This is a genomic window from Polaromonas glacialis (genome assembly GCF_000709345.1).
GTDB lineage: Bacteria > Pseudomonadota > Gammaproteobacteria > Burkholderiales > Burkholderiaceae_C > Polaromonas > Polaromonas glacialis.
This window is the reverse complement of sequence record NZ_KL448323.1, coordinates 1033025-1089026: the sequence shown is the minus strand read 5'-3', so window position 1 is coordinate 1089026 and position 56002 is coordinate 1033025. Positions and strand designations below refer to the sequence as shown.

General features: G+C 60.3%; 56 protein-coding genes and 1 tRNA gene (2 of these 57 cut by a window edge). 23 read left to right on the top strand and 34 right to left on the bottom strand.

Annotation, left to right across the window (positions count from 1 at the left end; all coding sequences use genetic code 11):
• The 5 genes from tssM to EC86_RS0105580 form a co-directional block, all read left to right on the top strand.
• Window positions 1-2238 carry the 3' portion of a type VI secretion system membrane subunit TssM gene (gene tssM, locus EC86_RS0105605; protein WP_029524691.1) on the top strand. 1359 nt of this gene lie to the left of the window's left edge, so only the last 2238 of its 3597 coding nucleotides appear in the window; the start codon falls outside the window, past its left edge; it ends in the stop codon at window positions 2236-2238.
• Window positions 2220-2975, top strand: coding sequence for a type VI secretion system-associated protein TagF (tagF, locus tag EC86_RS26930; RefSeq protein ID WP_156955225.1), 756 nt, complete (start codon window positions 2220-2222; stop codon window positions 2973-2975). Before tssM ends, tagF begins: the two co-directional genes overlap by 19 nt.
• 43 nt (window positions 2976-3018) lie before the next feature.
• Window positions 3019-4803, top strand: coding sequence for a serine/threonine-protein kinase (locus tag EC86_RS0105595; protein ID WP_051675736.1), 1785 nt, complete (start codon window positions 3019-3021; stop codon window positions 4801-4803).
• 106 nt (window positions 4804-4909) lie between these two features.
• Entirely contained in the window at window positions 4910-5296 is a 387-nt protein-coding gene (locus EC86_RS28550; RefSeq protein ID WP_156955224.1) for a hypothetical protein, read from the top strand.
• 532 nt (window positions 5297-5828) lie between these two features.
• Window positions 5829-6545, top strand: a complete 717-nt coding sequence (locus EC86_RS0105580; RefSeq protein WP_029524688.1) for a hypothetical protein — start codon at window positions 5829-5831, stop codon at window positions 6543-6545.
• A gap of 858 nt (window positions 6546-7403) precedes the next feature.
• Here the strand turns inward: EC86_RS0105580 and EC86_RS30345 are convergent.
• Window positions 7404-7532 carry a hypothetical protein gene (locus EC86_RS30345; protein WP_269635689.1) on the bottom strand — a complete coding sequence of 43 codons (129 nt, stop codon included), beginning with the start codon at window positions 7530-7532 and terminating at the stop codon, window positions 7404-7406.
• A gap of 308 nt (window positions 7533-7840) precedes the next feature.
• Here EC86_RS30345 and EC86_RS0105565 point away from each other — a divergent pair, with 308 nt between their 5' ends.
• The 3 genes from EC86_RS0105565 (at window position 7841) to EC86_RS0105550 (ending at window position 10131) form a co-directional block, all read left to right on the top strand.
• Window positions 7841-8728: an IS982 family transposase gene (locus EC86_RS0105565; RefSeq protein ID WP_029524686.1), complete on the top strand. Its 888-nt coding sequence runs from the start codon at window positions 7841-7843 to the stop codon at window positions 8726-8728.
• A 258-nt stretch (window positions 8729-8986) separates the two neighbouring features.
• The gene (locus EC86_RS25930) at window positions 8987-9670 is read left to right on the top strand and encodes a DNA-binding protein (protein ID WP_036771873.1); all 684 of its coding nucleotides are present in this window, start codon (window positions 8987-8989) and stop codon (window positions 9668-9670) included.
• Window positions 9671-9705: 35 nt separating this feature from the next.
• A complete protein-coding gene (locus EC86_RS0105550) occupies window positions 9706-10131 on the top strand; it encodes a DUF6088 family protein (protein WP_029524685.1) in 426 nt (141 codons plus the stop codon).
• An 89-nt stretch (window positions 10132-10220) separates the two neighbouring features.
• Here the strand turns inward: EC86_RS0105550 and EC86_RS0105545 are convergent, their stop codons facing one another.
• Window positions 10221-10475, bottom strand: a complete 255-nt coding sequence (locus EC86_RS0105545) for a helix-turn-helix domain-containing protein (RefSeq protein ID WP_036771870.1) — start codon at window positions 10473-10475, stop codon at window positions 10221-10223.
• Between the two features lie 265 nt (window positions 10476-10740).
• Between EC86_RS0105545 and EC86_RS0105540 the strand changes: the two genes are divergently transcribed.
• A complete protein-coding gene (locus EC86_RS0105540) occupies window positions 10741-11157 on the top strand; it encodes a hypothetical protein (RefSeq protein ID WP_029524683.1) in 417 nt (138 codons plus the stop codon).
• A gap of 272 nt (window positions 11158-11429) precedes the next feature.
• Window positions 11430-11798 (top strand): hypothetical protein, encoded by a 369-nt coding sequence (locus tag EC86_RS0105535; RefSeq protein WP_232229800.1) that lies wholly within the window; start codon window positions 11430-11432, stop codon window positions 11796-11798.
• Here EC86_RS0105535 and EC86_RS0105530 read toward each other — a convergent pair.
• Together EC86_RS0105530 and EC86_RS0105525 are read right to left on the bottom strand one after the other, a co-directional pair.
• Window positions 11795-12655: a metallophosphoesterase gene (locus EC86_RS0105530; protein WP_029524681.1), complete on the bottom strand. Its 861-nt coding sequence runs from the start codon at window positions 12653-12655 to the stop codon at window positions 11795-11797. The two genes, EC86_RS0105535 and EC86_RS0105530, sit on opposite strands and share 4 nt — an antisense overlap.
• 17 nt (window positions 12656-12672) lie before the next feature.
• Window positions 12673-13335: an HAD domain-containing protein gene (locus EC86_RS0105525; protein WP_051675735.1), complete on the bottom strand. Its 663-nt coding sequence runs from the start codon at window positions 13333-13335 to the stop codon at window positions 12673-12675.
• Between the two features lie 391 nt (window positions 13336-13726).
• Between EC86_RS0105525 and EC86_RS0105515 the strand changes: the two genes are divergently transcribed.
• Window positions 13727-14005 carry a hypothetical protein gene (locus EC86_RS0105515; protein WP_029524679.1) on the top strand — a complete coding sequence of 93 codons (279 nt, stop codon included), beginning with the start codon at window positions 13727-13729 and terminating at the stop codon, window positions 14003-14005.
• A 345-nt stretch (window positions 14006-14350) separates the two neighbouring features.
• Here the strand turns inward: EC86_RS0105515 and EC86_RS0105510 are convergent, their stop codons facing one another.
• Both EC86_RS0105510 and EC86_RS0105505 read right to left on the bottom strand, forming a co-directional pair.
• On the bottom strand, window positions 14351-15703 hold the full coding sequence (locus EC86_RS0105510) for a hypothetical protein (protein WP_156955223.1): 1353 nt from the start codon (window positions 15701-15703) through the stop codon (window positions 14351-14353).
• 212 nt (window positions 15704-15915) lie between these two features.
• Window positions 15916-16977: a ParB/RepB/Spo0J family partition protein gene (locus EC86_RS0105505; RefSeq protein WP_084181179.1), complete on the bottom strand. Its 1062-nt coding sequence runs from the start codon at window positions 16975-16977 to the stop codon at window positions 15916-15918.
• Between the two features lie 890 nt (window positions 16978-17867).
• Here EC86_RS0105505 and EC86_RS0105500 point away from each other — a divergent pair.
• Window positions 17868-19277, top strand: a complete 1410-nt coding sequence (locus EC86_RS0105500) for a transposase (RefSeq protein WP_084181177.1) — start codon at window positions 17868-17870, stop codon at window positions 19275-19277.
• Between the two features lie 221 nt (window positions 19278-19498).
• Here EC86_RS0105500 and EC86_RS0105495 read toward each other — a convergent pair whose 3' ends face one another.
• The 13 genes from EC86_RS0105495 to uvrB form a co-directional block, all read right to left on the bottom strand.
• A complete protein-coding gene (locus EC86_RS0105495; protein ID WP_084181175.1) occupies window positions 19499-20842 on the bottom strand; it encodes a tyrosine-type recombinase/integrase in 1344 nt (447 codons plus the stop codon).
• 331 nt (window positions 20843-21173) lie between these two features.
• Complete coding sequence (locus EC86_RS0105490) at window positions 21174-21524, bottom strand: hypothetical protein (RefSeq protein WP_029524674.1); 351 nt, start codon at window positions 21522-21524, stop codon at window positions 21174-21176.
• 265 nt (window positions 21525-21789) lie between these two features.
• A complete protein-coding gene (locus tag EC86_RS26925) occupies window positions 21790-23220 on the bottom strand; it encodes a site-specific integrase (protein WP_051675734.1) in 1431 nt (476 codons plus the stop codon).
• Between the two features lie 170 nt (window positions 23221-23390).
• Window positions 23391-23465: transfer RNA gene (locus tag EC86_RS0105480), tRNA-Val, on the bottom strand.
• A 31-nt stretch (window positions 23466-23496) separates the two neighbouring features.
• Window positions 23497-24219, bottom strand: a complete 723-nt coding sequence (gene dnaQ / locus EC86_RS0105475) for a DNA polymerase III subunit epsilon (protein WP_029524672.1) — start codon at window positions 24217-24219, stop codon at window positions 23497-23499.
• 26 nt (window positions 24220-24245) lie between these two features.
• Window positions 24246-24584: an ISC system 2Fe-2S type ferredoxin gene (gene fdx / locus EC86_RS0105470; RefSeq protein WP_029524671.1), complete on the bottom strand. Its 339-nt coding sequence runs from the start codon at window positions 24582-24584 to the stop codon at window positions 24246-24248.
• 38 nt (window positions 24585-24622) lie between these two features.
• Window positions 24623-26485 carry a Fe-S protein assembly chaperone HscA gene (gene hscA / locus EC86_RS0105465; protein WP_029524670.1) on the bottom strand — a complete coding sequence of 621 codons (1863 nt, stop codon included), beginning with the start codon at window positions 26483-26485 and terminating at the stop codon, window positions 24623-24625.
• Between the two features lie 32 nt (window positions 26486-26517).
• A complete protein-coding gene (hscB, locus tag EC86_RS0105460) occupies window positions 26518-27036 on the bottom strand; it encodes a Fe-S protein assembly co-chaperone HscB (protein ID WP_029524669.1) in 519 nt (172 codons plus the stop codon).
• Window positions 27037-27130: 94 nt separating this feature from the next.
• Window positions 27131-27454 (bottom strand): iron-sulfur cluster assembly protein IscA, encoded by a 324-nt coding sequence (iscA, locus tag EC86_RS0105455; RefSeq protein ID WP_029524668.1) that lies wholly within the window; start codon window positions 27452-27454, stop codon window positions 27131-27133.
• Between the two features lie 27 nt (window positions 27455-27481).
• A complete protein-coding gene (gene iscU, locus EC86_RS0105450; protein WP_029524667.1) occupies window positions 27482-27886 on the bottom strand; it encodes a Fe-S cluster assembly scaffold IscU in 405 nt (134 codons plus the stop codon).
• Between the two features lie 69 nt (window positions 27887-27955).
• Window positions 27956-29173 carry an IscS subfamily cysteine desulfurase gene (locus EC86_RS0105445; RefSeq protein ID WP_029524666.1) on the bottom strand — a complete coding sequence of 406 codons (1218 nt, stop codon included), beginning with the start codon at window positions 29171-29173 and terminating at the stop codon, window positions 27956-27958.
• 75 nt (window positions 29174-29248) lie between these two features.
• Entirely contained in the window at window positions 29249-29785 is a 537-nt protein-coding gene (gene iscR / locus EC86_RS0105440) for a Fe-S cluster assembly transcriptional regulator IscR (RefSeq protein WP_029524665.1), read from the bottom strand.
• A gap of 249 nt (window positions 29786-30034) precedes the next feature.
• A complete protein-coding gene (gene uvrB / locus EC86_RS0105435; protein ID WP_029524664.1) occupies window positions 30035-32143 on the bottom strand; it encodes an excinuclease ABC subunit UvrB in 2109 nt (702 codons plus the stop codon).
• A gap of 180 nt (window positions 32144-32323) precedes the next feature.
• Here uvrB and EC86_RS0105430 point away from each other — a divergent pair, with 180 nt between their 5' ends.
• Entirely contained in the window at window positions 32324-33520 is a 1197-nt protein-coding gene (locus tag EC86_RS0105430; RefSeq protein ID WP_029524663.1) for an amino acid aminotransferase, read from the top strand.
• A 166-nt stretch (window positions 33521-33686) separates the two neighbouring features.
• Here EC86_RS0105430 and EC86_RS0105425 read toward each other — a convergent pair whose 3' ends face one another.
• The 6 genes from EC86_RS0105425 to EC86_RS0105400 all read right to left on the bottom strand — a co-directional run bounded on the left by EC86_RS0105425 (window position 33687) and on the right by EC86_RS0105400 (window position 39316).
• On the bottom strand, window positions 33687-34190 hold the full coding sequence (locus tag EC86_RS0105425) for a disulfide bond formation protein B (RefSeq protein ID WP_029524662.1): 504 nt from the start codon (window positions 34188-34190) through the stop codon (window positions 33687-33689).
• A complete protein-coding gene (locus tag EC86_RS0105420; RefSeq protein WP_029524661.1) occupies window positions 34190-35278 on the bottom strand; it encodes a sulfate/molybdate ABC transporter ATP-binding protein in 1089 nt (362 codons plus the stop codon). Before EC86_RS0105420 ends, EC86_RS0105425 begins: the two co-directional genes overlap by 1 nt.
• A 21-nt stretch (window positions 35279-35299) precedes the next feature.
• On the bottom strand, window positions 35300-36208 hold the full coding sequence (gene cysW / locus EC86_RS0105415) for a sulfate ABC transporter permease subunit CysW (RefSeq protein ID WP_029524660.1): 909 nt from the start codon (window positions 36206-36208) through the stop codon (window positions 35300-35302).
• On the bottom strand, window positions 36205-37098 hold the full coding sequence (cysT, locus tag EC86_RS0105410) for a sulfate ABC transporter permease subunit CysT (RefSeq protein WP_029524659.1): 894 nt from the start codon (window positions 37096-37098) through the stop codon (window positions 36205-36207). The genes cysW and cysT overlap by 4 nt, the downstream gene beginning before the upstream one ends.
• Window positions 37099-37100: 2 nt before the next feature.
• Window positions 37101-38093, bottom strand: a complete 993-nt coding sequence (locus EC86_RS0105405; protein WP_029524658.1) for a sulfate ABC transporter substrate-binding protein — start codon at window positions 38091-38093, stop codon at window positions 37101-37103.
• A gap of 293 nt (window positions 38094-38386) precedes the next feature.
• Entirely contained in the window at window positions 38387-39316 is a 930-nt protein-coding gene (locus tag EC86_RS0105400) for a LysR substrate-binding domain-containing protein (protein WP_029524657.1), read from the bottom strand.
• A 153-nt stretch (window positions 39317-39469) separates the two neighbouring features.
• On the opposite strand from EC86_RS0105400, the gene EC86_RS0105395 reads away from it, so the two are divergent.
• Window positions 39470-40123: an FMN-dependent NADH-azoreductase gene (locus tag EC86_RS0105395; protein WP_029524656.1), complete on the top strand. Its 654-nt coding sequence runs from the start codon at window positions 39470-39472 to the stop codon at window positions 40121-40123.
• A gap of 88 nt (window positions 40124-40211) precedes the next feature.
• Here the strand turns inward: EC86_RS0105395 and EC86_RS0105390 are convergent, their stop codons facing one another.
• A complete protein-coding gene (locus tag EC86_RS0105390; RefSeq protein ID WP_029524655.1) occupies window positions 40212-40760 on the bottom strand; it encodes an NADPH-dependent FMN reductase in 549 nt (182 codons plus the stop codon).
• 306 nt (window positions 40761-41066) lie between these two features.
• Here EC86_RS0105390 and EC86_RS0105385 point away from each other — a divergent pair, with 306 nt between their 5' ends.
• From EC86_RS0105385 to EC86_RS0105375, 3 genes are read left to right on the top strand one after another with little or no spacing between them, the layout of a single operon-like run.
• Window positions 41067-42311 (top strand): nitronate monooxygenase, encoded by a 1245-nt coding sequence (locus tag EC86_RS0105385; RefSeq protein WP_029524654.1) that lies wholly within the window; start codon window positions 41067-41069, stop codon window positions 42309-42311.
• A gap of 52 nt (window positions 42312-42363) precedes the next feature.
• A complete protein-coding gene (locus EC86_RS0105380) occupies window positions 42364-43842 on the top strand; it encodes a DUF2868 domain-containing protein (protein ID WP_029524653.1) in 1479 nt (492 codons plus the stop codon).
• Window positions 43839-45317 carry a DUF3482 domain-containing protein gene (locus EC86_RS0105375; protein WP_029524652.1) on the top strand — a complete coding sequence of 493 codons (1479 nt, stop codon included), beginning with the start codon at window positions 43839-43841 and terminating at the stop codon, window positions 45315-45317. Before EC86_RS0105380 ends, EC86_RS0105375 begins: the two co-directional genes overlap by 4 nt.
• Here the strand turns inward: EC86_RS0105375 and EC86_RS0105370 are convergent.
• From EC86_RS0105370 to EC86_RS0105345, 6 genes are all read right to left on the bottom strand, one after another.
• Complete coding sequence (locus EC86_RS0105370; RefSeq protein ID WP_029524651.1) at window positions 45314-46015, bottom strand: VIT1/CCC1 transporter family protein; 702 nt, start codon at window positions 46013-46015, stop codon at window positions 45314-45316. The two genes, EC86_RS0105375 and EC86_RS0105370, sit on opposite strands and share 4 nt — an antisense overlap.
• A gap of 169 nt (window positions 46016-46184) precedes the next feature.
• Window positions 46185-47534 carry an ATP-binding protein gene (locus tag EC86_RS0105365; RefSeq protein ID WP_029524650.1) on the bottom strand — a complete coding sequence of 450 codons (1350 nt, stop codon included), beginning with the start codon at window positions 47532-47534 and terminating at the stop codon, window positions 46185-46187.
• Window positions 47534-48202: a response regulator gene (locus tag EC86_RS0105360; RefSeq protein ID WP_029524649.1), complete on the bottom strand. Its 669-nt coding sequence runs from the start codon at window positions 48200-48202 to the stop codon at window positions 47534-47536. The genes EC86_RS0105365 and EC86_RS0105360 overlap by 1 nt, the downstream gene beginning before the upstream one ends.
• A gap of 11 nt (window positions 48203-48213) precedes the next feature.
• The gene (locus tag EC86_RS0105355) at window positions 48214-48984 is read right to left on the bottom strand and encodes a cytochrome b/b6 domain-containing protein (RefSeq protein WP_029524648.1); all 771 of its coding nucleotides are present in this window, start codon (window positions 48982-48984) and stop codon (window positions 48214-48216) included.
• Window positions 48985-49005: 21 nt separating this feature from the next.
• Window positions 49006-49488 (bottom strand): diheme cytochrome c, encoded by a 483-nt coding sequence (locus EC86_RS0105350; protein WP_029524647.1) that lies wholly within the window; start codon window positions 49486-49488, stop codon window positions 49006-49008.
• Between the two features lie 37 nt (window positions 49489-49525).
• Window positions 49526-49948 (bottom strand): DUF1924 domain-containing protein, encoded by a 423-nt coding sequence (locus EC86_RS0105345; RefSeq protein ID WP_029524646.1) that lies wholly within the window; start codon window positions 49946-49948, stop codon window positions 49526-49528.
• 142 nt (window positions 49949-50090) lie between these two features.
• On the opposite strand from EC86_RS0105345, the gene EC86_RS28545 reads away from it, so the two are divergent.
• The 4 genes from EC86_RS28545 to EC86_RS0105325 all read left to right on the top strand — a co-directional run bounded on the left by EC86_RS28545 (window position 50091) and on the right by EC86_RS0105325 (window position 53087).
• Window positions 50091-50255: a hypothetical protein gene (locus tag EC86_RS28545; RefSeq protein ID WP_156955222.1), complete on the top strand. Its 165-nt coding sequence runs from the start codon at window positions 50091-50093 to the stop codon at window positions 50253-50255.
• Window positions 50256-50353: 98 nt separating this feature from the next.
• A complete protein-coding gene (locus tag EC86_RS0105335) occupies window positions 50354-51322 on the top strand; it encodes a cation diffusion facilitator family transporter (protein WP_029524645.1) in 969 nt (322 codons plus the stop codon).
• Between the two features lie 126 nt (window positions 51323-51448).
• Window positions 51449-52591 (top strand): YihY/virulence factor BrkB family protein, encoded by a 1143-nt coding sequence (locus tag EC86_RS0105330; protein ID WP_084181173.1) that lies wholly within the window; start codon window positions 51449-51451, stop codon window positions 52589-52591.
• A 118-nt stretch (window positions 52592-52709) separates the two neighbouring features.
• On the top strand, window positions 52710-53087 hold the full coding sequence (locus EC86_RS0105325) for a PH domain-containing protein (protein WP_029524643.1): 378 nt from the start codon (window positions 52710-52712) through the stop codon (window positions 53085-53087).
• Window positions 53088-53346: 259 nt separating this feature from the next.
• Here EC86_RS0105325 and EC86_RS0105320 read toward each other — a convergent pair whose 3' ends face one another.
• Entirely contained in the window at window positions 53347-53847 is a 501-nt protein-coding gene (locus tag EC86_RS0105320) for a hypothetical protein (RefSeq protein WP_156955221.1), read from the bottom strand.
• Window positions 53848-53960: 113 nt separating this feature from the next.
• On the opposite strand from EC86_RS0105320, the gene EC86_RS28540 reads away from it, so the two are divergent.
• The gene (locus tag EC86_RS28540; RefSeq protein ID WP_156955220.1) at window positions 53961-54236 is read left to right on the top strand and encodes a hypothetical protein; all 276 of its coding nucleotides are present in this window, start codon (window positions 53961-53963) and stop codon (window positions 54234-54236) included.
• A complete protein-coding gene (locus EC86_RS0105315) occupies window positions 54211-54990 on the top strand; it encodes an extensin-like domain-containing protein (protein ID WP_051675733.1) in 780 nt (259 codons plus the stop codon). Before EC86_RS28540 ends, EC86_RS0105315 begins: the two co-directional genes overlap by 26 nt.
• Before the next feature lie 98 nt (window positions 54991-55088).
• Here EC86_RS0105315 and ubiD read toward each other — a convergent pair whose 3' ends face one another.
• Window positions 55089-56002, bottom strand: partial view of a 4-hydroxy-3-polyprenylbenzoate decarboxylase gene (gene ubiD, locus EC86_RS0105310; RefSeq protein ID WP_029524640.1) — the 3' portion only. Its footprint extends 571 nt past the window's final position; only the last 914 of its 1485 coding nucleotides appear in the window; its start codon lies off the right edge, out of view; its stop codon occupies window positions 55089-55091.

Below are 56002 nucleotides of genomic sequence, written 5' to 3'. Positions count from 1 at the left end.
TGGGAGCGACGGCGCATGCTGCTGCAAGCCAGCGCATTGGCCCTGGCGGTACTGTTTACGTGTGGCGCCATGGCCGCGTGGACCCTCAGCTTCACGCGGAACCGGGATTATGTCGCTGCGGTCGATGCCAGGCAGTCGGCCGTGGCCAGCCAGCTGAAAACCCTGGGCGCTAATCGCAGTACCGATGTGGTCGGGTTGCTGCCGGTGCTGGAATCAGTCCAGCGGATCGCCGACGTTAGCGGCGCGGACTCAGCCCCATTCTTGATGGGGTTCGGCCTTTACCAGGGCGACAAGCTGGCCGCCGCTTCGCGCGATGCCTACCGCAAGCTGCTTCACAACACCTTCATGCCGCGGCTGGCGCTGCGGATCGAGCAGCAACTTCGCACGGACGCGCGCAACAATCCAGAACTCCTTTATGAAGGGTTGAAAGCCTACATCATGCTGCATGACCCCCAGCATTTCAATGCAGCTGCATTGAAAGCCTATATCACAGCCGATTGGGAAAACAGTTTGCCCCTCGAGGTCAGCCATCCCCAGCGCAAGCAACTCGAAGGGCATCTGGGCATGCTGCTCGATGGCGGCGATGCGGCAACTCTTCCTTCTCCGCCCGATTCGCAATTGCTCGCCGATGCCCGCAATGCAGTGGCGCGTACGCCACTGGCATCCCGCATCTACAACCGCCTCAAGCGCCAGGGCGTGGCATCGACGCTGCCGGAGTTCACCATTGCCAGCGCCGCTGGCCCCTCGGCCGCGCTGGTGTTCAACCGCGCCAGTGGAAAACCCCTGACCAGCGGAGTGCCTGGGCTTTACAGCTTCGAGGGCTACCACAAGGCATTTGTTAGCGAGTCGCAACGCGTCACCGGCCAACTGGCAGATGAGGAAGGCTGGGTGCTTGGAACTCAGGGAAAGTCCCGGATGAACGACCTGTCGGCGCAGGCGCATTTGCTGGACGATGTGCGCAGGCTCTACTTGGAAGACTATGCAAGAACCTGGGAAGATTTCATCAACGACATCAAGCTGCTGCGGGCTGCCAGCTTACAGCAAAGCATTCAGCTGGCGCGGATCCTGTCGGCGCCAGATTCGCCGCTTCCGCTGCTGATGCGAGCGATTGTCAAGGAAGTCACCTTGGTCCAGGTGGAGGAAACAGAAAAGTCAACGATTGACAAAGCCAGCGACAAGGTTAAAAACACACGCGAGGATTTGCTCAAGCTGTTCGGCCAGCAAAAGCCGGCGACCACCGCCAGCGCACTGTCGCGCCCGGAAAGCCTGGTGGACCAGCGTTTCGAGAACATCCGGCGCATGGTGCGCAGCCAGGCTGGCGCTCCAGCGCCGATCGATACGACGGTTGGCCTGATCAATGAACTCTATGCACTGCTGACTGCCACGGAAGCAGCGGTCAGAGGCGGCAACACGCCGCCGCCCAGCGACGTGCCCAACAAGATTAAGGCCGAAGGCAGCCGGATGCCTGAACCGGTCCGTTCGATGCTGCTGAACCTCTCTGGCGGCGGCACCAATCAGGCCATGGGAGTGACACGCGCCAACCTGAGCCAGGCGATGAAAGCCTCAATCTTTGAGTTCTGCACCAAGGCAACCGCCGGACGCTATCCATTCATAAAAGGCAGTACGCGTGATGTGACCCAGGAAGACTTCACCCGGCTGTTCTCCGCAGGCGGCCTGATCGACGAGTTCTTTCAAAAAAATCTGTCTCAGTATGTCAATACCTCAACCCGCCCCTGGACTTTTCGGAACATGGGCGAATCCAGCCTGGGGGATGCGTCGGGCGCACTGGTGCAGTTCCAGCGCGCGCAGGCCATACGCGAGGTTTTTTTTCGCAGCGGCGGGCAAGGCACAGCCATGCGACTTGAGTTCAAGCCAGTGGCAATGGACGCCACCATCACGCAGTTCATTCTGGATGTCGACGGACAACTGGTGAAGTACAGCCACGGGCCGCAAATCCCGGTGCAAGTGCAGTGGCCGGGTCCGCGCGGCAGCATGCAGGTGCGCCTGCAATTGAGCCCGGCCAGCGCTGGCGCATCAGGCCAGGTGTTTGAAGGGCCGTGGGCCTTGTTCCGCATGTTCGATCAGGTCCAGATCGAAAACACTGGCCAGCCGGAAAAGTTTGTTGCAACATTCAATGTGGAAGGCCGCAAGGCGCAATTCGAAGTCCTCACCAGCAGTGTTCAAAATCCGTTCAGGCTGCGCGAACTGGAGCAGTTTCAGTGTCCGAACCAACTTTGATGACTGGCCCGCCAGCACCGGTGGCGGGCTGGTACGGCAAGATTCCAGCACTCGGTGATTTCGCCTCGCGTCGGCTCCCCACCGATTTCGTCAATATTTGGGACGCCTGGCTCCAGGACGCGCTGGCTGCAAGCCGTTCGGCCTTGCGCGAGCGCTGGCAAAATATTTATCTCAACAGTCCCATCTGGCACTTTGCACTGCTGCCCGGTGTCTGCGGCACCAGTTGCTGGGCCGGCGTATTGATGCCGAGCATCGACAAGGTCGGCCGCCATTTTCCACTCACGATCGCGGTGTCACTCCAGCCGCATCCAGAAATAATCGCCACCGTGTTCGGTGCGCAAAACTGGTTCGCTGCCATTGAACAGATCGCACTGTCGAGTCTCAACGTGGATTTTTCAGTGGATGATCTGGAGATGCGATTGACGGCAACGCCTTTCGGCCCTTGTTGTCCGTCCGGTACGCCAGAGCGCAAGGCCGCGCGCGAATGGGCCGCATGGTGGAATGGAGAGAGACAGGCTCCCATGATGCTGAACCTGCCCAATCCTGGCGCCATCGAGGGCGTGCTGGGTTTCAACGCAATCAATTTGCTGCTTGCTCGCGGATTTGGCAAAAGCCTGTGGTGGACATATGACGAATTGGCTGGCGCCTTGTCATTGCAGGGATTTTTTGAACTCCCGCCCGCGGCACATTTCGAAAATTTTCTCACGGGCGTGGCATTGGGGCAGAAGACGATGTAATGTGCAAGGATCAAATGTCACTTTATCTGGACCACTGACCCCCATGAGCGCACTGCCGCCCGAAGATGACCGCACCATCATGCCTCCTTCAGGAGCCACGGGGCCTGGGGCATCCAGTGCCCAGGACAATGACAGCAATGTTCTGCAGTCCGGCGTGCGACTTGGCGAATTCGAAGTTCTTAGCGTCATCGGCAGCGGTGGCTTCGGGATAGTTTATCTGGCTTACGATCATTCGCTGCAACGCAAAGTCGCCCTGAAAGAATACATGCCTTCCAGCCTGGCTGCACGCTCGAGCCTGCTGCATGTCACCGTAAAGTCAGAACGACACGCCGAGACATTTCAGGCTGGAATGCGCAGTTTCATCAACGAAGCTCGGTTGCTGGCGCAATTCGACCATCCTTCCCTGCTGAAGGTTTACCGGTTCTGGGAAGCCAATGGTACGGCTTACATGGCGATGCCCTTTTACCAGGGGTTGACCTTGACGCAGACCTTGCGCGGACGGGAAACGCCGCCAGACGAAGTGTGGCTGAGATCGCTACTGGCGCCGCTACTTGATGCCTTGGAGACGCTGCACGCCGAACAATGCTTTCACCGGGACATCGCGCCCGATAATATTTTGATGCTGGCAGACGACCGGCCGCTACTGCTGGATTTTGGCGCGGCGCGACGCGCCATCGGCGGCATGGCACAGGCGTTCACCGTCATTCTCAAGCCAGGGTATGCGCCGATTGAACAATATGCCGATGTCGCAACCATGCAGCAAGGCGCTTGGACCGATCTTTATGCGCTTGCTTCGGTAGTTCATTTTGCCATCACCGGCCGTCCGCCAGTTCCGTCAGTTGCACGCATTGTTTCCGATCCGCAGATACCGCTGGCGAAAAGCGCGGCCGGTCGATACAGCGATGCATTCCTGCAGGTGATTGACAGAGCGCTTTGCGTCAAGCCACAAGACCGGCCGCAAAGCGTCGCCGAATTTCGCTCTCTACTCGGCCTGCAAAGCGCAAAGGCCAAAGAGCCACCACCAATAGTGCGTCTGCAACCGAAAGCGCCGTTAGCCATCCAGGAATTCAGCAGCACAGACCGCAAGCGCCCCACGAACATACACATGCGTGTCATCGCGATGGGGGCCGTGCTAATTCTGGCGGGTGCGGCAGTGAGTTTTTGGCTCGTGACGCGAGACGCGGCGGTGCCACCTGCGTCCAAAGTGCTGCCGAACAGTCAATTACCGCCGACAGAACAAACAGTGCAAACGACAGCGCAGCCGGCTCCAGCAGAGAATGCATTGCCAGTGGCAAAGCCGGTTGACCCGCTCAAGATGCTTGAGGAAATCATCCAGGCCCGCAACACCGAACACACCGTGTCGATCTCTCTAGACAAGCGACAGGTACGCATTGGCAAGGACGCTCTTCGCTTCTCAATTCGTTCCTCCAAGCCCGGATACGTCTATCTGCTCATGGTCGGAACCGACCAGTCACAGTTTTGGCTATTGTTTCCCAATGCCATTGACAAAAACAACCGTATCAGCGCTGACAGACAGCTTGACTTACCCCGTTCGAACTGGCGCATGGACGCCGCAGGCCCACCGGGTACTGACCACTTTGTTGCTATCGTGTCTGAATCGCCGCGCGATTTCGGTCATGCGGGATTGAAGCCCAATGGTCCATTTTCAGAGTTTCCGCTTACGGCAATAATGCTTCCCGAAAAAGAATCTTTAGGAATGGCGCCGGTATTTGCCGGTAAGGTAAGTTGTTCCGAGAATCAAACCTCAATCTGCTCAGAGCTTTATGGTGCCGAAATATTCACCATCGAAGAAATATTAACTCGATAGTTACGCAAACAAATTTTCTGAAAATGAAAGTAATCGCCCGATTTCAGACTGCCCCCTAACTTGGTAGCGCAATAAGTCAATCAGCTTACCCTTCGAAAACGAACCATTGGGCAACGAAAACCTCATCGTCTGCGGTTTGTTTTACGACATCGAAAAAATTACCTGCTGCTTCGCCAGCGAAAAACATTACGTCCGCATCGAATATAACTGCGTCGTTCTTGGACCTTATGATGAACTCCACATAAGGCACACGCCAGGCGCCACTTCTTCGAGTTCCACGCGAAACACAAGAGCCAGATTGCTGGATAAGCGCTGCACTACATTGAACAATGTTTACGAGATCGAGCCCGAGGTCAAAAACCTGTGCGCGGAGGAGCTCCAGCGAATCCGCCACGCCCGCTCAAAGCCGCTGGCCGACGCACTGCACCAGAAAATCGTGCTGCAGCGCAGCCTGACCCTCGACGGCTCGGCCACGGTCAAGGCACTGGACTAATTCACGTCCGTTAGGATGTCGGCACAGGAATGTAGGGCCAATTGCCAGCGCCATCAGCATGTCGATCAGACAAAACTTAGTTCATGGCTGAGTACACTTTTATTCTTCTTTTTGTCATCTACCTAACAGGGAAATAGTTAACGGATGGGATCAATGAACGAAATGTTTAAGCAACGATGTGAAATTCACAACTTACCAAAATTCAGTTAGTCACTTTAGGCACAATTAAAGTGACTTACAGTAAATCGCAAGTCATTCGTTCGTGGAAAAATTTTTGGTAGAGGGGATGAGGATTGAACTCACGGCCGCTGCATTGCGAACGCAAGATTCGCATATCTGACACCTTATCTCGACCTTTCCCAATCGCGCCTGAAACCCAAATATTCTTCAATGATATCATGTAGTTATCAAATTTCAAGCCGTTTCATGTGGCCATGAGCCATGCCGCTTCATCACGTACTTTCCCGCTCATTCCCGCTCCGCACTGGCGCAGATTTGGCGCGCCATTGGCGCAGAAAAAAGACGCACCTCCATGCCCAATGCCCCCAGCGACATGCTGAATTATTTCATCCAGACCTCGCCCGGCGGGAGCCTGGAGGTCGCCCTCGCCTGCGCTGCAGACGGTCAGCCCCATTGGCAGGCACTGTTCGAGCATGGGCTGATTGGCGCTGTTGCCGATGATCCACGTCTTGAGCGCCGCCTCTTTAACCATCTTTGCATTGACGCGGTTCAAATCCACGGCAATCCCCTGCTCAAAGCCTATCTGGCAAGGCTCAGCCCGAAGCATGGCGATCGCATTTTTTCGGATTCAGCCCTGCAGGATAAAAATCACCCGGTCAACCATGTCTTTTCCAAGGCTGCCTTTACGACGCCAGGAGGGGCACTTGCACGCGAACTGCTGGCCACGTTTATCGCAGCAGGCCTTCAGGGGAAAAAACTCCATGCGCTGGCGATGCGGCGGCACAAGGATGTCCAGCGCGCCTGCAGTTTTGGAAACCAAGCGTTCTTGGATCTCTTGTTTGAGCATCTGCAGCCCATTCCCACAAAGTTGCTGATCTACGTCGTTGCAGATGACACGCACAGCAGCACCCTCCTAGCTAACCTGATCGTTGCAGGCGCCGTGCCGTTGACCGATTTCACCAACCCAAAAGTGCATCGTTTCGCCAGCATAAAAGCATTTTCATTGCTCGACGCGATGTCAGCGCGCGCGACACGCGAACCTGAACGTTTGACCTTCGCCGGCAAATAGACGACCGTAATCCTCAGGCGGCCTGGCGCTCTTACTTTGCTGTAACTTTTGGCACTGTCAGCAATATCGTGATTTTTCCGTCGCTCACGGCAGGTTCGATGCGCTGCGCACCCAAGTAGTCGAGCACTTTGCACCAGATCGCTGAACAGGCCATTTTGGGCGCCTATGCACAGGGCGTGCTCATCCGGGCTGTGGCGATGCGGCTACTCGGAATGGACTGGCAGGGCCATCTTCTGCAACGCATGAATATCCATGGGATCCCACGCCCCCAAGCTTGCGCGCAAGATGTGGCAGGAATGCACGCGGATGCAAATTTTGTATTGGCTGGACTGCAGCCAGTTTAAAAGCCCAATAATTTCTTCCCCACAATGCGATGACTCGGCGCATCAAGATCGCATTTCCTAACACAGGACCGCAGATGACTCTGGCCTACAGGTGACTGGATATGGGAGGCACGGCATCCACAGGTGACTGAAATTGGGAGAACTGTTCATGAGGAAAAAATTGTCCTCCCAAGACAAGAATATTTTGAGATTCATCAGGGTTTACCCTTTATTTTGGCGTCGAACTGACAATTCAATGGCTCCTGAAGGCGACAATTCCCACCGAAATTTCCCCAGTAGGGCTGGAATTTTGGTACAGGTGACAGTTTGTGGGAGATATTTCCCTGTGAGAACACAAGCACGCTCCGGAAAGCGAACATAAACAAGGCTTTGGCCTTGATTTCGTCATCAATCTGATAACTCAGTCGCCCCCTGAAGGCAAAAAAATCCTGAAGTCACTTTTTGGCCACCTTGAAATCACCTTGGTACGGGTGGAAGGCGCCTCAGGTGACTGTTTATGCGAGACTTTTAGCCTTTAGCATCCCACGCCAAGATCTTCGGCCGGCGACGCAAAGCCGGCGCAGACGCGGCTGATGAACAGGTGCGCCAGCAACGGCGCATCAGAAAGCAGCACCGTCTGGACGGGTTTAAAAACACTGTTCATATACAGCATATGGCCCGCACTGTGCAGAGCACCAGAGTTTGCGTGCCTTTATGGCACGTGTAGCCAAATTATTTGCGGATTCAACCTTTGCCGTCCCTCTGCTTGACCTTGGAAAACAATCAAATAGGCGCACCCCAGGCTAGAACTCGAAGCCAGTACATCTGGTCCCGTTACTGATCCTCTTTGTAGACGACCTTGAAAATGTATTTAACCTGAGTTCTGGATAAGCGGAGCCTCCGTGCGGCGTGCAAACAGGATGTGACTGACTGCAGAATTGGCGCATCCGATGCCTATGGAGGTGCCCCATCATGGACAAGACCACAGAGCTGTTCTGCCTCATTGACGACTTCTGCCAGCAATTTGAGCCTCTGCTTGAGCAGCGTCTGCTCAACGAGGGCGGCGACAAACGGCGGCGCAACCGGGAGTGCGCGATGGCGCTGTCCGAAATGACCACGATTGCGGTGCTGTTTCACATGATGCGCGGCCGGCAGTTCAAGGAGTTCTACCGGGGCATCGTGTGCCGCTTCATGACCTCGGAATTTCCCCGCCGACTGTCATATACCCGCTTCGTGGCCTTGATGCCGCGTTGCGCTGTGGTGCTGGCGGCCTTGTTCGAGACGCTCAAGGGCACCTGCACAGGCTTGTCGATTGCCGACGCCACACCGCTGGCCGTCTGTCATAACCTGCGCATCAAGCGCCACAGGGTTTTCAAGGATATTGCCCAGCGCGGCAAATCGTCCACTGGCTGGTTTTACGGCTTCAAGCTGCACGCGGTCATCAACCATCGAGGCGAACTGCTGGCCATCAAGGTCACTCCGGGCAACGTTGATGACCGAAAGGGATTGCTGGCCATCGCCTCAGGCCTGTTTGGCACCCTGTACGCCGACAAGGGCTACATCGGCAAGGAGTTTTCGCAGAAGATGAAGGACAAGGGCATTGACCTTGTCACGCGGGTGCGCAAGAACATGAAAGAGGTCATGCATTCTGAGTTTGACCAGGCGCTGCTGCGCAAACGCTCGCTGGTGGAAACCGTTTTCGATGAACTCAAAAACCTGTGCCAGATTGAGCACACCCGGCACCGTTCACCCATGAACTTCGCCGTCAACCTAATGGCCGGCATCGTGGCGTACTGCCTGCAACCCGTGAAGCCTTGCATTGCAGTATGGGATTCTCGGGACCCCTTGGCCGTGAACTGACTCCCTTCGTTATCCAGAACTCAGGTTATTTAGGCACTATGTGACCTGCCTTGGTTTTATAGGAGTGAAATAAGAACTGCTTACGCCGCGCCGCGGCCCCCTGACCAAACCATAACTTGAAACAATCTAGAAATCTCTCTTGACCATAAGCCAGGAGGTCCCAGCAACCGCAATCACCGTAATCACCGTAATCACCGTAATCACCGTAATCACTGTAATTACAGTAATTACGGTGATTAACCCCCAGGAGAACATCGCATGACACGCAAACTTGCTACAAAAGAAGCCGTTTTCGCCGCAGCCGACGCACTGCAGGCCCAAGGACTTGAAGTGACGGTCGAGAAAGTCACGGCCCAAACAGGCGGCAGTCACTCGACAGTCGGGCCTCATCTCAACGCCTGGTTCGCGACCCAAAAAGTGCATCCCACCCACCCGGCGCCCGCGTCGATCGAGCGACTCTGCAACGCCTTGGGCAACGCGGTGTGGGCCGAGTCCATGCGCGAGCTGCAGCTGCAGCTCGCCGCTGCGCAGGAGCGAGCCGCTGGCGAGTTGGAGCACACCAGCATCGCTCTGGCCTCATCGATCGCGAGCAACGAGACCCTGCAAGCCCAGAATGACGAGTTGACAGGCAAGATCGACGCAAAAAACGCCCAGATCGCCTTGCTGCAGTTGCAAATCCAACAGACTCGACCGCATCTTGACGAGTTACAAAAAGTTCAGTGCCTCGCTGACGAACGGCTTGCAGACAACCAGCAACTCCGAGAGCAGATCGCCAAACTCGAGGGCGCAAGGCAAGCCGTCGACATCCAGATGCAGCACCTGCTGGCGTTGATTTCTCCGCCGCGAAAGCCTCGGCGCGTAAAGACGAAGGTCGATATCCAGGCGGTGTCGAGCCTGACCGCCCTCAACAGCGGACCACTGACAGCGGCTTTTCAAATTTGACAGCCGTTGGAGTTTCTCATTTGGGTCGCGACGCCATGAAGCTGTCCGATCGTCTTTTGCGTCTGATCGAACGCCAGCCAGGCAATGTGATCTTCCGGGCCGAAATCGCCGGACTGGGCAGCCCTGCGCAGATCACCGCCGCATTGACTACCCTGATCGATAAGGGAGTCATTGTGCGGATCAGCCTCGGCATCTACGCCAGGACGCGCAAGAGCTCAGTCACCGGAGCCACTGTTCCGGCCGGCAGCTTGGAAACGCTGGCGACCGAGACCCTCAAAAAAATGGGGGTGCCATTCAACTTGGGCCGCGCTGCTGCTGCCTACAACGCAGGCGATACGCACCAGTTGCCTGGCGCGTTTGTCGTCAACACCGGCGAGCGGCGCATCAGCCGAAAAATCACAGTAGGTGGGCGCACGCTCGGGTATGAAAACAATTGGCAGCGAATGACGCCAGGCGATTGAGCCAAAGACTGTTGCCAAGGTCTTGGCGTCATGCAAGGCCTGATTTGCCGGCCGTCACGCCGGGCCATAAGGTTCCGTCGCCGTGCCGTTCACGCCTGGTCATAGCCGAGGTCCGGGCTGCGCTTTGCATGGGCTTCCATCTGCAGGGCCAGGTCCGAGACGCTCAGGCCCAGGGCATCCGCCAATGCACAGATCGTGTCCAGCGCCGGCGCGCTCAGTCCCCGCTCGACCAGAGATACATAGTTGGTATGCAGGTCCGCTTTTTCAGCCAGCGCTTCCTGGGACAGTCCTTGCGCCTTCCTACAGTTTCGAACGGCTTGGCCAAATGCAGCGATACGATTCATCAAACATCCACGGCCGTATTGGCCAACCGGGAAGTCTTGCGGAATACACAGCTACAATCCACACAATATATTGTGGGTTTTACATATGTTTTTTGATCTTGATGACGGTGCAAGACAACTGCCTGCGCGCAAAGCAGAGTTTTTGAGCGCGCGTGGTGGCCGAGCAGCCCGATACCGGTCCGTATGTTTCATGCAGCACAGCGGCCCGTTGTGCGCCAAAGCCTCGGATGCTTTGTCCGGTTCACGCTTGACGGAGGAGTGCTAAATGTTTGCATCGTATGAACCACTTCAACTTGTCAATAGAACGTTCGAGGAGGACATCAAAGTCGGGTTGACATTGACGCCAATGTTTTTTCTTCAGCCGAAATATGGCTTTTACGTTGCAACCTTGGGTGGGGATTCACAGCTCACTGTGCTCATAGCGCAAGACAGCGTTTTGCGCGAAAACATTCTCAAATCGTATGAAAGGCCTCATTTGAAGTCGCTTTTAATTTTTGAGGACAACGACGAATCCACCGGACTGCGGGCAATGCATAACGTTGTCAAAATTTGGGAGTGGTACAGCGCTACAAATCAGAAGATGCGGCTTTTATTTGAGAGCGACACAGGCCAGATTTTCGGCAAGGGCGCTGGCCTGGAGCCCTTGGATAACAAAAAACTGCTCTGGTCATTGCCTACGTAACCGGCGTGACCGCAACTGATACGGGCGACTTGGCTGGTCAGCCGTAGAAGGTGGCAATATTGATCACGCCAGCCCTGCCCTACCGAATACTGGACCGCCAGGCCGGGCTGCCTTGGGCACCTTGATCATCTGGAGGTCCTTCGATCGCTGCAAAAGTGGGTATTGATTTGTGGCTCAGGAACGATCAGATTATGGTTTTCGTGCTTCCTGGACGGTGCTAGGCAAACCACCAACTTTATTGAAAGCCTTCCAGCAAAATGGCTGCAGATCCGTTGACCGACGACATGCTCCTGCAGCGCCTGGCGGCCCGGGTCAAAGCTGCCAGCGTGAATCAGGTGGCGACGCCAATCTCAAGATTTACACGAAATTATGGCCTCGTCCTGGATCGTGCAACCGCAGGCCAGTTGCAGGTGCTCAGCCGCCATGGTGAGCAGTTTGTTTTGCTCAGCATGGCGCAAGTGCGCAATTTGATCCCGCCCGAAGACCAGCGCACGATGGCCGAACTCTTTGCGGGATTGCCGACGTTATCGGGGCGACCACCTCTGCGTGCCCAGTCCCCTGGCAATGCCGCGACCGCGGCGGATCAATACCGTCTACCCCCTGGTCTGCAAAATAGCAGCCGATGGCGGAAAACCCCTTAAATCTCGACCAGGAGCGCCGGGTCAAAGCGCGCGTTTTCGAAGCTGCGCGCCCGGCGCCCCAGCGGATAGCCGCGCGGGTTGCAGACAACGCGCACCGAGCGATTGGCATCGGCAAGGCGATAGTCGCAGGCGTCGTGGGTATGCCCGTGAATCCACAGCTTGGCGCCCAGCAGCATCTCGTCTGGCAAGATTGATCCAAAAATGCTGGTCAGGGGATCGTCCAGCCACTGCGGCGCGCACGAGTTTTGGTGAGGGAAATGGTGGGTGATCACCACCGTTTTAGCCGGATCGCCCTTTGATAATTCAGCGCGCAACCAAGCCCGGCTATGTTGGTGCCGCTCCAGCGTGTGCGCCGCCGTCAGCCGACCCTCGTACGCCTGGCCTGGGCTCATCGTGACGCCGAAGCCGGGCGCTGGCTCGTAGCACCGGCTCTGCGGCTCGGGCGCGAGGCCGGCCGCGATAAGCCGAAAATCGTTGAGCCGGCATTCCGACACTGCCATGTTATTTGCTCTGGATTCGATCCCGAAAAACTCAAAATCGGTCCAGAGCGTCGTGCCCAGAAAGCGGATACCGCCGATCGTAACCGCCCCGTTTTCCAGAAAATGAACATTGCTTCTAGCGGCTTGCTCCTTCAGTTCGGGCAACAGGACGTCCCAGTGACCGCCATAGAACTCGTGGTTGCCGGCCACGTAGATCACTGGCTTATCGGGAAACGTCCACTGCGCCCAGGCGATGCCCTGCACGCCAAGATGAATATCGCCCGCCAACACGATGACATCGGCGGCATCGACCGCCTCATGATCGGCCGTGAACCCGGCGAACTCGAGATGCAGGTCGGTTAGGACATAAAGTTTCATGTGGAGGCCCGGGTCGGTTAAGAGTAGGCGCCGCTTTGCATGCGCCTCAGGATGCTGAACACCATCGCCTGACCCTCTGGTTGTTCCAGCCACGCGCCCGGCAGGGTGCCATCCAGCGCAGGCAATGGCTCCGCCAGCCAGCTTTTGAGCCAGGCATCCGCGTCAAAACCGGCTGGGCAGCCGGACTCCTGGACCATTTGGCGGACCTGATCGAGCAAGCTCGCCTGGCCAAGTCGCGCCCGCAATTCGCATGCATGCGCTGCGGTAAAACCAACTGCTGAATCGCACAGGATGAGGTTGCCACAGCAGGGCGCAAACAGATATTCCCGGTCATCGATCGCCAGCCAGGGCGCGCCATCCGACCGGTGGGCTCGGAGCCAGTCGACGCACTCCCAGTGCCTGGTAAACAAGCCCAGCCCGTTGGGCGCCATGGTCTCATTGGCTCGGCGATAGTCCGGGGTCACGCCGATGATTCGCCCGGAAATATCGGGCGAAAAATGCTCGCGCAACCGCGAAATCGGGCGGTGCCGGTAGGCAAGTCGCCAGGCCGACGAGATGACCACCTGCACCGCCGGATACTCCCTGAGCACTTCTTCAAACAGAGGCAGGTGGCAAAACAACTCGTCTCGTGCGCAGGGCTCCGAGTGCAGCACGCCGTCGAAATCCAGGAAAACGATCATTCCCAGCCGCCCGCCAAGTGGAGTCCGCGATCACCGGGCAGGCCCGGGACGTGCCGCAGGGCGGCGTGCGGTCTACCGCAAAATCTTCCGGCGAACTGGTGATGGCCGGCCATGTCTGCTGAACAGTGAGGCCGGTAACGCAAGGCCAAGGCGCGATGGATGGTCATGGTGCTGGGTTTATTCGTGCTGCCAACCACCATGATCGACCTGCGCGGGGCCCGCTGTAAAGCACTGTCGGAAGTTTTTTGGGCCAGATCGTTTAGGGTGTAGTCAGCTCACTTGTTCGCGTTGTTTAACCGTAAAAAATTCCTTGCCTGGTTGAGATTTTTGACCCTGACAGGTGATCAAATGACCTGCAAGCATGCACATTCAGCGTTCCTAAGAGGGCCCGATGCCAAAATCCAATGCGCAGGATGACCTTGGTTTTCTGGATGGCGTGACTGCCACGGTCATGCTGACGCCCAGCGGTTTCACCGCGCACCTGTCGACAGGCGAGGTCCTCAAAAACCCGGATCCTGTTGCGCTTGCCGACATGCTTGTCGCTGCGGGACTGACCGCGCAAGCGGTCCGGATGCCGGATTGGCGGGAAGGCGACCACGCTCCCTTAACCGGCCAGAAAATTGCATTGATACAGCGCATGCGCCATGGATCGCTCGGGCCGGGCCGGTGAAACGAATTCCTCGACCATGACGATCGCTGTGGGGTGTCATTAGGTCAAAAACACGGGACAAATCCAGGCGATTGGGTGTCCATTTTCTGTCGGTCCCATCATTTCTGTCCTCGTGTACAAGATGCGAAACCTCCAAAATGCGTGGGGGCCGCCCAGCCAGCGCCAGGGTTCACAATCCCCTTTCCCTACCCTCTTGGGACACCATGAACCTTCCGGAAATTCGTGCTTCGAGGCTGCTCATTCCCTGTCGTCATGCAGTCCCGCTTGTTCAGGTGCAGCCATCCAGTCGCGCCTGGGCATCGAGCGCCGGGCGGGCCAGCGGCCAGGCGTAGCCTTTGCAGCGGTCTACTTTCGTGCCCCTTTGCTGCGGCTTGCGCGGATCTGTTGCGCCAAGCTGGACAGGTCCAGCGGCCTGACCGGAACTGCGGTCTGGATGCTGCCCAGCACGATCACCACTTTTTTGGGCTTGACGGAGCCGCCGCTGCGCCTGCGCATCCCATACCAAGCCACCGTATCGGCTGTCGACTCGCCGATCACGCCTGCGATGTCGGACGTGTCCCAGCCCTCTTCGCGCATCTCCGTGACCAGAGCATGACGGAATAAATAGGCCGACAGGATGACATCTTTTTTGCCAGTGCCTTTGCGCGGAAACAATTTGACAGAGAGCCTGGCCAGGTGCGCGCGCAGTCCGTCGGCCTCGGCGACGACGGACATCGGCCCTCCCGCATCAAGTGTCTGGACAAACCACGCCGGCAGGCTTTCCCTGGCCAGAGCAAACTGCCGCCAAAGCTGGCCGGCCACGCCGTCTCGAACTTTCGCACCCAGGATGCGCACATTGACCACGCCGGCGTCGGCCGTGACGGCCACCCCCTTTTCAAGCTCGGCCGGTCGCAATCCGCAATGGCGCAGCAGCACGCCGGCTGCCCGATAAGTCAGGGAACGCTCGTTGAGCGCCAGAAACTCATCCTGCCACCCGTCGCGCAGGCCGCGCAGTTGCTGGCGTTTCGACACTGAGCGGACGGCCTGCTTCCCGGTCATCTCAAGCAACTGGATCCGGTCCAGGCCATCGATGACTGCTGCGTCGTGCAGACAATGCTGCAACTCGCGCACCATTTGCTGCCACGGTTGCGACAGATTTCCGTTGCGCTGCAGTTCATCCTGTGCCTTGAGGGCCTGCGCAATTTGAGCAAGCACCCGGCGTTTAAGTGCACTGCGCATCGCGGAGAACGTCTGCTTTTTGGGCGCGTGCCGGCTCATGACGACCTCGATCGGATGGCCCCACGGGTACTGCAGAAGAGCCATTTCGGCGTCTAACCGGGCACACTTTTTAGCGTAATCTTCGAGCGTTGAGTCCGAGGCCTTCGTGTCCTTTCTGGCCTTTCTCGCTTCCTTTTCGCTGGAGATGAGCAGCCTGGCTTTTTTGACGATGGCGAACGCTTCGTCGCGGCCCAGCAGTTGGGGGAGTTTGGACAAGCCTTGCCCGCCCGGCCCAGCGTCTGCACTTTTCGGCGGCGTACTTTCGGGCTCGACCCTCATGTTCGCTGGCGTTGAGGCTTCGGTCACGATCGCTTTTTCGACCGCGTTGTCCTGCGTTTTCGATGCTCGTTCCGATGCAGGCTCGGCCTGCATCGGGTGTCCGGTGGCTGCAAGCGCTGCGCCAACCAACGGCGCCAGCAAAGCTGCCTTGTTGCTTGTCACACCCCCTGCCTCCACCGGTCCGTATGCCCCGCCTTTGCTACGCAAACCTTCTCCTCGCGGATCAGGTACGGCCCACATTACCGAACCCTCCCGTGCCACCCCTGGTGGGGTGTTACTGTGAGGTTGCGGCAATGTGATTTTTCCTTCGTTTGCGTATCCATTTATCGTGACCGTTGCAGTGACGTTTGCGCTGCTGCTCGCAGCCGAATGGCTCATCGCGCAGCCACCGCTGGCGTGCTGTCAGATCCGCTTGAAGCGTCTGTTTTCCTCGCCTTCGATGCCGTTTCGCTGTCGATGCCGTACGCGTTCGGGCTCGCGTTTGTGCCGGCGATGTGACGCTGCAGGAACGCATCGATGTGCTTGTGCAGCGCTGCCTGCTGCTTGTCGGTGAGCGCAATGCCAAGCGTAATTTTTGCGTGCCCGCGCTTGTCGATCTGCACGCTGCCGACCTCTTGGCCGGCACAAGAAAGTGCGCCATTGAAGGGGGTGTCGGACCGTCCGACACCCCCTTTTTGCACTCCTACAGCAGGCGCTGCTGCGGCCGCGACGAGCAGCGTGACCACCTCTTTGGCGGCAGGCCGATCCGGTAGTGCTTTGATGGCTCGTGCTGCGCTGAGCACTGCTGACTTGTTTTTGGTGAGCGCTTGGCTGAGCAGATTTTCGAACCGGTATTGCAGGTCCGCAGTTGATGTGAATGCTTCAATGACCTCATCGGGCAGGCTGGCCAATTTGATCGCCGCGCTGACATCGCTGTGATGCCGGCCGATGTGGCGGGCCAGCGCCCGGGCGCTGGACGACAGGCCCGTATCGATCGCATGCTTTAGTTGCCGGCCGAACTCGAAAGGCGAAAGGTCTTGTCGTGCGATATTTTCCTGCAGCGTTTCGAGCAAGCGTTGCTGCTCAGGCACCTGCTGGGCTTGCTTAACAATCGCGAGCACGGGCAGCCTGGCCTGGATGCAAGCGCGTAGGCGACGCTCGCCGGTGATCAGTTCGTAGTCATGCGCGGCTGTCGGGCCGTCCAACTGCACGACGGAGATCGGCACCGAGTTTCCACCCGCCGCCACGATGCTTTGATGCAGGCTCTCAAACTCGTCACTTTCAAATGATGCGGGGTCGCGATTGGGCATCTGAATTGCGCGGATGCGGTGAGGATCGATTCGGCGCAGTTCGCCGAGGGAAGTCGAGGCAGGCGGCAGGGTCGGGCTGGGTAGGCTGTTGCCGAGGGTGTCGTCCTGTGGTGAAACTAGCGAGTGGGTGTCAGCGGATGTTTTCATGTCGGTCTTTTTGAAGCGAACAGTTCCCCGCTTCCGAAGATGCGGGCTTGAGGTTACGGTGGCCGTTGCCGTAGTTGCACTGATTGACCGTCAGGGTCGCGATCCTGATTCACGCCGCCCGAAGGCAGAAGCTTTTTGTTGCGCAGTGCTTGAAATCAATTTAGCAAATTAACGGGCACGCAGGGACTGGGCAGCCCGGTTAAGGCCGGTAGATTTGCCCCTTCAGCGGGTCAGACACAGGCAAACACCGCATTCAGGCGAGCAAAGCGGTAAAGCGACATTGGCTTGAGGCAAGACTTGAGACTCATCCACTGGCAGCACACTGCAGGCGGCGCCGACTGGCTGAGGCTGGCCCAGTGCTGTCAAACGTTACGCGCAAGGCGCCGGTGTGCGCTAGATCGACCTGCATTCAATGCAGAGCGGCCAAGCCACGAGCGGCCGGCATCGATGCAACAGCGAGGCTTTACACGGGCTGACCCCGCCGTTGCAGATCCACCCGAAACATGCTTGGCCTTGAGGAAATAGCAAATCTTTAGCCGGCTAAAGATTCGTGACGGACGGGCCGCCTTGGCTGCTTGGCCAGCCAGCGCTAGCGCACTGAAGTTTAGGCGCCTAAATTATGAGCCTCAGGTACAGCGTATCTTTAGGCGCCTAAAGATTGGTGATGGATGGGCCGCTCTGTCTGCTGGCCAGCGTGGCAATTAATGGTCACTCTTAATTCCTGGACAGTGATAAGTTTTTCTTGTCATTGAGTCGGTTTTTGGGCAAGTTGCAGAATTGCCAATTCCATGATCACGTCGATTTATTTCTGCATCAACAGTTTTATGCACTCGTAGTTCCTGAGTTGCTTACACACTGGTCGATGCGAGCGATTTCCAGGAAACGCCCTCATGAAGCTATGGACCCAGTGGCTCCAGGCGGTACGCACCCTGCGGCCGGCCTGTCAGCGCTCACTCACCTTTGTGTGGATGACTCTTGTCTTGATGGGGCTGTGCTGTCGCGCTGACAACTCTGGCGTCACCAGCTTTGTGCGGGTCTTGAACCTGCGCGGGGCGGCCTACCACCGACTGCTGCATTTCTTTCACAGCAAGGCGCTGGATCTCGATGTTCTGACGTCGTGCTGGGTGCGCCTGTGCCTGGTGCTGTTTCGCCCCTTTGAGGTCGGACAGCGCCTGGTCTGCCTGGCCGACGGGATCAAGGCGCCCAAGGAGGGCAAGCGCATGCCCGGTGTCAAGCTTTTGCACCAGCACTCGGCCAGCAACACAAAGCCTGAGTACATCATGGGGCACTCGTTTCAGGCGATTTCGCTTCTGGTTCACTCTGCTGAGGGACTAGCTGGCGCAATTCCTCTGACTTCGCGCATTCACGAAGGTCTGGTGTTCTCCAACCGGGATTCAAAAACGTTGCTCGACAAGCTGGTGGCGCTCCTGTTTTCGATCACGCGCATCTGGAACAGGTCCGTGGTGCTGGTGGCCGATGCCTATTACGCCAGCGGCAAGGTCATCAAGCCGCTTTTGGACAACGGGCACCATCTGGTGACGCGCGCCAAAACCAATGCGGTGGCATACCTGCCCGTGCCCAAGGTAGAACACCCCGGCAAAGGCAGGCCTCGCATCTACGGCCAGAAGGTTCGCCTCAAGCAGATGGCCCAGGACGATGGCGCGTTTACCAGCGCTCCCAGCCCGGTCTATGGCGAGCGCGATGTCGTGGTCCGCTTTCGTGTGTTGGATTTGCTGTGGAAACCGGTCGGGCGCATGGTGCGCTTTTGCATTGTTCACCACCCGCTGCGCGGGACGATCTTTCTGTTGTCCACCGATACGTCACTGGCGCCCTTGGAGATTCTTCAGCTTTACGGCTACCGCTTCAAGATCGAGCTGGGCTTTCGCCAAGCCGTCCATGTGATTGGCACTTATGCGTATCACTTCTGGATGCAGGGCATGAAGCCGCTGCGCCGTGGCGCGGGCGATCAGTATTTGCATCGAACCTCAGACGAGTACCGGGCCGGCGTGCGGCGAAAACTGCGTGCCTGCCACGTGCATGTCCAACTCGGCTGCATCGCGCAAGGTCTGTTACAGCACCTGGCCATCAATCACACCGCAGAGGTCTGGCGCTGCTTTCGCAGCTGGCTGCGCACCATGAATGCGGCCCTGCCGCCTTCCGAGCTGATTGTCGCCAATGCGCTGCGATCTGCCCTCCCGGTATTTATCGCGGTTCCCGCTTTGGCTCCTGACCTGACGAAAATCATGGCCAAATACCACCGCCATGACCCGCCCTCTGAAGGGCAACGGATAGCTGCGTGAACAGGGGTGAAAACTTGGCACTGTCCAGTGATGTGGATACGGCTGCATTAGTCGTCTGACCCCCATACCTTCGAAAGCGCCGGCCTGCGCCAGCGCTTTGTGCGCCATCGAACAAAACAAGAACCCATGAGAAAACGCTCTCCTGCCAAGCACTCGGGCCCGCACTCGCCGCACATCACGCCTGATTGATCGAGGCCTTGGCGGCCCTGCTTAGTCTCATCTCAAAGCGGAAGCGCTCTGGCAGCATGAGTGTTTCTAAGGCGCAAGGTCACCGGTTTGAATTCAGGCAGCACTGAGTGTTTGATCTTGCTTCGGCCCAGGCGCAGGTCTTCAAGATAATCAGACCAGGCCTGCATCATCTCCTGGCGCTTTGCAAGGAACTCGGCCCGGTTATAAGCCGTTCCGTTGGCATCCTTGACGGCGTGCGCCAGTTGCATTTCAGCCACCGCCTCATCGAAACCCAGGGCTTCGACGATCAGGGTGCGGGCGGTTGCCCTGAATCCATGCGCAGTCATCTCGTCCTTGGCGTAACCCATTGCCCGCAGCGCCGCGTTGACGGTGTTTTCGGACATCGGCCGGTCGCGATGGCGCTCGCCCGGAAACACAAGCGCCAAGTGGCCGGTCAGCAGGAACAATTCCTCCAAAACCTGCACCGCCTGCCTCGGAAGTGGAACGAAGTGAGGCTCCCCCACCTCTTTTTCGAGCTTCGTTCGCTTTAGCCGGGCAGACGGGACGTACCACAAGCCGTTGTCCAGGTCGAATTCGCACCATTGCGCCTTGCGAAGTTCTCCCGGGCGCACCAGCAGCATCGGAGAGAGCTTCAGGGCTGCACGAACGACATAGGTGCCTTGATACGCCTCAATGGCGCCCAAGAGCCGGGCCAACTCCTGAGGCTTGGTGATGGCTGCAAAATGATTGCATTGGGGCTTTTTCAATGCACCCTTGAGGTCCCGTCCCGGATCCGTCAGATCGTGACCTTCTGCAATCGCAAAGCGAAACACGTTGGAGCACGTTTCAAGCACACGGTGGGTGGTTTCGCGAACGCCGCGCGCCTCAACGCGCCTGAGCATGTCAAGCAGCATCTTTGGCGTGATGTCGCTCAGCAGCTGAGAGCCGATGAATGGAAATACATCGTTCTGGAGGCGGGCAATGACCTTGGAGCTGTAGCTCTGCATCCATTGGTCCTGGCGCACATGGAACCAGCGCCGGGCGACCTCTTCAAAGCTTCCCAGCGGGGCTTCTCCGGCTTCCTGACGACGCCCGGCTTCATGTCGCTCGACGATCACCGCACGCTGCTGCCGTCGGTCGTCGCTGGGATCCTGCCCTGCCGCCAGCATCGACCGTGCAACAGTAGCCTTCTGGCGGGCTTGCGCCAGCCCAACCTGCGGGTAGACACCAAGGCTCAACGTCTTGCGCTTACCCTGATACGTGTAGTCGAATCGCCAACCATGCGAGCCGCCGTTGACGAAGGGCAAAAGATACAACCCACCACCATCACTCAGCCTGCCGGCGCCAAACTTCAGCGCCTTGATGGTCCGGTCGCTCTTGATCATTTCCAAAGCCATATTTCGCTCCCCTTTCGCGTAAGCGCGTCCCTCGTTGATGAGTGATGCAGTAACTTTTCTGCAGCTACCTCGATTCTTTCGAGTTACTGCAGGAGTTACTGCAAAAGTGGCTGGATTGGGCCGGAATTTTTCGGACGTCCCCGGACAACAAAAAAGCCCTAAGGTGTTGATACCTAAGGGCTTTTGGACTTCGTCGGACTTCCGCGAAACTTTATATGGTGGCCTGGGGCGGAATCGAACCACCGACACAAGGATTTTCAATTCGTTTGTCGGGCAGGCGGACAACGGTGTTGCTCATTGTCTTCACGCAATACGTCGACATCGCATGCCATTACCGACACCGATGGACGATCTGTGTCCGTGCTTCAGTCTCTTCGTGGGCGAGCCAGTTGAGAATTTCTGCACGAACGTGCTTTCGCTCTCGGCAGTCACCGATCCTGATTGGCCGTGGGTAGCGCAACGGCTTGACCGAGCGCAAATTGCAAAGCGTCTTGCTCGACACCCCCAGAATCTTGGCGAATGCCTTGTCGCTCAAATAAGGGCCCTGCGGTAATTCGCTTTCGAGTCGACTGTAAATACTGTCAAACAGTGCCTGGCCCACTAAAGGGGCTGGCAAGGCAGTGATCCCTGTGGCTGTGGCTGCATTTACAGTGATGAGTTGCGAAACGACGTGCTGAAACATGACTAAACTCCGGCTTGACAAGCAATGGGACATCCATGGCGCCAATTTTCGGAATTTATCGATTCTTTGAGGGCCCAGTCCACACGTTTGCACAAACAGGAATGGGGCGTTTTCCAAATACCGTTCTTATCGCCAATCTGTTGACAGAAGCACTGAAAGTTGATCTATATTTTTTAAACACGGTTTCATGTGTCAGTTACTGTGCGGTGCCAGCGAAACGTCCAGACGCCGAGGGAGAACTTTCAGTTCTCCCCTGCCCCGCTCATTATTTACGAGACTTGGCAAAACGATCAACAAACTCTTCAGGACGCATGTTGTAGTAACGCCGCAGCATGCGCGGGTCGGTGTGGCCCGTGATGCTGCCAATCTCCTCGGCCCGCAGAGTCGTTTGCTCGAAGAGCCGGCTGGTCCCTTCATGGCGCAAATCATGCACCCGCAAGTCGGTGATATGAACGCGTTTTTTGGCCCGGGAAAATGCCATCTTGATGGTGTTTTCATTGGTCGCAAAAATGAAGGAGGAAACCTTCGGCCGGCTCATGATGATGCGCCGCGCCCGGAGCGTCAGCGGCACCATGCGCGGTTTTTTGTTCTTGGTGATGCTTCCTGGCAACATCAGGTAGCCGTTGCCATGATTCAGGTGAAGATGCGCCCACTCCAGCTTGACCATCTCGCCACGGCGCAAGGCGGTCTCGATGGCAAGACTGAAGAGGGCCCACATTCCTCCTCCCTGACGCAGCCGTGCTTTGACAACGGGTCTGGCGGACTTTTTGGCACGCGCCAGCAGCGTGCTGGGCGTGACGTCCTTTTTTCGGGGCCGGAACCACTCGGGGTAGCGGCATGCCCGCAGCAGCGCCTGCTGCTCGGTCTGTGGCATGCTCAACAGCGCGGCGGTTTCAGGATCGAGCTCGAACGCCGCATCGGGCGACTGGCGCCGGTCGCGCGAGGGCGCTGCCCCCAGGCTCTGGACCCTGTGTTCATCGCCCGCGTGAAAGTCGTTGGCGAGCCGGCGATCCCGTTCGTCACCGGGCTCGGCAGCCGGACGCGCGGTGTGCACGCCCGAGGCGGGGTTGATGGCCATGTGCACGTTCCACTCCCTGCGCGCGATCGAAATCACGTTGCTCATGATTGCAAGCTCGCGCTTGACACTCGTGCCCTTGACGGGCGCCCAGATGTTCGAGTCTTTGCCGCCCTGCTTGGGCTCGACGAATCCGCCTTTGAGGCGCTGGTCGCGGTAATGGGCAAAGTCGCTGGCCTGGATCGCAGACATCCGGATCAGCGTGATCGGATGGCGGCCCATTTTGGCGATGCGGGCGCGGTCGGGATCGTGCACGTCCAGATGGCTGAGCCGCTCAGAGTCATAACGACGCAAAAGATCGCCCAAGGTGAACCGATCGGCTTCACGGTAATCGATGAATTGCCTCTTGACGATTTCGCCCTCACGGGCCTTGGCCCATTCTTCGGCCAACGCTTTTGTGGGAAAGGTCCGGGTCAGCTGAGGGGCCAGTTTGCTGCGGATTCGCGCTTGCCAGCCCGTGGACTGGTAGGGCCTGATCTGCGCGAGTGGGTGGCCCGCGGCGTTGAGTTGCTGCGCATAGGCCTGGGCCTGGTCCAACGCGTCAAACGCTTGGCCGAGATCGCCTTGAAGCGCGACGCTCACGCGCCAGGACTTGTAAATGCGCTTGCTGTAACTTGCCATGAATACACTCCAGTGTGAAAGCCTTGCGGCGGGATTGGAGTGTTCATTGGCGCAAAATTGGCGCAGTGTCGCAATTTCACCGTGCCGACGGGCCAAGGACAGGCGCAAGCGGGAACGGCCGGGCAAAAGAAAAAACCCCGTAAATCAAGGACTTACGAGGTTTCAAATTTTGGTGGGCGGTGCAAGTTTCGAACTTGCGACCCCTGCAGTGTGAATGCAGTGCTCTACCCCTGAGCTAACCGCCCTACTGGTTAGCTCACAATTATATGCCGGTTTTCAGGCATTATTTATGATCCCTGAGGTTTCTACACGCCAGATAGTTTTTCCACGGCTAGCCTTGTCGAGTATGACCAAGACTTTTTCATGTGCTTCCATTTCCCTATCACTCGCCACCAGAACCGGCAGGTCAAAAATGCGCAGGTCAATCATGGGTTCGTCATCGCCCGTCTGTACCGGGCCGCCGATGTCCATCATCAGGCTGTTCTGGCCGCGTGTCAGGTTGATGTAGACATCTGCCAGCAATTCAGCGTCCAGCAAGGCTCCGTGCAGGGTACGGCCCGAATTGTCGACTTCAAGGCGATCACACAGGGCGTTGAGTGAATTTCGCTTACCCGGGAACATCTCCTTGGCCATCATCAGGCTGTCCGTGACCTTCGCCACCCAATGCATGATGGGTTCCCGGCCGATCAGTTCAAGTTCCTTGTTCAGGAAACTCACATCGAAAGGTGCGTTGTGAATGATCACCTCAGCGCCTTGCAGGTAGTCGAGCAATTCGTCCGCCACGGCTGAAAACTTGGGCTTGTCTTTCAGGAATTCGTTGCTGATGCCGTGAACCTTCAGCGCATCTTCGTGGCTGTCGCGCCCGGGATTGAGGTAGAAGTGTTTGTTGCTGCCGGTTAACTTGCGCGCGACAAGCTCCACGCAGCCGATTTCAATGATGCGGTCGCCGTTTTCGGCAGAAAGACCCGTGGTTTCAGTATCTAGAACAATTTGGCGCATGGTCGGGATTCTCGCCTTGAATGCATTTAATGATTTTCCTTGGCGTGGTTGATGGAATACTTGGGGATTTCAACGGTGACATCCGCCTGCGCCAGAAAGGCTTGGCAGCTCAGGCGTGAATTGGGCTCCAAACCCCAGGCCCGGTCAAGCAGGTCTTCCTCGCTCTCGTCAATCTCATTGAGCGACCCAAATCCTTCGCGAACGATGACATGGCAGGTCGTGCAGGCGCAGCTCAGGTCACAGGCATGCTCGATGTTGATCTTGTTGTCGAGAAGCGCTTCACAGATGGAAGTGCCTGCGGGCGCCGAGATTTCGGCGCCTTTCGGGCAGTATTCAGGATGGGGAAGAATCTTGATGATGGGCATGGTGTCGATCTGTGGGTGATAAGAGTGCGGTAAGGTGTTCAGACCGACTCGATGTTTTTTCCGGCCAGGGCTTTCTGGATGCCCCGGTTCATGCGCAGAGCTGCAAAAGCTTCGGTGCCTTTGGCAAGCGCCTGCGTTGCGGCCTCGATGAAGGCGGCATCGCCGTTGATACGGGCATCGGCGAGCGCAGCAATCAAGCTGTCGGTCAGCCCACGTTCGCCTGGACCGAGCAGATCGGCGTCAGCTTCCAGAGCGCTTCGAATCGCCAGGATCATGCGGTCCGCATCCACCTGCGCCTCAACCAGCCCGCGCGAGCGCATGTCTTGCTGGGCGGTAGCAAAACTATCCTGCAGCATGCGGGCGATTTCATCGTCCGACAGGCCATAGGAAGGCTTCACGTCGATTTGCGCTTCAACGCCGCTAACCTGTTCCCGGGCGTTGACGCTGAGCAGGCCATCGGCATCCACGGTGAACGTCACACGGATGCGCGCGGCGCCAGCGACCATGGGCGGAATGCCGCGCAGTTCAAAACGCGCCAGGCTGCGGCAGTCTGCCACCAGGTCGCGCTCGCCCTGCACCACATGCAGCGCCAGCGCGGTCTGACCATCCTGGTAAGTCGTGAAGTCCTGCGCCATGGCGGTGGGGATGGTCTGATTGCGCGGCACGATGCGTTCGACCAGACCGCCCATGGTTTCGACGCCCAGCGACAGTGGAATCACATCGAGCAGCAAGAGGTCGTCGCCAGCGTTGTTCCCCGCCAGTTGGTTGGCAGAAATGGCCGCCCCCAGTGCCACCACTTCGTCGGGGTTGAGATTGATCAGCGGCTCGCGTCCGAAAAAAGTTGCGACGGCCTTGCGCACCTGCGGCATGCGGGTGGACCCGCCAACCATGACCACGCCATCGATTTCCTCACGGTTCAGGTCGGCGTCGCGCAAGGCCTTGCGCACGGCAGCCAGGGTGCGCTGGGTCAGATGCGCCGAGGCCGCTTCGAAATCAGCGGCCTTCATTTCAAAAGTGATGGATGCCTTGGACAAGCGAACAGAAAATGGCACCGATGTCGCAGTGGACAATGCCTCTTTGCAGGCACGCGCTGTTTTCTGCAGGACGGCCTTGTCCGACGCGCTCAGCGTATCCGCGCTCACCCCGCCCTTGGCCAGGGTCCAGTCGATAAATGCACGATCGTAATCGTCGCCGCCCAGCGCGGAATCCCCGCCGGTCGAGACCACTTCGAACACCCCTTGGGACAAACGCAGGATGGAAATATCAAACGTTCCGCCCCCAAGGTCATAGACCGCGTAGACCCCTTCGCTGGCATTGTCCAAACCATAGGCAATGGCGGCGGCCGTCGGTTCGTTGATCAGGCGCAGCACATTCAATCGGGCCAGTTGCGCCGCATCCTTGGTCGCCTGGCGCTGGGCATCGTCAAAATAAGCGGGCACGGTGATCACGACGCCATAGATGTCGTCGTCAAAGGTGTCTTCGGCGCGCTGCCTGAGCGACGCCAGAATTTCGGCACTGACTTCAACCGGACTTTTTTCACCAGACACGGTTTGCAGCGTGACCATTCCTGGCTTGTCGATGAAGCGGTAAGGCATCTGCTCGCGGTTGCCAATGTCGTCGATACCCCGCCCCATCAGCCGCTTGACCGAAGAAATCGTGTTGCACGGGTCGTCAACCTGGGCCGTGAGGGCATCAAAGCCAATTTGCGTCCGCCCGCCCTCAAGGTAACGAACAACACTTGGCAGCAACACCCGCCCCTGCTCGTCGGGCAGGCATTCTGACTGTCCATTGCGCACGCTGGCCACCAGCGAATGGGTGGTGCCAAGGTCAATGCCAATGGCGATGCGCCTCTGGTGCGGGTCTGGCGTCTGGCCGGGTTCGGATAATTGCAAAAGTGCCATGGCGCTGTTCTTTACTGAGTTTCTTGAATGTCTTATTGTTCCAGCAGTTCGATGCGCGCATCGACTTCACGGGCAAAGCGTTCAATGAACATGAGGCTTCTGACCTGTTGGGCGGCTTCGGAAAAATCTTTCTTCTGATCCAGAGATTGCTCTATTTTTAATAGCTGCTCACGACCGTCAGTCCTGGACTCCAGGGCGATTTTATCCAGATCTTCGATGCTCTCGGCATCTTCCAGCGCTTCGCGCCATTCCATTTGCTGCATCAGGAAGACGGCAGGCATGGCGGTGTTGTTCTCGGCGTTGATCGGCGCGCCATGCAGTTCGCACAAATAACTGGCGCGCTTGAGCGGGTCCTTGAGCCGCTGATACGCCTCGTTGATTCGGACAGACCACTGCATCGCCAAACGCTGCGCCGCCGGGCCCTGCGCTGCAAACTTGTCAGGATGGGCTTCGCGCTGCAACTCTTTCCAGCGCGCATCGAGTTGCGCCCGGTCCTGGGCAAACTGCATCGGAACGCCAAAAAGCTCGAAGTCGTTGGATTGAAGGTTCATGGAATGGAAAAGCCGCCAGCACGGTCAGTGAAGGCGGCATTGGAAAAAATCGATGCGCAATGCTGCGCCGTGCAAAATATCGCCTGTTTGCCGCTCAGACGCGAAAACTCTCGCCGCAGCCGCAGCGGTCACGCTCGTTGGGATTGATGAACTTGAAGCCTTCATTCAGGCCTTCGCGAACAAAGTCAAGCTGGGTGCCGTCGATATAGGCCATGCTTTTGGGATCAACCAGCACCTTCACGCCGTTGTCTTCGAACACGACATCTTCGGGCGCGATTTCATCGGCATATTCCAGCTTGTAAGCCAGGCCGGAACAGCCAGTGGTCTTGACGCCCAAGCGCACACCCACGCCCCTGCCACGCTTGCTGATGTAGCGGGTCACGTGGCGGGCGGCTGCGTCGGTAAGGGTAACGGACATGTAAATCGCTCGAAATAAACAGGTTGATCAGTGCGCGGCTGCAGCCGCAGGCAGGTGCTTTTGCTTGTAATCGTTCACCGCCGCCTTGATGGCGTCTTCCGCGAGGATGGAGCAGTGAATTTTCACAGGCGGCAACGCCAGTTCCTCGGCAATGGCACTGTTCTTGATACTCGCCGCTTGGTCCAGCGTCTTGCCCTTGACCCATTCGGTCACGAGTGAACTGGAGGCAATGGCCGAGCCGCAGCCGTAGGTTTTGAAGCGCGCATCCTCAATCACGCCGGTGACCGGATTCACCTTGATCTGCAGCTTCATCACGTCGCCGCAGGCCGGTGCGCCGACCATGCCGGTGCCTACCGTTTCGTCGCCCTTTTCAAAAGAACCGACATTGCGGGGATTTTCATAGTGGTCCACCACTTTTTCACTGTAAGCCATTGAATTAACTCCTTGAATTCTGGTTATCGGTCAGATGACGGGTTCAGCGCCATCCGAATGCCTGTTTGATTAATGGGCGGCCCACTGGATGGTGGACAGGTCAACGCCATCCTTGAACATTTCCCACAGCGGCGACAGGTCGCGCAGCTTGGCCACGTTTTCCTTGATCGTGGCAACGGCGTAATCGATTTCTTCTTCCGTCGTCCAGCGGCCAATCGTCATGCGCAGGCTGCTGTGCGCCAGTTCGTCGCTGCGGCCCAGGGCGCGCAGCACATAGCTGGGCTCCAGGCTGGCCGAGGTGCAGGCAGACCCACTCGACACCGCCAGGCCCTTGATGCCCATGATCAGCGACTCGCCTTCGACGAAGTTGAAGCTCATGTTCAGATTGTGCGGCACGCGCTTTTCGGCGTGGCCGTTAAGAAACACTTCCTCGACATCCTTCAAGCCATTGAGCATGCGCTCATGCAACACCTGGATGCGCTTGTTTTCCTCATGCATCTCGGCCTTGGCAATGCGGTAGGCCTCGCCCATGCCGGCAATCTGGTGCGTCGGCAAGGTGCCCGAACGCATGCCGCGCTCGTGACCGCCGCCGTGCATCTGCGCTTCAAGGCGCACACGCGGCTTGCGGCGTACATACAGCGCGCCAATGCCCTTGGGACCATAGGTCTTGTGCGAGGTCAGGCTCATCAGGTCAATCGGCAGACTGGCCAGGTCGATGTCGACGCGGCCCGTGGCCTGCGCGGCGTCCGAGTGGAAAATGATGCCTTTTTCGCGGCAGATCGCACCAATGGCGGCCATATCCTGGATCACGCCGATTTCGTTGTTGACGAACATGACGCTCACCAGGATGGTGTCCGGGCGGATCGCCGCTTTGAGCACGTCCAGGTCCAGCAGACCGTCGGCCTGCACATCAAGGTAAGTGACCTCGAAGCCCTGGCGTTCCAGTTCGCGGCAGGTGTCGAGCACTGCCTTGTGCTCGGTCTTGACAGTGATGAGGTGCTTGCCCTTGGACTTGTAGAAATGAGCCGCACCCTTGAGCGCCAGATTGTTCGACTCGGTAGCGCCGCTGGTCCAGACAATTTCGCGCGGGTCGGCGCCAATCAATGCGGAAACCTGTTCGCGGGATTTTTCAACCACGGCCTCAGCCTCCCAGCCCCAGGCATGGCTACGGGACGCGGGATTGCCAAAATGCTCGCGCAACCATGGAATCATCGCGTCCACGACCCGAGGATCGCAAGGGTTGGTAGCGCTGTAGTCCATGTAGATCGGAAAATGCGGGGTATCCATAGGGCTGGCTCTCTTGTTTTTAATGGCTGGCGACTTGATGAAACGATGGCTTTGCGGTGATGCGTTCCGAATCTCTCAGGATTTGGAAAAAGCATTGCCGAGTGCGAACACGGAATTGGGCGCATTCACGCGCACCGGCTTGACGATGGGCGATGCAAAGACGGCCTTTTTGACCTGCGGCGTGCTTTCAACCATCACGCCCTTGGCCAGTTGGTCATCGACCAGCTTTTGCAAGCTGACCGAATCAAGAAACTCGACCATGCGGGTGTTCAGCGAAGACCAGAGGTCGTGCGTCATGCACCGGGTGCCATCGTCCTGGCAATTTTCCTTGCCGCCGCACTGGGTGGCGTCAATGGGTTCGTCCACCGACACAATGATGTCGGCAACGGTGATTTCGGAAGCCTTGCGGCCGAGCGTGTAGCCGCCGCCGGGTCCACGCGTGGACTCGACCAGTTCGTGGCGGCGCAGCTTGCCGAACAACTGCTCCAGGTAGGACAACGAGATCTGCTGGCGCTGGCTGATCGCTGCCAGCGTGACCGGACCGTTGTTCTGGCGCAGCCCCAGATCGATCATCGCGGTGACCGCAAAACGGCCTTTGGTCGTGAGACGCATAACAAGCTCCTTAAAGTGTGCTTGACTGTCGTTTAACCCCGAAAGCTTGTGACTATCAGGGAACTATCCCTCAACATCCCGGCCAGCAATCAAGTGCGCCAGCGGGAGTTTTTTATTGATGTCAGGTTCCTGACTAATTTCGTCAAGTATACCACGCAGGGTCATTTTTCGCAGTCCGTAGCACCGTGGCCCAGGGTAATAACACCAATCAAATCAACACCTAAAAGACTCGATCGCGCAATGCAACCCTCAGGCCGCCGAAGAAATCGGCACCACATTGTCAGTTCCGGGCGCGCCGAAAGCCTGCTCCTTCAGCACATGCAACTGGTCCCGCACCCGGGCTGCCTTTTCGAACTCCAGGTTTTTCGCGTGTTCGACCATCTGCTTTTCCAGTCGCTTGATTTCACGCGCGATGTCTTTTTCGCTCATGTCCTCGACCAGCGCCTTTTGCATTTCCAGCTGTTGCGCGTCCTTTCCGGATTTTTCGCTGTACACCCCATCGATCAGGTCCTTGATGCGCTTGACGATGCTGCGCGGCGTGATGCCGTGCAGGGTGTTGAAAGCCAGCTGCTTGTTGCGCCGGCGCTCGGTTTCGCCCATCGCCATCTTCATCGAGTCGGTGATCCGGTCGGCATACAGAATCGCCCGGCCGTTCAGGTTGCGGGCAGCCCGGCCAATCGTCTGGATCAGGCTGCGCTCTGAGCGCAGGAAGCCTTCCTTGTCGGCGTCCAGAATCGCCACCAGCGACACCTCGGGAATGTCCAGCCCCTCGCGCAGCAGGTTGATGCCGACCAGCACATCGAATGCGCCCAGCCGCAGGTCCCGCAGAATCTCGACCCGCTCGACGGTTTCCACATCGCTGTGCAGGTAGCGCACCTTCACGCCGTTTTCGGTCAGGTAATCGGTCAGCTGCTCGGCCATGCGCTTTGTCAAGGTGGTGATCAGCACGCGCTCGTTGATCTCCACGCGAATGCGGATTTCCTGCAGCACGTCATCGACCTGATGCGTTGCCGGGCGCACTTCGACCTGCGGATCGACCAGCCCCGTCGGCCGCACCACCTGTTCGACCACCTGGCCGGCATGCTCGTTTTCATACGCCGCCGGCGTGGCTGACACAAAAATCGCCTGCCGCATCTTGGTTTCGAATTCCTCGAACTTCAGCGGCCGGTTGTCCAGCGCGCTGGGCAGGCGAAATCCGTATTCGACCAGCGTCGTCTTGCGCGAGCGGTCGCCGTTGTACATGGCGTTGAGCTGGCCAATCATGACGTGGCTTTCGTCAAGGAACATCACCGCATCCTTGGGCATGTAGTCGCACAGCGTCGATGGCGCCGAGCCCGGCGGCGCGCCGCTCAGGTGGCGGGTGTAGTTTTCAATCCCCTTACAGTGGCCGATTTCGCCCAGCATTTCCAGGTCAAAGCGGGTGCGCTGCTCGATCCGCTGGGCTTCGATCAGCTTGCCGTCGGCGATGAACTGCCCTACCCGCTCGGACAACTCCAGCTTGATGGTTTCCACCGCGCTCATCACCTTATCGCGCGGCGTGACGTAATGGCTTTTCGGGTAGACCACGAAACGCGGGATTTTCTGCCGGATGCGACCGGTCAGCGGGTCGAACAGCTGGAGGGTTTCAATCTCGTCGTCAAACAGCTCGATGCGGATTGCCAGTTCGGAATGCTCGGCCGGGAAAATGTCGATCACATCGCCACGCACGCGGAAAGTGCCGCGCGAAAAATCCGCGTCGTTGCGGCTGTACTGCATGCGGATCAGCCGCGCAATCACATCGCGCTGGCCCATCTTGTCACCAATGCGGGCAATGAAACGCATCTGGGTGTAATCCTCGGGCGCGCCGATGCCATAGATGGCGCTCACGGTCGCGACGATGATGGTGTCGCGCCGCTCCAGCACGCTCTTGGTGGCCGACAGGCGCATCTGCTCGATGTGCTCGTTGATGGCCGAGTCTTTTTCAATGAACAGGTCGCGCTGCGGCACATAGGCCTCGGGCTGGTAGTAGTCGTAGTAGCTGACGAAATACTCGACCGCGTTTTTCGGGAAAAACTCGCGGAACTCGCTGTACAGCTGCGCGGCCAGCGTCTTGTTCGGCGCAAACACGATCGCCGGCCGGCCCAGCCGGGCAATCACGTTGGCCATGGTGAAGGTCTTGCCCGAACCGGTCACGCCAAGCAGGGTCTGAAAGACCTCGCCGTCCCGCACGCCTTCGACCAGCTTGTCGATGGCCTGCGGCTGGTCGCCGGCGGGCAGGTAGGGCTGAAACAACTCGAAAGGCGAATCCGGAAAACGGATGAATTGGCCCACGCCGCCGGAATCCGTCGCGGCAGCCGTGACTTCCATGATCTCTGGCATAAAAATCCCTCTTCAAGCCCCGTTAAAATCCGGGGCAATTAAACACACTATGACATTCGGGCAAAGGCGGGAATTGCAATCCCCGCCGTTCGACGATCAGACCGCTGCCGGGACGACCACCGGTGCTATTCGCCTTGATCAACTTGTTCAAGGCCCATTTTTCACACTTAAGGATATTCCATGTCTTTGTTTACCGCCGTCGAAATGGCACCGCGCGACCCGATCCTGGGCCTGAACGAACAATTTGGCGCCGACACCAACCCAGCCAAGGTCAACCTGGGCGTGGGCGTCTACTACGACGACAACGGCAAGCTCCCGCTGCTCGAATGCGTCCAGATTGCTGAAAAACAGATGATGGAAGTGCCCAAGGCACGGGGCTACCTGCCCATCGACGGCATTGCCGCCTACGACTCGGCCGTCAAGAGCCTGGTCTTCGGCGCCGACAGCGAACCCGTCACGTCCGGCCGTGTCGCCACGGTGCAGTGCATCGGCGGCACCGGCGGCTTGAAGGTCGGCGCTGACTTCCTCAAGCACCTGAACCCGGATGCGAAAGTCCTGATCAGCGACCCAAGCTGGGAAAACCACCGCGCGCTGTTCACCAACGCCGGCTTCACGGTCGAAAGCTACCCCTACTACGACACAGCCACGCGCGGCATCAACTTCGACGGCATGCTGGCCGCGCTGAACGCAGCGCCTGCCGGCACCATCGTCGTGCTGCACGCCTGCTGCCACAACCCGACCGGCTACGACATCACCGCCGAACAGTGGGACGAGGTGATTGCCGCCGTCAAGGCCAAAAACCTGACGCCCTTCCTGGACATGGCCTACCAGGGTTTCGGCTACGGCCTGGCTGAAGATGGTGCGGTGGTCGGCAAGTTTGTCGCCGCGGGCTTGAGCTTTTTTGTCTCGACCTCGTTCTCCAAGAGCTTCAGCCTGTATGGCGAGCGCGTCGGCGCCCTGAGCGTGGTGTGCAGCGACAAGGAAGAAGCCGGCCGCGTCCTGAGCCAGCTCAAGATCGTCATCCGTACCAACTACAGCAATCCGCCGATCCATGGCGGCACGGTGGTCGCCATGGTGCTGAACACGCCCGAGCTGCGCACGCTGTGGGAAAAGGAACTGGGCGAGATGCGCGTGCGCATCAAGGCCATGCGCCAGAAGCTGGTCGATGGCCTGAAGGCTGCCGGCGTGAAGGAAGACATGGGCTTCATCACGAAGCAGATCGGCATGTTCAGCTATTCAGGTTTGAACAAGGACCAGATGGTGCGCCTGCGCAATGAATTCGGCGTGTACGGCACCGACACCGGCCGCATGTGCGTGGCCGCACTCAACAGCAAGAACATCGACTACGTCTGCGCATCGATTGCCAAGGTGATCTAAAAACAGTTGCGGGCGTCCTGAAAAGACGCTTGCTCAAGCCAATGCCAGTCAGCCGCGCGCTGACTGGCATTTTTTTATATCAAAAAGGCCTTTTCCGCACGTCCTGTAAGGATTTTGTGCTATCAATTAAATAGCATATCGTGATAAAGTCAGTGCGTAGGCAGTTTCAGCGCCGGCGCAGCTGCCGGGCGATCAGCGCCAGCGCCACCGCGCCGATCAACACAAAAGAGACAAAAGACCAGTTGGCAATCGAGCCGCCCAGAAAGGTCCAGTCAATCGCTGTGCAGTCGCCGCTGCCCTTGAAAATCATCGGAATGACGCGCTTGAGCGGAAAGGTTTCGATCATTCCGTAGAAATCGCGGCCGCAGGAGACGATTTCAGGCGGATACCACTGCAGAAAACTCTGCCGCGCCGCCACGAAGGCACCAAAACCGGACAGCAATACCAGCACAGCTGCCCCGGTGATCAGTAAATTGCGCCGGGCACTCAGGGCGCTCACGCCTGCAACGATGGCAACCAGCACCAGGGCATAACGCTGCACGATGCACATCGGGCAAGGCTCCAGCCCCACCACATGCTGCAGATACAGGCCAAAGGCCAGCAGCAGCGCGCAACCCAAAGCCACCAGCGCCAGCAGGCGGCGGGGTGCATTCAACAAATTCAACAGCATCAGATTCCCTCTCCAGCATCCACGAACACACGGGCCTTGCGCGGTGTCAGCACCAGCTTGTCGCCCTCCTTCAGGCCCATGTCCCTGAATTTCTGCGACGGCATTTGCGCTTCGATCAGGGACTCGGCCGAGGGTTTGGGCGCGTCCACCGGAATAAGTTCCAGCCGGGCAATCGGCCCGATGACAATCGCCCGGTCCAGCGTGGCCACGATGCCGTCGGCGCCGGGCGCATAGCGGGCAACCTCGAAATCATGCGGCCGCACATAGGCGAAGGCCTTGGCGTTTTGCGCACCGCTGTGCTCGGGCGAATCGAGCTTCATGCCGTCAAGCTGGATTTCACCTTCGTGGGCGCGGCCGTGGAACAGGTTCACGTCGCCCAGGAAGCCATAGACAAACGGGCTCGCCGGATGGTCCCAGACTTCTTGCGGCGAGCCGATCTGCTCGACCTTGCCGGCGTTCATCAAGACCACGCGGTCGGCAACTTCGAGCGCTTCTTCCTGGTCGTGGGTAACAAAAATGCTGGTGACATGCAGATCGTCGTGCAGGCGGCGCAGCCAGCGGCGCAGTTCCTTGCGCACCTTGGCGTCGAGCGCGCCGAAGGGCTCGTCGAGCAGCAGCACCTTGGGCTCGACCGCCAGCGCGCGCGCCAGGGCGATGCGCTGGCGCTGGCCACCCGAGAGCTGGGACGGAAAGCGGTCGGCCAGCCAGTCAAGCTGAACAAGGCCGAGCAGCGAATGGACCTTTTCCTTGATCTGAGCCTCGCTGGGCCGCACGCTACGCGGCTTGACGCGCAACCCAAAAGCGACGTTCTCGAACACCGTCATGTGCCGGAACAGCGCGTAATGCTGGAACACGAAGCCGACGCCGCGCTCGCGCACATGCACGTCGGTGGTGTCCTCGCCGCTGAACAAAATGCTGCCCTGGTCGGGCGTTTCCAGCCCGGCGATGATGCGCAGCAGCGTCGTCTTGCCGCAGCCCGAAGGGCCGAGCAAGGCAACGAGTTCGCCCGCTTCAATGTCCAGGCTAACGTCGGCCAGCGCCTGGAAGTTGCCAAACTGCTTGCTGACGTTGCGAATTTCAATACCCATGATTTTTTCCCCTGCGTGTTTTCAGCGAGCTGCGGCCAGCGCTTGCGGCCGCTCGGGCGGCAACTCGGCCGCCGCTTTCATTTCAGCCTCGTGGCGCCATTCGGCGACCGACTTGATGGCCAGCGTGACCAGCGCCAGGATGGCCAGCAGCGACGCCACGGCGAAGGCGGCGACCGACTGGTATTCGTTGTAGAGGATTTCGACATGCAGCGGCAAGGTGTTGGTCTGGCCGCGAATATGCCCTGACACCACCGACACCGCGCCAAATTCCCCCATGGCGCGCGCATTGCACAAAATCACGCCATAGATCAGCCCCCACTTGATGTTGGGCAAGGTGACGCGCCTGAAAGTCTGCCAGCCGGTCGCGCCCAGCACGATGGCGGCCTGCTCCTCGTCGTTGCCCTGGGCCTGCATCAGCGGAATCAGTTCACGCGCGATGAAGGGAAAGGTCACGAACACGGTCGCCAGCACGATGCCGGGAACGGCAAAGATGACCTTGATGTCATGCGCCTGCAGCCACGGCCCGAACCAGCCCTGCGCGCCGAACAGCAGCACATACATCAGGCCGGCCACGACCGGCGAAACCGAGAACGGCAAGTCCACCAGCGTCGTCAAAAACGACTTGCCGCGAAACTCGTACTTGGCAATCGCCCAGGCCGCCGCCACGCCGAACACCAGGTTCAGCGGCACGGCAATCGCGGCGGCAATCAGGGTGAGCTGGATGGCCGACCAGGCGTCGGGCTCCTTCAGCGCTTCCAGGTAAGCGCCGAAACCCTTGCGCAAGGCTTCGGTGAACACGGCCGCCAGCGGCAGGATCAGGAACAGCAGCACGAACAGCAGCGCCACCGTGATGAGCAGGTAGCGGACCCACGGCGCTTCGGTCGTTCCCGCCTTGGCGCGGCGAATGGGTTGATTGGACGGCCCGCTCATGAGGAAGCTCCGGTATTTTTACGCTGCCAGGTCTGCAGCGCATTGATGACCAGCAGCAGGAGGAAGGAAATGACCAGCATCACCACCGCAACCGCCGTGGCGCCGGCGTAGTCGTACTGCTCCAGCTTGCCGATGATGATCAGTGGCGTGATCTCGGAAATCATCGGCATGTTGCCCGCAATGAAGATCACCGAGCCGTATTCGCCGATGGCGCGGGCAAACGCCATGGCAAAGCCGGTCAGCAGGGCCGGGGCGATGTGCGGAAAGATCACCTTGGTGAAAATCTGGAAGCGGTTGGCGCCCAGCGCCGTGGCGGCTTCCTCCAACTCCTTTTCGGCGTCTTCAAGCACCGGCTGCACCGTGCGCACGACAAACGGCATGCCGACGAAAATCAGCGCAATCACCACGCCGGCCGGCGTGAAGGCCAGCTTGATGCCCATGGGTTCGAGGTACTGGCCCAGCCAGCCGTTGCCGGCCAGCAGCGCCGTCAGCGAGATGCCGGCCACGGCCGTTGGCAGCGCAAACGGCAAATCGACCAGCGCATCGACAATCTTCTTGCCCGGAAACTTGTAGCGCACCAGCACCCAGGCCAGCAGCAGGCCAAACACCAGGTTGACCAGCGCGGCAATCAGCGAAGCGCCAAAGGTCAGCCGGTACGACGCCATGACGCGCGGCGACGTGACGGCAAAGACGAACTGCTCCCAGGTCAGCGTGAAGGTCTTGAAAAACAGCGCGGTGATCGGGACCAGAACGATCAGGCTGAGGTAGAGGACCGTGTAGCCCAGCGTCAGCCGGAAACCCGGCAATACGCGCTGCGGCGTCCTTTTGGGGCTGGCACGAAAAGGGGGCGCCACCCCGGCGGATGGCGCCCCGGAAGTCAAGGAAGTCATGCTTACCGGACGGTGTAGAGCTTGTCGAACTGGCCACCGTCATTGAAGTGGACTTTTTGCGCGTCGCTCAGCGAGCCGAACATTTCCTGCACCGTGAACAGCTGGATCGGCTTGAAGACGGCGGCATTCTTCTTCAGGATTGCCTGCGAATACGGGCGCATCGCATGCTTGGCGGCAATTTCCTGGCCTTCGTCTGAATAGAGGTAGTTCAGGTAAGCCTTGGCCAGCTCGGCCGTTCCCTTCTTGGCCACGGTGCGCTCGACCACCGCCACCGGGTTCTCGGCCAGGATGCTGATGGACGGATAGACCGCGTCAACCTTGCCCTCGCCGAATTCCTTGTTCACCGACACCACTTCCGACTCGAAGGTCACCAGCACGTCGCCGATGTTGCGCTGCAAGAAGGCCGTGGTCGCGTCGCGCCCGCCCTTGCCCAGCACCGGCACGTTCTTGTAGAGCTTGCCGACGAACTCTGCGGCCTGCGCGTCGGTGGCGCCCTTTTTCTTGGCGTAGCCCCAGGCGGCCAGGTAGGTGTAGCGGCCATTGCCGCCGGTCTTGGGATTGACCACGATGACCTGGATGCCGGGCTTGGTCAGGTCGTCCCAATCCTTGATGCCCTTGGGATTGCCGTTGCGCACCAGGAACAGCATGGTCGAGGTGGTGGGCGAGGCATTTCCCGGAAAGCGCTTGGCCCAGTCCTTGGCGACCACGCCGGCATTGGCCAGGAACTCCACGTCGGTCGAGGTGTTCATGGTCACCACATCGGCGTCCAGGCCGTCGGCCACGGAACGCGCCACAGCGCTGGAGCCGGCATGCGACTGGTCAATCTTCACGTCCTTGCCGGTGGTTTTCTTGTAGTGCGCGATGAAGGCCGCGTTGTAGTCCTTGTAAAACTCTCTGGCCACGTCATACGAGCCGTTCAGCAGGGTTTGGCTTGAGGCCATGCCGCTGGCGGCCAGGGCCAGCGTTGCCAGGGCGATCTTGAATTTAGAGGTCATGCGGGTTCCAGAAAGGCTGAAGTAAAAGTCGGAAAGGATAGCTGATGCGCCGCTTGCTTGCTGCGCTGGGGAGTAGGTTCGCTCTTGGAAGGGTTGGGAGTCATATATTCTGGGACGAAATCTTTAAAACTCAAAAGAATATATTTCTCTTAATTTATTAGTTAAATCGAATAATGAAATTTGATTTAATTTCATAAAAAAGGCACCGCCAAGCCCATTCTTTACTATCTTTTAAATAGCTACTCACGCCCACTGTGATTGCGCAAGGCATCGATTTGGCATAAAAAAAAGGCTCATGGAAAAGGCGGAGATGCATTGCCGGCCAATTCATCGCCGCGCATGTGCTGGCCCAGAAAGTCCAGAAAGCTGCGCACGGCAGGTATCTGGCCGCGCCTCGAAGGGAACACGGCATGCGCCACGCCGGGCTTGGGCGCCCAGCCCGGCAGCACCAAGACCAGGAGTTGCGCCTGCAGTTCGGCCTGGCTCAGGCTGTCGGGCAGAAAACTGATGCCGGTGCCGGCCAGCACCGCCAGCTTAAGCGTCTGCAGGTCATCGGCCACGTAGCGCGGCTGGTGCTGGAAGACGAATTCCTCGCCTTGCGGCCCGACCAGCGTCCAGGCGCTGCGCCCGTCGGCCGATGACATGGCCACCGTGTCCAGCCGTGACAACTCGTCCGTGGTGAGCGGCACGCCCTGTCTGCGCAACTGATCCGGGCTGGCCAGCAAATGGCCGCAGGTGGCGCCAAGTTGCTTGACGACCAGGCTGCCGCTGTCGTCGAGCGTGGGCCGCACGCGCAGCGCCACGTCGATGCCCTCGTCCACCAGATCGACCACCCGGTTGGTCACCCGCAGGTCGAGCTTGACGCGCGGAAACATCGCCAGGTAGCGGGGAATCAGATAGCCCAGCGTGCTCTGGGCCAGCGTCACCGGGCAGGTCACGCGCAGCAGGCCACGCGGCTCGACCTGCAGGTGCGCCACGGCATCGGCGGCGGCCAGCGCTTCGTCGCGCATGGCGCTGCAGTGGCGCAGGTAGATGTCGCCCACCTCGGTCAGCGAGAGCTTGCGGGTGGTGCGCTGCAACAGGCGAACGCCGAGTCGCGCCTCCAGTTCGGCCACCCGGCGCGACAGCCGCGATTTGGGAATGCCCAGCGCCCGCCCGGCAGCGGCAAAACCGCCTCGCTCGGCGACTTCCGCAAAGTAAAGCATGTCGTTGAGGTCTTCCATTTACGTACTCCAAGGCTTTTATTGTCCTGAATATAGAACAATCTATCGCGTTTTTGCCGCCTTATCAAAGCATTGGCTTGCCGGGACAATCTATCCATTGGTTAAAACCAACTCATCACTCTCACAATCCCTTCAAACCAAGGACTTTTCATCATGGCCAAGCTTCTTCACATCGACTCCAGCATCCTCGGAACCAACTCCGTATCGCGCCAGCTGACCGCGCAAATCGTCGCATCATGGCGCGCTGCCCATCCGTCCACCGACGTCAGCTACCTCGACCTGGCAGTTAGCACCCCCAGCCATTTGTCAGCCGAATCGCTGGGCTTTCGCCTTCCGGCAGGCGCGGCCGACCTGAGCGATGCCCAACTGCGTGAAAACGCCGTGTCCGAAGCGCTGGTGTCGCAGTTCCTTGCGGCCGATGTGGTGGTGATTGGCGCGCCGCTGTACAACTTTTCCATTCCCACGCAGCTCAAGGCCTGGATTGACCGGGTAGCGCAGGTCGGCCGTACCTTCAAGTACACCGAAAAAGGCCCGGTCGGCCTGGCAGGCGGCAAGACCATCATCGTGGCCTCGGCCCGTGGAGGCGTGTATTCAACCAGCGATGCGGGCAATGCCATGGAGCATCAGGAAAGCTACCTGAAAACCGTCTTCGGCTTTTTTGGCGTGACCGACGTGCGCTTTGTCCGGGCAGAAGGCCTGGCGATGGGCGAAGCCGCCAAGACCGCCGCGCTGGCCGCAGCCCAGGTTGAAATCCTGGCGGAAACACAGGTTGCTGCCAACCAGCCAGTGGCAGCCCTGGCGGCCTAAGCTTTGACCCGAGAACGGAAGGCTTTTCAGCCTTCTTCAACAAAAAACCCGCAATTGCTGGTTTTTTGTTGTTGGGTGCTGCAGCGCTTCAGGCGTGCTTTTTGACCCACGCCACATAGGCATCGACCCAGCCCTGCAAAAACTTCTTGCTGACCTCGCCAATGTAGCCCGCCTCGTCATACAGCCCTTCCTTGTTGTGGATAAAGGCTTCGGGCTGGCCAAGCGTGGGCATGTTCAGGTACGCCAGGATGTTGCGCAGGTGCTGCTGCGCCATGGCCGTGCCGATCGGGCCGACCGAGGTGCCAATTACCCCGGCCGGCTTGCCGTTCCAGGCGCTTTTCCCGTAGGGACGCGAGGCGTGGTCAATCGCGTTTTTCAGTACGCCGGGAATCGACCGGTTGTATTCGGGCGTGACAAACAGCACGCCCTGCGCGGCTGCAATCTCGTCCTTGAGGCGCGTGACCTGGGCGCAGGGCTGGCCGTCGTCGTCCTGGTTGTACAGCGGCAAGTCGTCAATCCGGACCTGGGTGAAGCTGAAATCGGCCGGAAACAACTTTTGCAGCGCCCCGGCGAGCTTTTTGTTGAACGAGTCCTTGCGAAGACTGCCGACCACGACAGCGATTTGGTACTGAGCCATGAAATACCTCCAGAAAACCGACCGGCAAGCCAGTCAGGCGATTGATGAGAGAAAGCGGCGTGAGCGGCCCATTATGCAAAGCGCCAATCAATTGCGCTGGCCGAAGCCTTGCAGCACGGCCACGCAATGCACAGTCATTGATCCAAATCCTGTTTCCCGGACGTTTACTCCATGCCGGTCCCGACTCAGGCCGTTCAAGGCATTACCATTATGGGTATTGACAAGTGCATTCCTCCAGACACGCAAATCGTCAGGAAATGCAGAAGCGCACGAAAGCGCCTTCAACCCCTAGCCACAAGGATCCCGATGAAAAGAGTTGATGATTTCCGCCTGAAATTGGGCCAAAAGGAACTGGTGCCAATCATCATTGGCGGAATGGGCGTTGACATTTCCACCGCCGAGCTGGCGCTGGAAGCGGCGCGACTGGGCGGCATCGGCCATATTTCCGACGCCCTGATCCATGACGTGTCCGACCGGCGCTTCGACACCGAATTCGTCAAGGGCAAGACGAAGTTCTACAAAAGCAACATTACCAACTCGGACAAGAGCAGCGTGCAGTTTGACCTCGGCCAGCTGGCCGAGGCCACCCGGCTGCATGTCGGCAAGACCATGGAAGCCAAGCGTGGCGACGGCATGGTGTTCGTCAACGTCATGGAAAAGCTGACAATGAATTCGCCGCGCGACACGCTGGAAGTGCGGCTCAACTCGGCGCTGGACGCGGGCATCGACGGCATCACCCTGAGCGCCGGCCTGCACTTGGGCTCGTTCGGCCTGATGGCCGAACACGCGCGCTTTCGCGATGCCAAGATGGGAATCATCGTGTCTTCGGTGCGCGCCCTGCAGCTTTTCCTGCGCAAGACAGCCCGCCTGCAGCGGCTGCCCGACTATGTGATCGTCGAAGGCCCGCTGGCCGGCGGCCACCTGGGCTTCGGCATGGACTGGGAAAAATACGACCTGGCCACCATCGTGGCCGAGATTGCGGCCTTTCTGAAGGCCGAGCAGCTTGACATTCCACTGGTCGCCGCCGGCGGCATCTTCACCGGCAGCGACGCGGTCGGTTTCCTGGAAAACGGCGCGGCGGCGGTGCAGGTGGCCACGCGCTTCACTGTGTCCGACGAATGCGGCCTGCCGGCCAAGGACAAGCAGGAATACTTCCGCGCCAGCGAAGCCGACATCGAGGTCAACACCATCTCACCGACCGGCTATCCGATGCGCATGCTGAAGAATTCCCCGGCCATTGGCTCGGGCATCCGGCCCAATTGCGAGTCCTACGGCTACTTGTTGGACGGCAACGGCAACTGCGCCTACATCACCGCCTACAACCAGCAAATCGCCATCCACCCGGACGGCAAGAACATCGTGGTCATGGACAAGACCTGCCTGTGCACCCACATGCGCAACTACAACGTCTGGACCTGCGGCAGCAGCACCTATCGCCTCAAGGACACGACACGCCTTCAGCCCGACGGCACCTATCTGGGCCTGAGCGCCGAGCACATCTTCCGCGACTACCAGTTCAGCGTGGACCACCAGGTGATGCTGCCCGAGTAAGCGCCCGCATGTCGCCGCTCACTTCAGCCATGCCGCACCACGGAAGAAATGCATGAATGAACAGGCGGCACGGGAAGTGGTCATGGTCCGCGCCATTGAAGCGGCGGACCACGCGCATGAAATCCTCAGCGAGGACGACCGCCGTTATGCGAGCCGCAGCGCCATGGAACTGGCCCAGTGGCAGGCGTCCCACGCCGGCTCACCGGTCACGGCGGGCACTTTCCTGCACCAGCGCGCCGGGCAGATTCTCAAGCGCATGTCGGAGCGGCACGCGGCGTTTGGCCCCATTCTTCGGCTGCCCGGGGCGCTGAACCTGCTCTGGACCGGACTACCGGCCCTGGCCCTGCTGGCCGGCGTTTTCCTGGACCGGATCACCGACCCGCACCGCGTTGACCTGCTGTCGGCGCCGCTGCTGTTAATCATCGTCTGGAACCTGGCGGTCTATGCGGGCCTGCTGGTCTGGCCATGGCTGCCGTTTGGCAAGCCGAAACCCTCCGGATCCGGCCTGCTGCGCCTGCTCAGCCTGGGCCGCACACGCCTGCCGCGCAAGCTGCCGCCCGTGCTTGCCAGTGCCTTGCTGGCGTTCATGGCCGAATGGACGCAGCTCGGCCGGCTGCTGACACTGGCCCGGCTGGGCCGCGCCCTGCATCTGGGTTCGGCCCTGTTTGCCTTGGGCGCGGTGCTTTCGCTGTATGCGCGCGGCTATGTCGCGCAGTATTCGGCGGGCTGGGAAAGCACGTTCCTTGATACCGCGCAGGTCCATGCGCTGCTGTCGGCGCTGTTCATGCCGGCCATGGCGATATTTCCGCTCCAGGGGTTTTCGCTGGCCGACATTGAAGCGCTTCGGTTCGGGCAGGCGCCCGCGTTGCCTCTGGGCGGCGCCCGCTGGGTGCATTTGTATGCCGCCACATTGCTGCTGCTGGTCGTGCTGCCGCGCCTGCTGCTGGCCGGTGCTGCCCAGTGGCGCGTCAGACGCTGGACCCGGAATTTTCCGCTGGACCTGGAGCAGCCCTATTTCCGCAGGCTGCTCAAGGCCCTCGGCGGTGCACCCGGCACGCTGCGGGTGCTGCCCTACAGTTTTGCGGTGGATGAAGCGCGCGACAAGGGCTTGAGTCAACTGGCGGCCCGGCTGCTCGGAGAGCAGGCGCGGCTGATGCTGCGCCCGTCAATCGCCTATGGCGACGATCCGCGCGAAGCGCTGCGCGAGGTCAAGCTGAACGACAGCGACGCCACGGTCACGGCGGTGCTGTTCAGCCTGGCGGCCACGCCCGAAACCGAAAACCATGGCGCATTGCTCGACCACCTGGTGCGCGAATCGGCGCGCGGCATTGCGGTGCTGGTCGATGAATCGGGCTACCTGGAACGGGTTGGCGCGCAAGCCGGCGGCCCGCAAAGAATGGCCGAGCGCATCGCCCTGTGGCGGCAGTTCTGCAGCTTTCACCAGGCGCCCGCCACCTTCGTCAACCTGCTCCATCCCGAGGCCCATCCGCTGGACGGCGGCGCCGGGCTGACCCTGTCGGCGGCGGCATGAACAACGCTGCCCCGGTCCAGGTCCAGCTGGCGCTGGTCTCGCACACCAACAACGGCAAGACCACGCTGGCCCGGACGCTGCTGGGCATGGATGTCGGCGAAGTGCGCGATGCCCCCCATGTCACCCTGTCATCCGACGCGCATCCGCTGCTGACGACCAGCGCCGGCGACGCGCTGCTGCTGTGGGACACGCCGGGCTTCGGCGATTCGGTGCGCCTGCTCAAGCGGCTCGGCATGGCCGACAACCCGATTGGCTGGTTTTTGCGCGAAGTGCTGGACCGCTACCGCGACCGGCCTTTCTGGCTCAGCCAGCAGGCACTGCGCACCGCCCGGGACGCGGCCGACGTGGTGCTCTACCTGGTGAATTCGGCAGAAAATCCGGGCGATGCCGGCTACCTGTCGGCCGAGATGAACATTCTGCAGTGGCTGGGCAAGCCGGTGGTGGTGCTGCTCAACCAGATGGGCCCGCCGCGCCCGGCGCACCAGGAGCAGGCCGAACTCCTGCGCTGGAGCCGCCACCTGGAAGCCTTTCCCATCGTGCGCAAGGTGCTGGCGCTCGACGCCTTTGCCCGGTGCTGGGTGCATGAGCGGGTCTTTTATGAAGCCGTTGGCCAGTGGATATCGCCCGACAAGGCCGCAGGCTACGCACGCCTGCTGGCCTCTTGGGAAGCAAACCATGAAGCACGCTTTCAGGCGTCGATGCGGCTGGCGGCGCAGCAGCTGGCGGCGGCGGCGCGGGACAGCCAGGCGGCCCTACCCGAGAGCCGGTCGCTGCTCAATTCAGCGCTGCAGGCCACCGGTTTGCGCAAGGCCGGCAATCTGCAACGCCAGGACCAGGCCATGGGCATTCTGGTCGAGCGGCTCAACGACGGCATTGCCGCAACCACGCGCCAGCTGCTGGCGCTGCACCGGCTCGACCCCGGCGAAGCGGCCCGGATCAACCAGCGGGTGCGCGAGAATTTTGCGGTTCGCGCGCCCATCGACAAGGCGCAGGCGGGCCTGCTCGGCGCGGTGCTGTCGGGCGCGGCGACCGGACTTTCGGCCGACCTGATGGCGGGCGGCTTGACGCTTGGCGCCGGCGCGCTGCTGGGCAGCGTGGTCGGCGCACTGGGTTTTGCGGGTGCGGCCTGGGGCTTCAATTCAAGCACCGACCGGGAACAGACCACGGTGCGGTTCACCGATGAATTTTTGCGCACGCTGCTGGTGGCCGGCGTGCTGCGCTACCTGACGGTGGCGCATTTCGGGCGCGGGCGCGGCCATTTTTCGCAAAGCGAGGCGCCGGCTTTCTGGCAGACTGAAGTCGAGCGCGCGGTGGCCGCAGAAGAAGCTGCCGTGAGCCAGCTGTGGCCGCTGCTGCGGCGGCCCTCAGATGCTGCTGAAAAATCAGCCGGCGCCGCGCAGGCGGTGCTGTTGCGCATCACCTCATCCGTGTTGCGCCAGCTCTATCCGGCGGCCAGCGAAGCACACCGCGTTTAAACGACAGCGCCAAACAAGGCGCCGACCCCGGCGGTGATCGCCATGGCCAGCGCGCCCCAGAAAGTGACGCGCCAAGCGCCCGCAAGCATTCCCGCGCCGCCCGCACGGGCCGCCAGGACGCCCAGCAGCGCCAGGAACAGCAGCGAGGTGACGGCCACCCAAACCACCAGCCCTTGCGCCGGCGCCAGGGCGATGACGGCCAGCGGCAGCGCCGCCCCCACGGCAAAACTGGCGGCCGAAGCCAGCGCTGCCTGGACCGGGTTGGCGCTCAGAGTTTCGGAAATGCCCAGCTCGTCGCGCACATGGGCGCCCAGGGCGTCGTGCTGCATCAGTTGCGCGGCCACCTGCTCGGCCAGTTCGGGGCCTAGGCCACGCGCTCTGTAAATGCCCGCCAGTTCGGCATGTTCCGCCTCGGGATGCAGTTCGATTTCCCGGCGCTCGCGTTCGAGTTCGGCTTTTTCAGTGTCCGCCTGCGAATGCACCGAGACATATTCCCCCGCCGCCATCGACATCGCGCCGGCCATCAGCCCGGCCACGCCGGCGACCAGAACGGCCTGCGGCGTGGCGCCGGCGGCCACCACGCCCAAGACCAGGCTGGCGGTGGACACAATGCCGTCATTGGCGCCCAGCACGGCAGCGCGCAGCCAGCCGATGCGGTCGGTGCGGTGGCGTTCGAGGTGGCGATTGAGTGGTTTCATGGCAGGAACGGTTTTTGTGTTGCGGGCAAGGCCGCAAAAAGGCGACCTTCCACGGGAGACTTTTGATTGAAGCACAGGCGCGCAAGGCATCAGGCGCTGATCGTTAAAATCAGACTATTAGCTACTTTTTTAATAGCTGCTTACGCCCGTCAGTATTGCGCAAACTGCATTATTCATCATATATAACGCGCACGGCCAGCCCGCCCAGCGCCGTCGAATCGCCCACGTCGATCTTCAGCCGGTGGACCGCCGCGATGCGTCGCACGATGGACCAGCCCAGGCCGCTGCCGCTCTCCACGCTGCCGGTCACCCGGAAGAAGCGCTCGCCCAGCCGCTGGCGGTCGGCGGCGTCCAGCCCCGGCCCGCTGTCTTCAACACCCAGCACGACCTGTGCGCTCTGGCGCCGTACGCTCACCTGGATGCGCGCTGCCGGCGGGCTGTAGCGCACGGCGTTGTCCACCAGGTTGCGCACCAGCACGGCCAGCAGCGTCTCGTTGCCGGGCATGACGCAGGGCTCGCTGCCTTCGAATTCGAGCGACTGCTGCTTGCCAATCGCTTTGGGCGCCAGCTCGGCCACGACGCGCTGGGCCAGTACACGCAAATCAACATCGGCCATGGCAGGTAGCTCGGCGGCCTCCAGCCGGGACAGGCTGAGCAACTGCCCGACCAGCCGCGTGGCGCGGTCGCAGCCTTCGAGCGTGCCCTGAAGCGCGTGTTGCCGCAAGCCATCGTCGGCCTCAAGCATCGCCACCTGCGCCTGCATGCGGATGGCGGCAATCGGCGTGCGCAGCTCGTGCGCGGCGTCGGCAGTGAAACGGCGCTCGGATTCAAGCAACTGCCCAATACGCTCGAACAAGCCGTTCAAGGCGTCGATCATCGGCGCCATCTCGGAGGGCGCCTGCGCCAGCGTGACCGGACTCAGCGCCTGCGGCTGGCGCCCGGCCAGGACGCGGCCCAGCCGGCGAATCGGCTGCACGCCCAGGCGCACCGCCCACCACAGCGCCAGTACCAAGAGCGGCAGCGCGATCAGCATGGGCCACAAGGTGCTGCGCAGCACCGCCCACAAAATGTCGTTGCGCGAACCCATCTGCTCGCCGACATAGACCTGCACATCGCGCTCGGCGCCGTGGGCAGCAAACACGCGCCACGCCTGGCCCTCAATCGCGACGGTCTTGAACCCGGACTTGAAATCGGGGTCCGCCTCGACCATCGGCGCCACCGGCGCATTGGCCGAACGCAGCCCCAGCCGGCCCTCATGAAAAACCTGGAACGCCACCTTGGGCGCATAGTGGTGCAGCGTGGGCGCGTCCAGCCCCCGGTCGTCGTCCTGTTCAATCTCCTGCGCCTGCTGCACCACCAGCAGCGCTGCGGCCTGGGCCAGGTGGCCGTCGAGCAGTTCGTCCAGCTCGTGGCGCACATCAATCCAGGTCAGCACCGAAGTGACCAGCCAGACCAGCGCCACACCCGACAGCACCAGCAGCAGCAGCCGGTTTTGCAGCGAACGCGGCGGTCGGATCATCATCCGGGCAGGCGCTGCTGCAGCATGTAGCCCACGCCGCGCACCGTGTGGATCAGCGCCGGGCCGAGCTTGCGCCGCAGGTTGTGGATGTGGACCTCGATGGCGTTGCTTTCCACCTCCTGGCCCCAGCTGTAGAGCTGCTGCTCCAGCTGCTCGCGCGACAGCACCCGGTCGGCGCCCAGCATGAAGGCCTGCAGCAGGTCGAATTCCCGCGTCGAAAGCGCTACCGGCTCGCCCGCCTTGCGCACGGTGCGCGAGGCCGGGTCCAGCTCGACATCCTGCGCGCTCAAGCATTCCTGCGGCTGGCCGTGCGCACGGCGCACCAGCGCGCGCAGCCGCGCGGCCAGCTCGTGCAGATCGACCGGCTTGACCACATAGTCGTCGGCGCCCAGATCCAGGCCGCGTATGCGGTCGGGAACGGCGTCGCGGGCCGTCAGCACCAGCACCGGCGTCTTGATGCCAGCGCGGCGGATGGCCGCCAGCACGTCCAGGCCATCCTTGCGCGGCAGGCCCAGGTCGAGCACGGCCGCTTCATAAGGCTGGGCGCGCAGTTCGCGCTCGGCGGCTTCGCCATCGCGTACCCAGTCGACCTGAAAGCCGAGCTGGCGCAGCCCGGCCCGCAGGCCGTCACCCAGCAATCCATCGTCTTCAGCCAGCAGGATGCGCATGGGGGGCTCTTTCAGTCGTTGTCATGGTTGCTGCGATTATCAAGCTGCACCGCGTCAGCGCCGGTGTTTTGCGGCGCATCGCTCCACTGCCAGCCCCAGAAGCCCAGCACGCTGGCCAGCACCAGCGCGGCCAGCAAGCCGTGGTTGCGCTTGGCCAGGTCCGGGCCGGCGCCAGGCAAGCGGCCGGTCAGCATCGGCAGCGCCTGGTTCTTGCGCCGCAGCAGGCTCATCATGGCAATCAGCCCGATGTGCGCCAGCACCATCATGAGCAGGGCATTGCCGAAAAACTCATGCACGTCTTCGAGCCATTCGCCGCCCCACTCGTCCCAGACCGCATAGCCGCTGAGCGTCAGCGGAACGACCGCGCCCAGGATCAGCACCACGACCAGCGCCATCATGAGGTTCTGTCCCTGGCGCCAGGCGGGCTGCAACGCGGCGGGTGATGTCACCGTGGGCAGGGACTTGAGCCAGGCCGGCAGGCCTTGCAACTTGCGCCACAGCATGGACAGGCGCGCCTGGCGCGGCCCGAACTGGCCCCACAAGACGCGCGCCACCAGCAGCCCGGCCAGGGTGTAGCCCAGCGACACATGCACCAGCCGCCAGCGCTCGCCGTCGGCAGTCAAGTAGGCGCCGGTGAAGCTCAGCGCCATCAGCCAGTGCAGCATGCGCGTGGTGGCATCGACCACGCGGCGGCTTTGCGGACGGGGCAGCTGCGTTTGCGCGCCGGCCGGTGGGCTGGGTGGCGTTGAAGCCGGTGAAGCGGGAAAGGTGTTGGCAGTCATGGCTTTCTCATTTCTTATTTCTCATTTTGGTATGCGGATGTTGTCGTCATCAAAGTCGCCCTTGTCGGCGCCGGTGTGGCAGGCCGCGCAGTTGGCCCGGCTGCCGATGGCGGCGCGTTTCCAGACCTGCGGCGCGACCTCGCGGTGCTTGCCCTCGAACCAGCTTGACGTGGTGATGCGGTCCTGCGGCGGCTCCTCGCTGACGCGCTTGTAAGTACCGGCGTTGGCGCCCAGCCAGGTCGAGAGTTGCTTGACGGTCGCCGGGTCCAGCGATGCGTCGGTGCCGTAATGCCTGGGCAGGTTGGCCATCACCCGCTTCCAGGAAGTCGCCGGCAGCATGCCGGGCGGATACGCCAGGTGGCAGGCGGCGCATTCCTGCTGGTATTTGGGCAGCAGCGGCACCCTGCTCCGGTCGCCGTCGGCCAAGGCATCCTGCAGGATTCCGAGGGCGGCGAGCAGGCCGAACGCGCCCTGGGTGGCCAGCGAAGAAAATCGCAATGACATGGTGTGCTTTCTTGTGCAGTAGATGAAGTGCCGGCCGTCACCGCTTGAGCGCCATCAGCCAGGCCAGCACATCGGCCTTTTCCGCCGCCGTGCATTCGCGGCTTGCCACGTCGTTGCAGTTGCGGCGAAACCATTTTTCGGTCTTGGCCGCGTCAAGGAAGCGCTCGGGATTGAAGGCCGGCGCCAGCGCGCCGATGGTCTTGCCGGTGGACGCATGCTTGCCCGCCTGCGTCGGCAAGGCACCGTGGCAGGAGGCGCAGGTCCATTCGCGGCCGTGGCGGGTGTTGAAAAACTGCTGGCCGCGCGCAGGCACCGCAGGCGCTCCGGCCTGGGCCGTGTAGCCGGCCAGCTGTTCGGCTGGCGTCGTGGCACGGGCCATGGGAGCGATGGCGGCGCAGGCCAGGACGGCGGCCGCCAGCACCGCTTTAAACGGCGATGGATGCGGGAATGGCGGATTCATGAATACTCCTTGTTTTAGGCTGGCTTTCATGATGCGGCGGCGTTCTGAATGCTTTCTTAAGCCATGCCTGCACACGCTCAGACAGCCTTAAGCCGCAGCCTTGAGGATGGATGCATTCACCCACTTCACAAGGAAACAGACCATGCATCCCGCCCTTCGCCTTTTCATCCGCCAATACCTCTGGGTGCTGTGCGCAGCACTGGTGCCAGTCGTCATCACGGCCTTCCTGTCGATTCCGCTCAGCCTGGGCAGCCATCCGGGCGAGCCACACCGTACGGATGCCATGGGCTACCGGCACATGACCTGAAGCGGGGCGCTGGCCCTGAAGCCTGAATTTCGTCAAGGCCGCAGGGTAAGCTCTGCGGCTTAATCCCCGCACCCGCCCTTTTTACCCAGCCGTATCCCATGAAATTCAACGACCTCGCCGAAGACACCGAAGACACCCAGCACAGCCCGGCCGAGCGCTCGGCCGCCGCATCGCGCAGCACCTGGGTCAGCGTGGCGGTCAACATCATCCTGTCGACCGCGCAGATCGGGACCGGCATCCTGTCGAAATCGCAGGCCTTGATTGCCGACGGCATTCATTCGCTGTCGGACCTGGTGTCCGATTTCGTCGTGCTGTTGGCAGGCCACCACAGCAAGAAGGACGCAGACGTTGACCATCCCTACGGCCACCAGCGGTTCGAGACCGCCGCCTCGCTGGCGCTGGGCCTGATCCTTCTGGCGGTGGGCGGCGGCATGCTGTGGGCGGCGGTGGCCAAGCTGCAGTCGCCCGAGTCCATCGCGCAGGTCCATGCCAGCGCGCTGTGGGTGGTCGGCATCGCCCTGGTTGCCAAGGAAACCCTGTTTCGCTACATGCTGGCGGTGGCCAAGCGCGTCAAGTCGAGCATGCTGGTGGCCAATGCCTGGCATGCCCGGTCGGATGCGGCGTCGTCGCTGGTCGTGGGCATCGGCATCATCGGCAACCTGGCGGGCTACCCGATCCTGGACCCGATTGCCGCGCTGATCGTCGGCTTCATGGTCGCCAGAATGGGCTGGAAATTCGGCTGGGACGCGATGCACGACCTGATGGACCGCGCCGTGGACGAGCAGGAAGTCGAAGCGATTCGGCAAACCCTGTTAGAGACGCCCGGCGTCAGCGACGTGCATGACGTGCGCACGCGCAAGATGGGCGACATGATCGTGGTCGATGCGCACATCGAGGTCGATGCCTCCATCACGGTGGAAGCCGGCCACGACATTGCCGTCGAAGCGCGCCAGCGCGTGCTCAGGCGCCACCGGGTGCTGAACCTGATGACGCATGTGGACCCATGGCGGCGGCCCGACCTGGACCATGCGCCGGAACATCCCTGCGCGCCCGTCATCGCGCCTTGAGCGCTGGGCGGCGCAGAGTCGCCCGCCGCCTACAGCATCCGTGAGTTCAGGCCGACGATGGCGCCAGCCGGCGCTTGACACACTGGTTCCAGGCAACCCTTGACTCTCCAAGGTGCCGGACAAACCATGAACCTTCAACATTTCTATCAGCTTGCCAAAAAATCGGTCATGGCCTGGATCGACGACTACGCGCCCAGCATGGGCGCGGCCATTTCCTACTACACGGTGTTTTCGATTGCGCCCTTGATGATCATCGTGATTGCGGTGGCCGGCTTTGTCTGGGGACGCGAGGCGGTGCAGGGCGAGATCGTCGGCCAGTTGTCGGGCCTGATCGGCCAGGAAGGCGCGCAGGGCATACAGGCGCTGATCGAAAGCGCCAACCAGCCGACCAAGGGCCTGGTGGCCACGGCCATCAGCATCGTGGTGCTGGTGATTGGCGCGACCACGGTGTTTGCCGAGCTGCAAAGTTCGCTGGACCGCATCTGGCGGGCGCCCAAGGCACCACCGCAGGCTTCAGGCCTCTGGGCTTTGGTGCGAAGCCGACTGCTGTCGCTGGGCTTCATCCTGGGGCTGGGCTTTTTGCTGCTGGTCTCGCTGGTGAGCAGCGCCGGGCTGGCGGCCGTGGGCAGTTGGGCCAGCGGTCTGCTGCCGGGATGGGAAACGCTGCTCTACGTCATCAACATCGTGTTTTCCATCGGCATTGCCACGGTCTTGTTCGCGATGATTTTCAAGGTCATGCCGCAGGTCAAGGTCGGCTGGCGCGACGTGTGGACAGGCGCGTTCGTCACGGCCGTGCTGTTTGAGGTGGGCAAGTGGCTGATCAGCCTGTACATCGGCAAAAGCAGCGTCACCTCGTCCTTCGCGGCCGCCGGATCGCTGGTGGTGCTGCTGGTCTGGGTATATTACTCGGCGCAAATCTTTTTGCTGGGCGCCGAATTCACCTGGGTGTATGCCAATGAACATGGTTCGCTGGCCGGCAAGCGCAAGCCAGGCGCTGCCGCCGTGCCGGCTGAATCGCCGGGCATCGCCAGCGGGCAAGACAAGCCGGGCCAGCCAGCCGTCAAGCTGCCCGAGCCGCCACGCCAGAGCGACCTGGTCATCATTCGACCGTTCTCGTCACTCCCAACCCCGGTCAGCCGAGAGGTCGCCAGCGAAACGCCAGGCCATCCTAGCCTGAAACAGCGCGCCATCGTGTACGCGGGCAGCGCCGCTGCCTACCTGGCGCTGCGCGTGCTGCTCAAGCGCAAAGGCCGGGGGCGCGCGGGCTAGCGGGGTTCCTGACTGAAAAATCCGGGCGCGGCGAAAGCCACCGCCCTCCATTGCAGTAGCCAAGCGCCTTTGAGCGCATAACATCGCCGGACCAACTATTTTTTTGAAGGATTTCACCATGGGTTTGCTGGACGGAATGATGGGCAACGCATCGAAAATCGATGCCGACAAGATTCAGCAGGAGTTCAGCCAGATCCTGGCCGCCGGCGAGCAGGTCGAGCATGCCTACCAGCTGATACGCGACTATTTTGTCTTCACCAACAAGCGCCTGGTGCTGGTGGACAAGCAGGGCATGACCGGCAGCAAGGTCGAATACCACTCCTTCCCCTACAAAAGCATCACGCATTTCAGCATCGAGACCGGCGGCCATTTCGACCTGGACGCCGAGTTGAAAATCTGGATTTCAGGCACCGCCCTGCCGGTGCAAAAACGCTTCAACAAGAAACTGAGCATTTATGAAGTGCAAAGCGTGCTGGCGGGTTACGTGCTGCGATAAAGCACGTGCGCTGGCCTCAAGCAATTTTTTTATCATAAAATAGGTCGTTTGCGCACGACTGGCATGCGCAAGCAGCTATCAATTCAGTAGTAAAAAGCTGTTCAGCTTCCTTGTACGCACTGCGAACTGGGGCGCCGGTTCCGCGCAAATCGGTGACTGGCAGGTCGCAGCGCCAGGTTGTTGAGTTTGTTTTGAACGGTCGGTGTCCATTGCGATCCGTGGAGCCGGGCCGTGGGCGCCAATGATGGGGCACAAAGCGCTAGATGTCACGCTCGGCAATCGCCGCAACGGCCAGCCGCTCGCTTTCACGCATGAAATTCCTCGCCATTTCAAAGCCGTGCTTTTTTTCAATCGTCTTGCCAATCGGCTCGATCAAGGCCTTCAGTTCCATCAGCGTTGAGGCCCGTTCAATGCGAAGCTGGTGGATGAAGCCGCGAAGCCCCAGCAAGGCCCTGGTTTCCTCGACCAGATAGGAATACAGCGCGTTGAATTTTTCAAGCTTGCTGGTGGCCGTCGCTTTTTCGGGCGCCACCGGCTCGGCAGGGGTGGGTGTTTTGACTTCGGCGGGTGCGGCGGCGCTGCCCTTGAATTTGCGGTCGATGAAGCCGCCGTGAAACAAAATCTCCAGCGCATCGACCGGCAGGTTGAATTCTTGGGCCAGCCGGTTGACTTCCGCCGAGTCCCGGACGCCGTCCACCAGGATCAGCACACTGACCAGCCTTGCATCAATGCCGGGCGTGGGGGCCAGCAGTTCATTCATGCCCTTTTCTGTTTTTTTATAAACGGCCATAAAGGTGCATTTCCCTTAAAGATATCAGTCTACAAAACTTTGGCCCGTCTGCCGACCCATGCATCAGGCCATTCGCCGACAGCTTGCCGGCGCTTGAACGAGCCATCTGGCCTGAACCTTTTCACGAGCTGCAGATCATCACAGCATGGCGGCTGATACAGGGAAAACAGCTTCCCGCCGGCACAGTGAAATGCAAGGATGGGCGGCTGACCACGCTGATGCAAACAGCGGTGCATCGAAAATTTTTCACATTCCATAAAGACATGCCGGGCCACACAACTTTCGCCGTGATACAAATATCCGTGCCGCTCTACGGACGTCAAGAAAAAAACAATGCCTCTTCGCCCTTCTCCTTCTGATCTGCATGACCGGCCGCGCAAGTCGCACTGGATCGCGGTCGTTCTATGGAGTCTTGTCGCTGCGGCAGCTTATGGGTCTTACAGCGGGCGCCTGGTGATTCCCGACCGGTTCAACCCCTGGGCGCCGCTTGATGTCATGGCGACGCCGAACCCGCTGACGCCCTACAAACTCTCGCGCGCGCGCAGCGACCCTGGCCAATGCCTGGCTGCGCTGGCGCAGACCGGAATGCAGTACGACGTGCTGCCCGACCGCGTCACGGCACCGGGCTGCGGCTTTGAAAATGCCGTGCGATTGAGAAGCGCAGGCATTCGCATCGGCGCGCCGCTGTCGCTCAGCTGTCCGATGGCGCTGTCGTTTTTCATGTGGGAAAAGCATGCGCTGCAGGCCAGCGCGCAGCAGCATTTCGGCCAGCGCGTGGCAGCCATTGACCACCTGGGCAGTTACGCCTGCCGCAACGTCAACCGTGGCGAAGGCGCGCCGCCCGATGCGCCGGGCGGCTCGCGGAGCCGGCATGCCACGGCCAATGCGCTGGACATTGCCGGCTTCACGCTGGAAAACGGCCAGAAGATCACGGTGCTGAAAAACTGGCCGGACGCTGCTGCCGGTTCAGCCCCAAGTCCGCAAGCGCGGATGCTCACCGATGCGCACAGCGGTGCCTGCCGGTTTTTCAACGGCGTGCTCGGCCCCGACTACAACGCGGTGCACCGCGACCACTTCCACCTGGAAACTGGCGGCTACGGCATGTGCCGCTAGACGCCTTGCGGCCTTTGGCCCTTTTTCGGCAGCATCGACCGTCTCGCAATGACCGTTGATTCCACGGGTCTGTTCGCACGAAGCGAGCCCACTTCGCCTCAGAGCCCCAGCGACTCAAAGAGGATGTCCATGCGTGCCTTCACCCCGGCATCCATGGCGATGGTCCGGCCCCATTCGCGCTGGGTTTCGCCCGGCCACTTGTTGGTCGCGTCCAGCCCCATCTTGCTTCCCAGCCCGCTGACCGGCGAGGCGAAGTCGAGGTAGTCGATCGGCGTGTTCTCGACCAGCATGGTGTCGCGCACCGGGTCCATGCGCGTGGTGATGGCCCAGATCACTTCGCGCCAGTCGCGCGCATCGACATCGTCATCGACCACGACGATGAACTTGGTGTACATGAACTGGCGCAAATGGCTCCACACGCCCATCATCACGCGCCGGGCATGGCCGGGATAGGCCTTCTTGATCCGCACCACCGCCATGCGATAGCTGCAGGCCTCGGGCGGCAGGTAAAAATCAAGGATTTCGGGAAACTGGCGCTGCAGTAGCGGAATGAACAATTCGTTCAGCGCCATGCCGAGCACGGCCGGCTCATCGGGCGGCTTGCCGGTGTAGGTCGAGTGGTAGATCGCATCGCGCCGCAGCGTGATGCGGTCCACGGTGAACACCGGAAACTCGGCCTGTTCGTTGTAGTAGCCGGTGTGGTCGCCGAAGGGGCCTTCCAGGGCATGCTGGTAGCCGCTCTTGTGGCCGGCATCGGGCTGGATGTGGCCTTCGAGCACGATCTCGGCCGAGGCCGGGACGCGCAGCGGCACGCCAAGGGCCTTCACGACCTCGGTGCGGGCGCCGCGCAGCAGGCCGGCAAACTGGTATTCGGACAGGCTGTCGGGCACCGGCGTGACGGCGCCCAGAATGGTTGCGGGGTCGGCGCCCAAGGCCACCGCGACCGGATAAGGCTGGCCGGGATGCGCGAGGCCATGGTCGCGAAAATCCTGCGCGCCGCCCCGGTGCGCAA

Excerpts from the sequence above, each read along its gene's own strand:
- EC86_RS0105595 (WP_051675736.1), top strand. The coding sequence starts at position 3,019 with ATGAGCGCACTGCCGCCCGAAGATGACCGCACCATCATGCCTCCTTCA.
- EC86_RS0105580 (WP_029524688.1), top strand. The coding sequence starts at position 5,829 with ATGCCCAATGCCCCCAGCGACATGCTGAATTATTTCATCCAGACCTCG.
- EC86_RS30345 (WP_269635689.1), bottom strand. The coding sequence starts at position 7,532 with ATGAACAGTGTTTTTAAACCCGTCCAGACGGTGCTGCTTTCTGATGCG.
- EC86_RS0105565 (WP_029524686.1), top strand. The coding sequence starts at position 7,841 with ATGGACAAGACCACAGAGCTGTTCTGCCTCATTGACGACTTCTGCCAG.
- EC86_RS25930 (WP_036771873.1), top strand. The coding sequence starts at position 8,987 with ATGACACGCAAACTTGCTACAAAAGAAGCCGTTTTCGCCGCAGCCGAC.
- EC86_RS0105550 (WP_029524685.1), top strand. The coding sequence starts at position 9,706 with ATGAAGCTGTCCGATCGTCTTTTGCGTCTGATCGAACGCCAGCCAGGC.
- EC86_RS0105545 (WP_036771870.1), bottom strand. The coding sequence starts at position 10,475 with ATGAATCGTATCGCTGCATTTGGCCAAGCCGTTCGAAACTGTAGGAAG.
- EC86_RS0105540 (WP_029524683.1), top strand. The coding sequence starts at position 10,741 with ATGTTTGCATCGTATGAACCACTTCAACTTGTCAATAGAACGTTCGAG.
- EC86_RS0105530 (WP_029524681.1), bottom strand. The coding sequence starts at position 12,655 with ATGAAACTTTATGTCCTAACCGACCTGCATCTCGAGTTCGCCGGGTTC.
- EC86_RS0105525 (WP_051675735.1), bottom strand. The coding sequence starts at position 13,335 with ATGATCGTTTTCCTGGATTTCGACGGCGTGCTGCACTCGGAGCCCTGC.
- EC86_RS0105515 (WP_029524679.1), top strand. The coding sequence starts at position 13,727 with ATGCCAAAATCCAATGCGCAGGATGACCTTGGTTTTCTGGATGGCGTG.
- EC86_RS0105505 (WP_084181179.1), bottom strand. The coding sequence starts at position 16,977 with ATGAAAACATCCGCTGACACCCACTCGCTAGTTTCACCACAGGACGAC.
- EC86_RS0105500 (WP_084181177.1), top strand. The coding sequence starts at position 17,868 with ATGAAGCTATGGACCCAGTGGCTCCAGGCGGTACGCACCCTGCGGCCG.
- EC86_RS0105495 (WP_084181175.1), bottom strand. The coding sequence starts at position 20,842 with ATGGCTTTGGAAATGATCAAGAGCGACCGGACCATCAAGGCGCTGAAG.
- EC86_RS0105490 (WP_029524674.1), bottom strand. The coding sequence starts at position 21,524 with ATGTTTCAGCACGTCGTTTCGCAACTCATCACTGTAAATGCAGCCACA.
- EC86_RS26925 (WP_051675734.1), bottom strand. The coding sequence starts at position 23,220 with ATGGCAAGTTACAGCAAGCGCATTTACAAGTCCTGGCGCGTGAGCGTC.
- dnaQ (WP_029524672.1), bottom strand. The coding sequence starts at position 24,219 with ATGCGCCAAATTGTTCTAGATACTGAAACCACGGGTCTTTCTGCCGAA.
- fdx (WP_029524671.1), bottom strand. The coding sequence starts at position 24,584 with ATGCCCATCATCAAGATTCTTCCCCATCCTGAATACTGCCCGAAAGGC.
- hscA (WP_029524670.1), bottom strand. The coding sequence starts at position 26,485 with ATGGCACTTTTGCAATTATCCGAACCCGGCCAGACGCCAGACCCGCAC.
- hscB (WP_029524669.1), bottom strand. The coding sequence starts at position 27,036 with ATGAACCTTCAATCCAACGACTTCGAGCTTTTTGGCGTTCCGATGCAG.
- iscA (WP_029524668.1), bottom strand. The coding sequence starts at position 27,454 with ATGTCCGTTACCCTTACCGACGCAGCCGCCCGCCACGTGACCCGCTAC.
- iscU (WP_029524667.1), bottom strand. The coding sequence starts at position 27,886 with ATGGCTTACAGTGAAAAAGTGGTGGACCACTATGAAAATCCCCGCAAT.
- EC86_RS0105445 (WP_029524666.1), bottom strand. The coding sequence starts at position 29,173 with ATGGATACCCCGCATTTTCCGATCTACATGGACTACAGCGCTACCAAC.
- iscR (WP_029524665.1), bottom strand. The coding sequence starts at position 29,785 with ATGCGTCTCACGACCAAAGGCCGTTTTGCGGTCACCGCGATGATCGAT.
- uvrB (WP_029524664.1), bottom strand. The coding sequence starts at position 32,143 with ATGCCAGAGATCATGGAAGTCACGGCTGCCGCGACGGATTCCGGCGGC.
- EC86_RS0105430 (WP_029524663.1), top strand. The coding sequence starts at position 32,324 with ATGTCTTTGTTTACCGCCGTCGAAATGGCACCGCGCGACCCGATCCTG.
- EC86_RS0105425 (WP_029524662.1), bottom strand. The coding sequence starts at position 34,190 with ATGCTGTTGAATTTGTTGAATGCACCCCGCCGCCTGCTGGCGCTGGTG.
- EC86_RS0105420 (WP_029524661.1), bottom strand. The coding sequence starts at position 35,278 with ATGGGTATTGAAATTCGCAACGTCAGCAAGCAGTTTGGCAACTTCCAG.
- cysW (WP_029524660.1), bottom strand. The coding sequence starts at position 36,208 with ATGAGCGGGCCGTCCAATCAACCCATTCGCCGCGCCAAGGCGGGAACG.
- cysT (WP_029524659.1), bottom strand. The coding sequence starts at position 37,098 with ATGACTTCCTTGACTTCCGGGGCGCCATCCGCCGGGGTGGCGCCCCCT.
- EC86_RS0105405 (WP_029524658.1), bottom strand. The coding sequence starts at position 38,093 with ATGACCTCTAAATTCAAGATCGCCCTGGCAACGCTGGCCCTGGCCGCC.
- EC86_RS0105400 (WP_029524657.1), bottom strand. The coding sequence starts at position 39,316 with ATGGAAGACCTCAACGACATGCTTTACTTTGCGGAAGTCGCCGAGCGA.
- EC86_RS0105395 (WP_029524656.1), top strand. The coding sequence starts at position 39,470 with ATGGCCAAGCTTCTTCACATCGACTCCAGCATCCTCGGAACCAACTCC.
- EC86_RS0105390 (WP_029524655.1), bottom strand. The coding sequence starts at position 40,760 with ATGGCTCAGTACCAAATCGCTGTCGTGGTCGGCAGTCTTCGCAAGGAC.
- EC86_RS0105385 (WP_029524654.1), top strand. The coding sequence starts at position 41,067 with ATGAAAAGAGTTGATGATTTCCGCCTGAAATTGGGCCAAAAGGAACTG.
- EC86_RS0105380 (WP_029524653.1), top strand. The coding sequence starts at position 42,364 with ATGAATGAACAGGCGGCACGGGAAGTGGTCATGGTCCGCGCCATTGAA.
- EC86_RS0105375 (WP_029524652.1), top strand. The coding sequence starts at position 43,839 with ATGAACAACGCTGCCCCGGTCCAGGTCCAGCTGGCGCTGGTCTCGCAC.
- EC86_RS0105370 (WP_029524651.1), bottom strand. The coding sequence starts at position 46,015 with ATGAAACCACTCAATCGCCACCTCGAACGCCACCGCACCGACCGCATC.
- EC86_RS0105365 (WP_029524650.1), bottom strand. The coding sequence starts at position 47,534 with ATGATCCGACCGCCGCGTTCGCTGCAAAACCGGCTGCTGCTGCTGGTG.
- EC86_RS0105360 (WP_029524649.1), bottom strand. The coding sequence starts at position 48,202 with ATGCGCATCCTGCTGGCTGAAGACGATGGATTGCTGGGTGACGGCCTG.
- EC86_RS0105355 (WP_029524648.1), bottom strand. The coding sequence starts at position 48,984 with ATGACTGCCAACACCTTTCCCGCTTCACCGGCTTCAACGCCACCCAGC.
- EC86_RS0105350 (WP_029524647.1), bottom strand. The coding sequence starts at position 49,488 with ATGTCATTGCGATTTTCTTCGCTGGCCACCCAGGGCGCGTTCGGCCTG.
- EC86_RS0105345 (WP_029524646.1), bottom strand. The coding sequence starts at position 49,948 with ATGAATCCGCCATTCCCGCATCCATCGCCGTTTAAAGCGGTGCTGGCG.
- EC86_RS28545 (WP_156955222.1), top strand. The coding sequence starts at position 50,091 with ATGCATCCCGCCCTTCGCCTTTTCATCCGCCAATACCTCTGGGTGCTG.
- EC86_RS0105335 (WP_029524645.1), top strand. The coding sequence starts at position 50,354 with ATGAAATTCAACGACCTCGCCGAAGACACCGAAGACACCCAGCACAGC.
- EC86_RS0105330 (WP_084181173.1), top strand. The coding sequence starts at position 51,449 with ATGAACCTTCAACATTTCTATCAGCTTGCCAAAAAATCGGTCATGGCC.
- EC86_RS0105325 (WP_029524643.1), top strand. The coding sequence starts at position 52,710 with ATGGGTTTGCTGGACGGAATGATGGGCAACGCATCGAAAATCGATGCC.
- EC86_RS0105320 (WP_156955221.1), bottom strand. The coding sequence starts at position 53,847 with ATGAATGAACTGCTGGCCCCCACGCCCGGCATTGATGCAAGGCTGGTC.
- EC86_RS0105315 (WP_051675733.1), top strand. The coding sequence starts at position 54,211 with ATGCCTCTTCGCCCTTCTCCTTCTGATCTGCATGACCGGCCGCGCAAG.